Source organism: Paenibacillus sp. MMS18-CY102 (genome assembly GCF_009789195.1).
In the GTDB taxonomy this organism is placed as follows: Bacteria; Bacillota; Bacilli; order Paenibacillales; family Paenibacillaceae; genus Paenibacillus_T.
Window position 1 is genome coordinate 1 of the sequence record NZ_WSTC01000036.1, and the last position, 57,671, is coordinate 57,671.

Below are 57,671 nucleotides of genomic sequence, written 5' to 3' on the forward strand. Positions count from 1 at the left end.
CGCCGCATAATCCATATTTAACCAACACCCTCCGCGCCAACGGAGGTTATTTGGCATGTACAGAATTATAACAAGATTTTTTCCTGACACCAAGACCCCAAAGCTTGACAAACATTAGCTGGTTTTTGTTTCAGGCATCGTTTTCCTGTTTTCGACAATTTAGGTATGTTTGTGAATGCGTTGGGGAAAATAGGGGCGATGGAGGTGAGAGCCTGTGAAAGGAGACAAGATTTTCGGACTATGGCCATTATCAATGATGCTAATCTTGTCGGTTGGCCTCGTTAATCATGTTGTCGTTATTCCACTGCTCCTTGATTCCGCAAAGCGCGATGGCTGGATTAGTGTGTTGATATCCGTTCCGGTAGTGCTGTTGTGGGCGCTTTTTCCGCTAATGTCCATTCTAAAATCGATGAAAAACCAGTCGATTCACGCATGGCTGGATGGGCGTGTATCCGCATTTGCGAAGTGGGTGCTGTTAGCGCCGATAGTAGCTTTGCTTTTATTTACAGTTTTTCATACGGTCATCGATGCTGTTTCGTTTGCAAATGCCACCTATATCCCACTTACGCCGGATATCGTTGTTTCCTTCGTATTTGTCTTATTATGTGCATACGGCGCATTGGCGGGGCTGCGGACGATTGCATTCGTTTCATGCATATTGCTTCCGATTGTGGTCATTCTAGGCGATTTTGTTATGTCAGCGAACATTCCACACAAGGATTATAAATTTTTGCTGCCGATTGCTGAACATGGCTTTGGCCCGATTCTTAATGGCTCGTTATATTCGCTTAGTGCGTTAGCCGAAATCTATGTTCTGATTTTAGTCCAGCCCCATATTGGCCGCAAATTTGGCCGTAAAGGGCTGAGTCTTCTTATCCTGTTTTTGGCGATTCTTTCGCTAGGGCCGTTCACTGGAACAATCGCAGAGTTTGGCCCTTCAGAAGGGGAGAAGCTTCGCTTCCCGGCCTTCTCGCAATGGCGTTTGGTAACGATCGGGAACTATATCGAGCATGTTGATTTTTTTGCGATTTACCAATGGATGTCAGGCTCGTTCATTCGAACTTCCATGGCGCTTTATCTGGTTACAGAATTGCTGTTCCGCAAGCGCCGTGCACAAATTCATGGGATCATCTGGCTGGCGCTATTTTTCGTGATCGTGACGACAGCTACGCTGCATAGGCAAATTATTTATCGTGATTTGCTGCGACAATACTTTTACTACACCGGCATGTTAGTTCTATTGCTTACGCTCTTGTTGTGGGGGATAGCGGCTGGAAGCAAGAAGCAAGGGAACGGCAAGGCGTCTGGGCAGCGGGCCCAGAAGGGTGAACAATTGCCCGAAGGAGGCGATAACAGTGAAGCAAACATTGAATCCAACGCATAAAAAGGAGGGACCAGCGGCCGATCGCTCATTATCGCGATGGATAGATGCTGTTAATCTCTGTGGGGATGTTAGCACGCGCCATATACCTGTCGGCAAAAATGGCGGGGCGACGGTGTATCTATTCTATTGCATCGGTATGATAGATAGCCGTGAGTTTCAAATGAGCGTATTGGATCAGCTTGAGCATTGGGAGCCGATTGATGGACATACTTCACCGCCTATTTTTATTCCACTGGAAGACGACACCAGCGAGGAAATGGCGTTTCAAGCGTTAGCCTCGGGAACGTTAATTGCCATTATCGAGGACCGTTGGTATCGGGCGGACATCAATAGCCAGCCCGGGCGCCAACCTGAGGAATCGACGATGGAAGTTTCGCTTAAAGGCCCGCGGGATGGCTTTGTCGAGAAAATCGAAACCAATATCGCGCTTGTGCGCAAACGTCTGCGGACACCTGATTTACGGTTTGAATTCCGGACGATAGGCAGTGCTACAGGAACGCAGGTTGCGGTTCTCTACATGGCGAACAAAGCTGAAACTTATCTAATTGAAGAGATGAGGCGGCGCTTGGATGAGGTTAAGATTGAAGCCTTATATAGTTCTACCCAGCTAGAGGAGCTAATCTCAGACCGCCCAATGTCATTGTTCCCGCTAGTTGATTACATGGGACGGCCAGATTTTGTCGTTGAAGCACTCATGAATGGGCGGCTGGCCGTTATTGTGGATGGGTCTCCTTCAGCGATCATTGCGCCAACCTCCATCACGTTGTTGATCAAATCGCCAGAGGATACGCATCTGCCGTATCATTATGTCTCACTTGAGCGGTTATTGCGTGCCATGGGGTTGGCAATTGCGTTATGCGTGCCGGGTTTTTGGGTAGCGCTCTCTGCCTTCAATAGCGATCAAATTCCGTTCGTCATGCTTGCTACCGTGACGGTATCACGTTCAGGATTGCCCATGTCTGCCCCTATGGAGATGATGTTAATGCTGGCGATGTTCGAGCTGTTTCGAGAGGCGGGCGTTCGCCTGCCTCGTCCGGTCGGCCAGACCGTATCTGTAGTCGGAGGGCTAATTGTCGGGGATGCAGCCATACGGGCAGGCCTCACGTCACCTACGATGCTCGTTGCAGCTGCTGTAACCGCCGTTGCGACGTTTACGCTCGTAAACCAGAATTTGAATGGCTCGGTGAGCGTGATCCGGCTGTTTATATTAGTGCTGTCCTCTATACTTGGCATTTTCGGATTATTCGTCGGGCTGTTCGTAGTTGTCGTGTACATGTGTTCCTTGGAATCGTTCGGCCAGCCTTATATGTTGCCGCTCGCGCCATTCCGCTGGAAACAGGCACTTGGCGCACTGCTTCAACTGCCGTGGTCGCTGCGGCGGGGCAGGCGCAAAGGGCAAGGCGGCAGTGCATGATCGCGCGTAACATAGGCAAGGCCATTCGATTGCTGCTGGCTGCAGCCGTGATGCTGGCAATAAGCGGCTGCTGGGACGAGGTTGATTTGCAGGAAGTCGGCTATGTAACGGCTATGGGCATAGACTACGTAGACGGCAAGTATGAGTTGTATGGCGAGATGATTGGCTTCAATACCATTGCCAAGTCAGAGGGTACCCAACCGGCAGAAGGGGCTAACACATGGGTTGGTCGCGCGGAAGGAAAAACGCTGTTGGTTGCTTTTCAACAATTAATGAGATCTACGCAATATCAGCTCAGCCTGGATCATTTGAAGTCGCTCGTGATCAACCAGCGTGCATTGGGCATGCTTGATGAGGTGCTAGACGGATTGAACCGGCAGCGGGCATCACGGTATACCGTGTGGGTATTCGGTACGCAGGAACCGTTTGATAAGCTGTTTGGGGCAGATACGATTTTTAACCGTTCCCCCCTTGTTAGCGTGTTGTACTCACCTAGGCTCATTTTTCAACAGGACAGCTCTTACTTGCCTTTAAATATGCAAATGTTTATTCAACAGCTCGATGAGCCGAGCTATACGACGGTGTTGCCGAATTTGAGCACGAATAACGTTGCATGGAAGCAACAGCAAAAGTCTCTCAATCTCTACGAACTAAATGGCGTCTACACGTTTAAGAACCGCGAATACAACAATTATATTGCGGATAGCCAAATTAATGGGTTGCGTTGGATTCAACCTGAATTTTCACATTCGATTATCGGGTTTCCGATTGGTGATGGCCGCGTTTCAATATCCGTTGATAAGGTGAAGTGGACAATCAAGGATGGGGGCGGGATCCCGCGGCGATTCCGAGTACAGCTTAAGCTTCACATACATACAATCGAAATCGAGGGAGAGCACACAGCCAAGCAGATTGAGGAAGCCACGAGCCAGTTCGTGAAAAATGAGGTAAAAAAAACGTTTTTGGCAGGGCTGGAGAAGAAATCCGACCTGTTGCAATTAAGGCTCCACCTGTATCGTTATCACAATGCATACTGGAAGAAATATGCATCGAATGATAATTGGCTGCCAGGTGCGGATGATGTGACGATTGAAGTCAATAGCGTATTAAAGAATAGCGGCAAATACGACTTGAGGGATTAATCCGGTCGCGACCGATGATTTCGTTTGTTAAAAAACAATAAAACAGCGGCTTGGCACTTGAAATATGGACGCAAAATGAGTATTATAAAGTTGGTTGTTAGCACTTGACTCGTATGAGTGCTAACGAAAGAAAAGACGTAACATTTTCAAAAGGAGGCTATTTTTCATGATCAAACCTTTGGGTGAACGCGTATTGGTAGAGCCGATCGCGAAAGAAGAAACGACGGCAAGCGGAATCTTGCTTCCAGACACGGCGAAAGAGAAGCCGCAAGAAGGCAAAATCATCGCGGTAGGCAGCGGCACGCTGAAAGACGGCGCTCGCATCGCGCTTGAAGTACAGGTTGGCGATCGCGTCCTGTTCTCCAAATACGCAGGAACAGAAATCAAATACGAAGGCAAAGAGTATTTGATTATGAAGGAAAGCGACATTCACGCGATCCTGGGCTAATCGCCTGCGATTGAATCGACATACAAGCAAGTCCATAACGGAGCGGAAGCTCTGCATACATTAACCAATTAATGGGAGGTCATTGACGATGGCAAAAGAAATCAAATTCGGCGAAGACGCTCGCCGCGCTATGCTGCGCGGGGTAGACGCGCTTGCTAACGCAGTGAAAGTGACGCTCGGCCCTAAAGGCCGTAACGTCGTATTGGAGAAAAAATTCGGCAGCCCGTTGATCACGAACGACGGCGTTTCCATTGCAAAAGAAATCGAGCTCGAAGATGCATTCGAGAACATGGGCGCACAGCTTGTTAAAGAAGTTGCGACTAAAACGAATGATGTTGCTGGTGACGGCACGACGACGGCTACGGTTCTTGCTCAAGCCATGATCCGTGAAGGCCTCAAGAACGTAACAGCGGGCGCTAACCCAATGGTTATCCGCAAAGGCATCGAGAAAGCAGTTCGCGCTGCTATCACGGAACTGCAATCGATCGCTAAACCGATCGAAGGCAAACAATCGATCGCACAAGTTGCTTCGATCTCCTCGGCTGACGAAGAAGTAGGCCAATTGATCGCAGAAGCAATGGAAAAAGTTGGCAACGACGGCGTTATTACGGTTGAAGAATCCAAAGGCTTCGCTACGGAGCTTGAAGTGGTTGAAGGCATGCAATTCGACCGCGGCTACCTGTCGCCTTACATGATCACGGATACGGATAAAATGGAAGCTGTCCTCGACAACCCATACATCCTCATCACGGACAAAAAAATTACGAACATTCAAGAGATCCTTCCGGTTCTCGAGAAAGTCGTTCAATCCGGCAAACAATTGCTGATCATCTCCGAAGACATCGAAGGCGAAGCGCTTGCTACGTTGCTCGTTAACCGCCTGCGCGGCACGTTCACGTGTGTAGGCGTTAAAGCTCCAGGCTTCGGCGACCGCCGCAAAGCTATGCTGGGCGATATCGCTGCTCTGACGGGCGGCCAAGTGATCACGGAAGAACTCGGCCTTGAGCTGAAATCGACGACGGTTGACCAACTTGGTACGGCTCGCCAAATCCGTGTAACGAAAGAAAACACGATCATCGTCGACGGCGCTGGCGACAAAGCCGACATCGATGTTCGCGTAAGCCAAATCCGTGCGCAGCTGGAAGAAACAACTTCCGACTTCGACCGTGAGAAACTGCAAGAGCGCCTGGCTAAACTAGCTGGCGGCGTAGCAGTTATCAAAGTCGGCGCAGCAACGGAAACAGAACTCAAAGAGCGCAAACTGCGCATCGAAGACGCCCTGAACTCGACGCGTGCAGCTGTCGAAGAAGGTATCGTATCCGGTGGCGGTACAGCACTCGTGAACGTATACAAAGCTGTTGCAGCTGTTAACGCAGTTGGCGACGAGCAAACAGGCGTTAACATCGTGCTTCGTTCCCTTGAGGAGCCAATTCGCACGATCGCAGCGAACGCAGGCCAAGAAGGCTCCGTTATCGTTGAGCGCCTCAAAAACGAAAAAATCGGCGTAGGCTACAACGCAGCTACTGGCGAGTGGGTAAACATGTTCGAAGCGGGCATCGTTGACCCAGCGAAAGTAACGCGCTCCGCGCTGCAAAACGCAGCATCCGTAGCAGCAATGTTCCTGACGACGGAAGCGGTTGTTGCCGACAAGCCAGAACCAAACAAACCAGCTATGCCGGATATGGGCGGCATGGGCGGTATGGGCGGCATGATGTAAGTAGTTTTTAAAAACCTTGATATATCAAGGGAAACGGGACCTTTCGGGGTCCCGTTTTTGTTTGAAAATAACAGAAAAATAACATGCTCTGTAGCCGCGAGAAATAAATATCGCTGTTTATATTAACATTCATTCGTATAGAATAGATAAGTAAAAGTCTATGTTATAAAATGATATAATTGGATGCAGGCTATTCATTTAATTAATTAGGCTAGAGAGGGAGTGAATGTATGGCGACAATCGTTAGCCAAAAATCAACGCCATTAACGGAACCTCCGAAATTTTTTATAGGCGAGTCTAATTTTACCCAATATATGCTAGGTGACTTCGTCTATGTAGATAAGACTTTATTTTTAAAAAAATGGTGGACAAACGGCGCTAAAGTATCTTTAATCGTAAGGCCGCGAAGATTTTCTAAAACGACTGTAATGTCAATGGTGGACACTTGGTTTAAGTGTACGGATGCTATGTTTCCGTTTATTGGAACGCAAATAATGGATGAGTTTCCGGATGATTTAATGAATGTTCGAGGAACCGTTGAGTCGATTTTCATGACTTTCAAGGACATTCATGCGACATCATGGCAGGGGCTTTACTCTGGATTGTCTAGATGCTTTAATGGGGTTCGAATCGAATACATGGATGAGTACCGTGAATATAAGCAATTTTTCAGTGAAAATGAGGTTCCGTTGGAGGAGGATTACGAGAGCCGAATAACGTTTTTATTGGATGAATTCGTTATGTTCATGCGATACTTATCCAAGGTCAAGGATAGGAAGCTTATTATTTTAATAGACGAGTACGATAAAATACTGATGGATGCCTCATCTCCAGTTGGAGGGTCCATTTACTTTGATAAAGTGCTTGCGATATACCGAAACTTTCTAAACTCATTGTTAAAAGACACCCCGTTTGTCGAGAGAGCCATCCTAACTGGGGTGCTTCCGCTGGCTGCCAACAGCGTGCTTAGTGCCTTCAACAATGCGGTTAAGGATTCATTCCTCGCGGCGACGTATGAGGACACTTTCGGATTCACGCCCGAAGAAACGGATGTGTTGACCTCGGGATGGATGAAAGAAGAAGAAAGAAGCGATTTAAACGATCTATTGTATGGGTATACATCCGGCAATTCGATTGTGTATAATCCATGGAGCGTTATTAACCGGATTACGTCTATCGCGAACGGCGACCCTTCCGCGATGAATACATGGTCTTCATCAGGCAATACGGATTGGATTGAATATCATCAAACGCTAAACGAAGAAGAGACGGAGAGTGTTTCTTCGTTGCTTATGGGGGAGCTGGTAACAGTCCCTATCAATCATGAGCTTAGCTATAAAGATAGTGTTAGCAATTTCACCAATTTTTTAACCTATGCTTTTTACACAGGGTATTTGTCTTTTGCGGAAGCAACTAGCGAATTAGTATCGTTCAGAGTCCCTAATAAAGAGGTTTTGAACGCTTGGATTTATAATTTGAATAAATTAGTTAATATTGGAACAACTCATAATTGGGCAACTATATTGGACGGATTGAATGCTAGTCCCGAGAGTGAGGATGAGCTTGAGGCAATATTGCATGATCTTCTTGATCAAAGCGGAAGCTATTGGGACATCGGAGTGAAGGAAAATGCCTATCACCTGTGGATTCTTGGACTGATGTGCTCGTTGACAGGCAGCCATAAAATTTCATCAAATAGGGAAGCAGGCGCTGGTCGATTTGATATTGCTGTTGTACCGCTCAGTGGATTCAAGAAAGCGAGAAATTACGTATTCGAGCTTAAGCAGTCATCGAACGTTTCAAGTTTAACAGAAGATGCGACAATGGCGGTCAAGCAAGTAAAGGACAATCGGTACTACCGGTTTTTCGAAAACGATAATGACATCGTCATTATTGGCTTGTCTGCATTCCGTAAGGAATTGGATGTAAAAATCGAGATATGCAAAAGGGAATCTTTAATTGAACATGCTGTGAAATTAAAGGAAAGCAAACAGAGGGGCAAAACCAAGCCGTAGGGAATAAAAAAGCTTACGGTTGAAGAAGGGGTCGTAACCGGCGAGCCTGCTGTTGCCGGCAAGCTAGAACTGAACAAGGGATCAAAATGATCGCAGCATCCCATTCATTGTTTTAATGAATTCTTTTCAATTGAAACTAGAGCCAGCAAGCAAGGCGCAAGAAATGGCAGAGGCGCATGAAGTGAATGAATAGCCATTTAAACAAAATCCCCCGAGCCGCTCTGGCTCGGGGGATTCGTTATTAGTCGCTGCACCGCACCAAGCGCTACAGCACCATCTCCAGAAACCGCGCCGCCCGCTCGCTCTCCGGCTTGGTGAAGAACTGCTCCGGCGTCGCTTTCTCGACGAGCAGCCCGCCGTCAAGGAAGTAGATGGTTCCCGCTGCTTCGCGTGCGAACTTCATCTCATGCGTGACGATGAGCATCGTCATGCCGGTTGAGGCAAGCCCTTGGATGACGGCGAGCACTTCCTTGACCATCTCGGGATCAAGCGCTGACGTAGGCTCGTCGAAGAGCATGACGTCCGGGTCCATGGCGAGGCTGCGCGCAATGGCGATACGCTGCTTTTGCCCGCCGGAGAGGCGGGACGGATATGCGTCGGCCTTGTCAGACAGGCCAACCCGTGCGAGCAAGCTAAGCGCAGTTTCATGTGCTTCATCGCGCGAGAGGCCTTTGACCCGCATCGGCGCGAACGTAATATTGTCCATGACGGTCATGTGCGGGAACAGGTGGAAATGCTGAAACACCATGCCGATCCGCTGCCGGATACGCGTTATATCGGTACGGGGATCGGTAATGACGGTTTTGTCGAACGTAATCTTGCCGCTTGTCGGCGTCTCCAGCAAGTTCAGACAACGCAGGAAAGTGGACTTGCCCGACCCGGACGGTCCGATAACAGCGACGACCTCGCCTTTCTCCACCGTCGTCGAAATGCCGCGCAGCACCTCGTGTTTGCCATACGATTTCGTTAATTGTTCTACATTAATCACTGCGGCGCAGCCTCCTTTCGAGCAGACGGGCAAGCGTTGTAAGAATGAGCACAAGGCAGTAATAGATCGCTCCGACGAACAGCAGCGCTTCGAAGGCGCGGAATGTCCCTGCCTGTACGACGCTGGCGCGGCGCATCAAATCCCCCACACCGATAACGGAGACGAGTGATGATTCCTTGAGCAGTGCGACGCATTCATTGACGAGCGCGGGCAAAATGTTTTTCACTGCCTGCGGCATAATAATGCTTCGCATCATCGTCCGATACGGGATGCCAAGCGCCATGGCGGCTTCGCGTTGCCCGCGATCGACGGCCATGATGCCGCCCCGGATCGTCTCCGACAAATAGGCAGCCGAGTTGAGCCCGAAGGCAAGCCCTGCAGCCAGCAGCGCCGGGATATCGTAATCGAACAGCTGCGGCGTTGCAAAGTAGATAATAAACAGCTGCAAGAGCAGCGGCGTGCCGCGGAACACGGACGTATAAACCGTGGCGAATAGTTGCAGCGGGCGAATTGATGAGATTTTGAACAGCGTTAGAATGGAGCCCCAGACGAAGCCGAACAGCGCCGATACGAGCGTGAACAGCAGCGTCACGAAAATGCCGCGCACGAGATATCCGACATACCCGTTCAAAACGCTAAAGTCCAAATTGCTGTGATTGCCCGTCTGCGTGCCTGTTTGCTGGTTAAACCACTTATCGATCATCTTCTGCTTCTCGCCTGATGAATCCAGTGCTGCAAGCTCCGTGTTAAATGGGGCGACAAGCGCAGACCCTTTCGGGAAGGCAATAGCATAACCCTCATCTTCATCGCCTGATGGGATCATCGTAAAGGCCAGATCGGCATTCGATTCGATGTATCCGATTGCGACCGCATCCTCGACGATGGCCGCATCGATGCGGTTAGACTTAAGCTCCTGAATGAGAGCGGAGATCGTGTTGAGCTTCGTGACCTTCGCATTGTTCAGGCCAGCAATGGCCGTTTCTTGCGTGGAGCCAAGCTGGACGCCGATTCTCCCGTTTTCAAGCTCTTGCAGTGTAGTGAAAGGTTTCTTCTTCTTGGACACAATCGTATTGCGTGCTGAATAGTACGAGTCAGAGAAATCGACGTTCTCTTTGCGCTCAGGTGTTACGGACATGCCTGACATGACAAAATCGACCCGGCCCGTCTGCAGCGCGGCGATCAGCCCGTTGAAGTCCATAGCAGAGATCTCTAATTTGCAGCCGAGTTTCGATGTAATCGCCTTGGCGATATCAATATCTAGCCCAACGATTTCCCCTCCATGCTTGGCATCGACGTTCTCGTATGGCGGATAGTCTGGGGACGTGCCCATGACGAGCGTTTTGCCATCTTGGCATAAGGAAGTGACCGCATTCGATGTTAGGGTGTTCGCACCGCTTCGATCCGTAGGTCCAAACACGCCTAGCAGGATAAATACGATCAACGTGAGGGCGAGTATTCTCACAATTGCGCTTTTGTTCATAGTAAGCCATGCACCTCTGGTAATGAAATCATATTGCTTATGTAGCCTACTTGCTTAGCCAACTTCCGTCAACAAGCGGATTATGGTAAATATAAACGATAAATTCCTGCTGCTGAATAGATTGGATAAGACCAACGGGTTCCTATCCAGTCTTTCTGAAATTGTGCAGGTTTGGCTTATTTTTCACCCTGAATCCCGTATCTATTCGGATGGGATATGGGATGTGTGTTGGACCATGGCACGCCAAAAAGAGGCTTCATTATGAGTGCGTTAAACTCATGGGAAGCCTCTTTATAGTTTCTTTTACAGTTTCTTTACAGTTCCTTCGTACAGTCGCTTATGATCTCGAATGCAGCGAGCGCAAATAAGTTTTAACTTCTTCAGGAGCCCGAATTATACCGAATACGCGAACCTTGCCGAACGTTTTTCTCGCAAGATCGATTGTAATGTCGTTGGCGACGATAAGCCCTCCGATCAAGTTGATATCGAGGAGAAGGCCGTCACGTTCAGCCTCTTCAAGCTTCTCGCGGCTGAACTCCAGCACGCCGACTACAAAATACTTCTTTTCTTTCAATTCCTTAATGACAGAAGAATGGCTGTCCAACTGGCTTTTGATCGCAATGCGAATAAAATCGGTACGATTATTGTAGTAGCCCTGATCGACTAACAAATCGATTTGCCCAAGATCGACGGGACCAAGATTGATGCTCACTTTTTCTAAATCAGCCATTGCCTCAACTCCAAATATTCAACTGGTTATTGTCTACAATATGCCTGCTATTCAGAGTGCTGTCAAGCCGATTTTTGGAAAAATAGCATTGCATATATTGGCATTTAATACTAATATGTATTCCGTGGGGATGGTTAATGGATTCCTTTAGGAATCCAAATGGATGTTGTAGCAGTGAATTTGTATTAGAGAGGATGCTGGATATGAAGCCTCAGAAGACAGTTAGGAGATTGCTAGCCTATATGATTCAATTTAAGCATTCGTATGCCATATTGATGTGTACCACGCTGCTCGGCATTACGCTTGAGCTTGGCCTTGCGTGGTATTTGGCGCAAGTAACGAATGCGGCTATCGGCGCGGATCACAGCAGATGGCTTTCTTTAGTTACGGCAGGCCTAATGCTGCTGTTCTTTACGGTGTTGAATAGCTTTATCGATATTTACTTTAAGGCACGCGTTTCATCTTTAATCCGCAATAAGATTCGCCGAGATACGATGGGCAAATTGCTTCGTTTGCCGGAGTCTTTTTATGCCCAGCATCACTCAGGCGAGCTGCTCAGCAGGGTCATTAACGACAACCAAGCGATCGGCCAAGCATGCACGGAAACAATTATCGCTTTGGCACGTAATCCGCTGCTTGTTGCCTTCTCTTTTATTTATTTGTTAGCTATTAATTGGAAGCTGGCTCTCATTTGTTTATTTATCGGTCCCATGACCTTTATGATAGGCAAAATATTCGGCAATGCGCTCCGTGCCAACGCCCAGCAGCTCCAGCACCAGAACGCGAAGGTAGCTTCGTTGATTACGGAAATCGTCGGCACAACGGTTGTGTTCAAAACCTTCAGGCTTCAAGGAAAACTATTCCACAAATTCGAGGGAAGCAGTGGTGAAATTAGCAAATATGAAATTAAAGGAGGCCGCATTAATGCTAAACTTGCGGCTGCAGCGAACACAGTAGGGCACTTATCCTTTATCGTGACGTTTATCGCTGGGGCATATTTCGTGTCTAAAGGCGAAATGGCCATTGGCGGATTGATCGCATTTATACAACTAATGAATCATCTCACTTGGCCGTTTACAGGCATGGCTGCCTTATGGGGAGGATTCCAACAGTCATTAGGCGCCGCCGATCGAATCTTCAGCCTGATGGATGAACAGGCAGAGTGCGAACGGTTCCCCGAATCGTTGTTAGCGCCTACGCCGGGCGGAAGCTTGAAGCTGGATCAAGTTTCGTTTGGCTATGCCGAAGACCAGCGTGTCCTTCGCGATATTTCATTGCACATTGAGCCAGGTGAGACTGTAGCAATCGTCGGGCCAAGCGGCAGCGGGAAATCAACACTATTCAGTTTGCTGCTTGGCTTGTACAAGGCGGAGCAGGGGACAATTCGGATAGCAAACAACGATATTGCATCGATGAACATCCATGAGCTGCGGAACTGCTTCTCGCTTGTGCCGCAAGGCAACCAGCTGTACAGCGGGACGATTCGGGAAAATATTGCGGCAGGCAATCCGGCAGCATCGGAAGATGACATTGTTGAAGCGGCACGTAATGCGAACGCTTACGGCTTTATTATGCAGCTTCCAGCAGGGCTCGACACGGATATCGGGGAAGGCGGGGCTATTTTATCGGGCGGCCAGAAACAACGAATAGCAATCGCTCGCGCACTGCTGCATCAAGCCCCGATCCTGCTGCTGGATGAAGCGACTTCAGCGTTGGACAGCGAGTCCGAACGGTTGGTCCAAGAGGCACTCGGGAAGCTGATGGCCGGACGCACAACCATTATTATCGCCCATCGGTTGTCGACTGTTCGTAACGCAGGCCAAATCATCGTACTAGATAATGGCGAAATATCCGCAAGGGGCACCCATGAGGAGCTAATGTCGAAGGATGGTTTGTATAAGAAAATGATTAGAAATTTGGCGCATGATGAGCTTGCCGATGTTAGCGCATAGGCATAATCGAATATCGCTGGGCGTATGTTGAAGGATGGGCAATTGAGCAGTATCAGCAAGCAGGCCAACCAACATAGGAGGACATCCAATGGAAACGTTCGGCAGAGGCTGCCTGTACATTGTCGCTGGCTTAATCGTGCTAATGATTCTTGCCTTTCTTGTCGGCGGGACGATTACGATCCCATGGATTATTTTGATCCCGCTTATCTTGTTAGCCTTCTGGGCTGCATCACGCAAGAGCAAGTAGAGATAGCATCAGGGAAGGGTGAGGCGCTTTGCGCTTCGCTTCTTTTTCGTATACGATATTTAATAGTAGAATCATGCGCAGTAGCGGTGAGCAGATAGAAGGAGCGATTAGGGTGGCAAATATAGCGAAAAAGCCGGCGGTCGACGTGCATGTCCTGACAGGCTTTCTTGGCAGCGGCAAGACGACATTGCTGAAGCGGCTGTTGGATGAATACGAAGCGCAGGGCAAGAAAGCGGCGGTCGTCATGAACGAGCTAGGCGACGTCAATCTCGACGGGTTAGAAGTAGAATCGGAAGTGCCAATGGCGGAGCTGCTTGGCGGGTGCATTTGCTGCTCGATTCGTGGCGATTTGAGCATGGAGCTCAAGCTGTTGATCGACGAGCATCAGCCTGATGTGGTGCTAATCGAAGCAACGGGCGCGGCTAATCCGTTCGAAATGATCGATGGCGTGACAGAGACAGCGATGTACTCGCCAGTTGAGTTGAAATCGATCATCGTCGTAGTGGACGGTCCTGAGCTGCTGGCTCGGAGCCGCAGCGGCGGCCAGACATTCAAGTTAATGAAGGAACAGGTTCGCAGTGGGACGAGATTGCTGCTGAACAAGGCGGACCGCCTCGCGGGCGAACAATTGATAGAGGCGGAGCAGCTCATTCGTGAAATTAACGGGTATGCGCCGATTCTAGCAACCGTGCGTTGCGCCGTGGATAGCGAGTGGCTTACTCGCATCGTTTCGCCCGGCGAAGCTGGACAGCTGCATAACCATCAACAAGAGACCGCTGGAAATGGGGACAAGCATTCGCATCATGTTTGTGGACCGAACTGCGAGCATAGCCATGGCCACGCGCATCACGAGGAAGGCCATAGCGACGATACGGCCGCTGCGCCGCAACATCACGCCCATCATTCGCATGAGCATGTCATGGCGCTAACGCATTATTTGAACCAGCCGGTTGATAGCCATCAATTTGAAGCTTTCCTGAAGTCGTTGCCAGATAATGTGTACCGGGCGAAAGGCGTCGTTACGTTCCGGGATAGCGAGACAGCTAGCCGATTCCTGTTCCAATATGCATACAAGGAAACGGATTTTATGCGCATTACGCCGCAGGGCAAGGTTCATGATGTAGCGGTATTTATCGGCGAGCATTTCTCGCGGCAAGATCTGCTGCAAGAGCTCGCGAAGCTTGAGAATAATGGCTAGCACCTATCGGGATGCATAGGTTTTGGCAATAAAGCCCATACTATTCCCGATTCTACAACGGGAGGTATGTAGCATGAAGGCGTTACGCACAAAAGGGCTCGCATTCGGGATTTCTGCCGCGCTGCTGTTAACGGCGGTCCCTTCGGTTGCAGGTGCAACTGCTGTGCCTGAAGACCAGACAAGGCCGGGCGCAGAGCTTCGGCATCAAGATGAGGGGCATGGTCCAGGACACGGCTTTGGCCATGGCCGCCATGACGAGAAGCATCGGCTAGAGCGCCTGAAATATGTTGCCCGCTATTTTGACATCAAGACAGACGGCAAAGAAGGCAAGCAGCTGTATGAGGAAATACAAGCGGCGAAGAAAGCAAATCCGCAAAAATGGGAAACGTTCAAAGCGGAACATCGCGCAAAATTCGAAGAGCGCATTAAGGAAGCGGCCCGCTACTTCAGCATCTCGACAGACGGAAAGTCTGTGGAGCAGTTGCACAAGGAACTGCGCGCAGCCCGTGAAGCGAACCCGGAGAAGTGGAAGGCGTTTCTATTGGAGAAACGGAACCAGCATGACGCGAACAAGCGCCGGCAAATGGGCGATAACGCCAATAAAAACGAGCGTGCAACAAGCGATCCAGGCAACAGCATGTAATGGGCAACAGAAGCTAAGCCTCTGCCGTCGGAATGGAGTTCCGGGATAGAGGCTTAGCTTCTTTTTTGAGCCAAATTATGATACTGTCAACTAGTGAAACTTGTTCTTATTCTACGATTCGGAGGCTCCCTCTATGAAGTATGATGTGCTGTATGAAGGCGCGTTCGCCATGCTGAAGGTGAAGTTGGAGCGCGGCGAGAGCGTAAAGGCTGAGATGGGCGCGATGGTCTCGATGTCGCCTTCCATTGATCTAACGGGAACGGTTGATGGCGGCATTATGCGTGGCCTGGGACGTATGCTAAGTGGAGAAAAGTTTTTCTTCCAAGAGCTTGTTGCAGCTAGAGGCGGCGGCGAAGTGCTGCTCTCCCCGACGACGATGGGCGATATTCAAGCCGTAGAGCTGGATGGCTCCTATAAGCTTCTCGTACAGAAGGATGGATTTCTTGCTGGAACGAGCGGCATTGAAGTAAATACGAAGATGCAAAATTTGAGCCGCGGCTTGCTCTCTGGCGAAGGTTTCTTTATTGTCGAGATTAGCGGCAGGGGCACAGTGTTCATTTCGTCCTATGGATCGATTCATGCGATTAATCTTGCACCGGGCGAGGAAGTCATCGTCGATAACGGGCACTTGGTTGCATGGCCGGATTACGTTCAATATAACATTGAGAAAGCATCCAAGGGTTGGCTGAACAGCCTCAAAAGCGGTGAAGGCGTTGTCTGCCGGTTCCGGGGCGAAGGTGTTGTCCTGATTCAAACCCGCAATCCAAAAGGGTTCGGCAGTTGGGTGAAACAGTTTCTGCCCGGGTCATAACCGAGGAACAAGAGCAGCTAATCAGGCTTGCTCTTTTTTTAATTCCACCCGTTGACAGCTCTGCGAATGGGTGATAATCTATGGTTAATTATTCTTATGAGTTTTATCGGAATTAAACAATGCATACGGCTGACTGTTCTGAACAGAGGCGTTGCTCACTCTCCATTAAGGGAGTGGCGCAATCCTCTGTTTTTTTGTTTTCTAGGGGATTGCATTGGTCCAGATGGGGAAAGGGGAGTTCATTTTGCATAATGGGGCATTCACTTCATCAAGCAGGCAGCCGGGCAAATGGGCATTGTTTGGGCTCGCGCTCATCTTGCCAGCAACCGTCCTGCTCCTGTGGCAGTTGCTCGGAGATCTAGGTTATCTCTCAGAGCTGCTGTTTCCGACGCCGTATACGATAGGCCAGTCGTTCGTTGATCTGGCGCGATCCGGCGATTTGTGGGCGAACTTCCGGATTAGCGCGTTCCGTGCCTTCGCTGGCTTCTTATTGGGCGGCGGTATCGGATTGGCTGCTGGGCTTGCAGTTGGGCTGTCCCGGCCGGCCGAGAAGCTGTTAGACCCTTCGCTCCAAATGATTCGAATGGTTCCCAGCTTAGCGATTGTGCCATTATTCATTCTCTGGTTCGGGATCGGCGAGGAATCCAAAGTGCTGCTCATTGCCAAAGGCGCGCTGTTCCCCGTTTATATCCAAACGTATCTCGGCATCCGCAACGTGGACAACAAGCTGTTCGAGGTAGCACGCGTTCTCGGATTCAGTAGGTGGAAACGATTGATGCGGCTTGTGCTGCCTGCGGCAACGCCGAATATTTTGCTCGGGCTGCGCTTATCGCTTGGGCTATCTTGGCTAGGGCTAGTTGTGGCGGAGCTTATCGCATCCACCTCGGGAATCGGCTATATGATGTCCGATGCCCGCCAATTCGCAGATACGCCGGTCGTCTTCGTCGGAATTATCGTGTTTGCTGCCGCGGGGTTAACGACGGATACGATTGTACGTTACATCGAGGAAAGGCTGCTTCGGTGGAAAGAACGGTACACAGGGTAGAGGAGGCTAATCGGGCGTATGGGCAATCAAACAGAAGCGATCGTACGGCAGCGGGATTCGATCAGCCGAGAACCTGTGGCGCACGCTGCTTCAACAGCGGCACATGCGGCATCAGCAGTCCCGGCATTGGGAGGCAAGCTGCCTGAAGAAGCGGCTAGGCAGGCTCCAGGCAGTGATGGGCAAGGAAATGTGGTTCGTAACGGCGCGCTTACAGAAAGGCCGCCTAGGTGGAGGGGGCGTTCGCTGCTAACGGACATCGCGCTTGGCGCATTGCTGCCTGTGTTCGCGGTAGCATTTTGGCAGCTGGCAGGGGAGCTCGGTTGGATTTCGACGGTGTTTTTGCCGACGCCGATTGCAATTGCTGAAACGTTCGGCAAGCTGCTCTTATCCGGTGAGCTGCTTCATCATCTTGGGGTAAGCATTGGCAGGGCTGCGCTGGGCTTTGCGATTGGCGGCTCGCTTGGGCTGCTGCTGGGCCTGATTACCGGTTTATTCCGCAGAGCGGAATATTTGCTGGACCCAAGCTTGCAGGTGCTGCGCTTGGTGCCACATTTGGCGATAGCGCCGCTTCTTATTTTGTGGTTCGGCTTTGGCGAGGTTTCCAAGGTGGTCATTATTACGACAGGGGCCTTCTTCCCGCTTTATATCAACACATTCTTAGGCATACGCAATGTGGATGCTCGATTGTTCGAAGTGACCAGCGTGCTTCAATTTAATTGGCGCACAAGAATAACCAAGCTTATCCTTCCAGCAGCGCTTCCTGAATTGTTAATTGGCCTGCGCTTATCGCTCGCCGTTGCTTGGATTGGCTTGGTCGTCGCCGAGCTGATCGGAGCTACATCTGGAGTGGGCTTTCTTATTAATCTGGCGAAGCAGGAATCTGATACGGGCACGATATTCGTCGGCATCCTGATCTTCGCAATTGTAGGCAAGCTAATCGATTCACTGGTTCGGCTGCTGGAGCGCAAATGGCTGTTTTGGCGGGATGCCTATCAAGGGTAGGGAAATTCCAACATTAATTTCAACCATCATTTAGAGGAGGGTTTTACAAATGGGAGAGCATGCGGTGCAAGGGGAATTGCGCTTGAAAGCGGATGTATTAGTAATCGGCGGAGGGCCAGCTGGCACTTGGGCAGCATTAACGGCAGCAGGCAAAGGCGCGAAGGTTGTGCTGGCGGATAAAGGCTATTGCGGATCAAGCGGCGCGACAGCGCCATCGGGCACAGGCGTTTGGTACGTTAAGCCGGAGCAGCAGTTGCGCGAGCAGGCCAAAGCAAGCCGTTATGAGCTGGGCGGGCGCCTCGCGGAGCATCGGTGGATGGATCGAGTGCTGGACCGGACATATGAGAATATGAACAAACTTGGCGTATACGGCTATCCGTTCCCGATCGATGGCGATGGCAATCAGCACCGCCGCGGTTTGCAAGGGCCGGAGTATATGCGTTTAATGCGGAAACTCGTGCAAAAGGCAGGCGTGCGCATTCTTGATCACAGCCCTGCGCTGGAACTGCTCGCTGACGAGCATGGCGTAGGCGGTGCGGCGGGCGTCCAAAACCAGACGGGGCAAACATGGAGCGTTCGCGCCGGAGCTGTCATTATCGCAACGGGCGGCTGCGCTTTTCTTAGCAAAGCGCTTGGCTGCAATGTGCTGACAGGTGATGGCTATTTGTTCGCGGCGGAAGCGGGAGCCGACCTGTCAGGCATGGAGTTTTCCAATGCTTATGCCATTTCGCCGACGTTCTCATCGGTCACGAAAACAGCCTATTACAGCTACGCGAGCTTCTATTACGAGGACGGCACGCCAATTCCAGGAGCGGGCTCGAAGCATGGCCGTTCCGTCATTGCGCGCAATTTGCTGGAGGGCAACCAAGTGTATGCCAAGCTTGATCAAGCTTCCGAGGAGTTAAAGCCGCTGCTGCGCGTTGCGCAAACGAACTTCTTCCTGCCGTTCGACCGCCGCGGCATCGATCCGTTCAAGGATCTGTTCCCAGTAACGCTCCGGCTGGAAGGCACAGTCCGCGGTACGGGCGGCATTCGGGTGACGAATGAGCAGTGCGCAACGTCGGTGCCCGGCTTATATGCAGCAGGCGATGCAGCGACGCGCGAGCTGATCTGCGGCGGCTTTACAGGCGGCGGCAGCCATAATGCAGCATGGGCAATGTCGTCTGGCTCCTTCGCAGGCGAAGGGGCGGCGGATTATGCGCGGGGGCTTGGCCAGCATGCTACGGAACGTTCGCTTCGTGGATTGTCGTCCAATACGTTAACGGCAAAGCGCTCTGAATCAGGTGCGAACGATAGGACAGAGCAAATCGTACGCGCTGTACAGGAGGAAGTGAAGCCGTATGACCGCAATTTGTTCCGCACGGAGCAAGGGCTAACGTCATCGCTCGGGCGATTGGACGAATTGTGGCGGGAGCAGCGGGGGCAAGCGATCGAGCGTTCCCCTGAAGGGGTGAAGGCGCGTGAGGCTGCGGCCATGACTGCAACGGCACGCTGGATGTACAATTCGGCGCTCGCCAGAACGGAGACGCGCGGCATGCATAAACGGGATGATTTTCCAACGCAGGATAACAACCAGCATAACAGGCTCATTAGCGGCGGCTTGGATCACGTTTGGGTCAAATCCGAGGAAATCGCAAGGGAGGTTGTTCCTTCATGATCGAGGTCGTTAGCGCATCGCGATGCGTGTCCTGTAATCAATGCGTATCGGTCTGCCCGACGAATGTGTTCGATATGGGTGAAGGCGGCATCCCGGTCATTGCACGGCAGGATGATTGCCAGACTTGCTTTATGTGCGAGCTGTATTGCCCCGTCGATGCGCTGTATGTAGAGCCAGATCCGGAGAGAGTAATCGGCGTTACAGAGGAGCAATTAGAAACCCAAGGGCTGCTCGGCGGGTATCGGGAGAAGGTCGGCTGGGGAAAAGGGCGCAAGCCGGTATCGAGCCACAGCTTTATGTATCAGCTATCACAGAAAGCAGGCTTTTAAATACGAGAGGAGCATACGAACATGGCGCAGCGATTGAGAGAGAAAATAGGGGGACGTTCCAAGAGCTTGAGGTTGGCTCTTGCGGTTACGGCGATGGTAGCGGCGGCTGTGCTTCTTCAAGCATGCGGCGCATCTGGCGATAAGGAGGAGGCGAAGCCTGCCGGCACTTCGAAGGAGTCGTCAGCGGGCGAGGGGAAGACGGTAGCTCCTTCTGTGCTGAACTACGGCTTCATTGGCAGCAATAAGCTAAACCTCCCTTCCGGCGCGGAGGGGTGGGGCTTGTATAAGGGCATCATTCAAACGGAATTAAAGCAATACGGCATTACGGAGATTAAAGCAACAGGGTTCCCGAACGGTCCCGACCAGACGGAGTCGCTCATTAGCGGGCGGCTTGATCTGGGCAGCCTTGGCGATACGCCAGCGATTATTGCCTATGGCTCCGGTGCTAAGACCCGCCTTATTACGCAAGCTTCGACCCATACGGTTGGTTACCTCATCGGCCAGAAGGGCGGCATCAAGTCGCTGCAAGAGCTGAAGGGAGGGACGATTGCGATTCAAAAGGGCTCCTTCATGCATCGTTATATTGTCGGTTTGCTGAAGGCAGAGGGCGTTTCCGATTACAAGCTGGTACATATGCTCATTCCTGATGCAGAAGCCGCGCTGGCGAGAGGCGACGTTGCCGCTATAACGGATACCGGTGCAAGAGCGCTTAAGCTGATAGACGACGGCTTCCCGCTTATCGACGAATCGGCGAACCATCCGGATTTGCTGGGCACGAGCGCGACTGTCGTTTCGAATGATTATTTGGGCAAATTCCCGGATTTCCCGAAAGCATGGAATGCTGCCCGCGAGAAGGCGCTGGCGGACTTGAAGCAGCATGAGGAAGAATACTACGAATTTGCCGCTCAGGTGAATAACACGACGGTCGAGTTAACGAAGAAGCTGTATCCGATCAGCGACATTAAGGATCAAGCTTTTACGGATGAAGGGCTTAAGCTGCTGTCAGGCACCAAAGATTTCTTGGTCGAAGAGAAGCTGGCGAAGAAAGATTTTAACGTAGAGGATTGGGTGCTTCGCGCGCAATAATCTGTCTAGTAAATTTGGAGGGAGAGATCAGGATGAGCGTACGAACGTTAGCTGTCCATTCGTTTAAGCTGGAAGTTGGAGAGGGGCTCACGATTGAAGGCGAGGTCAAAAGCTGGCAGGATAACGAGCTTAAGCCTGTCGTTATCGTCAGCCATGGTTTCAGGGGGCATAAAGATTGGGCATTCTGGCCGGAGGTAACGAGGCAGCTCGCTGAACAGGGATTTTATACGGTGAGCTACGATTTCTCGCGAATTGCTGCTGTGCGGGATGGGCTGGATGAGCAGCGGATCGCGCAGGCAACGACATTGTTGCAGGAGCAGCTCGATTTGCATGCGGTAACGCAAGCGTTGCGCGCTAGGCAGCTTCCGTTGGCGGAGCAAGCGGACACAAGCCGGATTGGGCTTATTGGCCACAGCCGTGCCGGCGGCAGCGTCATTGTCTATGCGGCGGAGCACCCGGCAGCGGTGCAGGCGATCGTCGTCTGGAACGGCGGAGCGGGACCCGTTCGCCTTCAGCCGCAGGCAAAGGATTCAGCGCCAGAGCAAGGGCAAGCAGAGCAGCTATCCGTGCTGGAAGCAACGCTTCGTGATGACCAGTTGCACAATGCAGAACGTTACGCGCTGGTAGAGCGAATTGAAACGCTGGCTGCGCAGGTGCTTATTGTGCAGGGCGATGATGACCGTGAGCAGCTGCTGGAGCAATTCCGGACGTTCCAAGAGCGGGCGCCGCAGCATCATTATCTCACCATTGCCAGTGGCAATCATACGTTCAATACCGTTCACCCGTATGAGGGCGCATCTCCCCAGCTGTCAGAAGCGGTGGAGGCGACGATCCAGTTTCTTCGCGTACAGCTTGGTTGAGATAAGGGGACAGGCGGGACGGCGGAGCCGGGAAGGAGCCGGGAAGGAGCCGGGAAGGAGCCGGGAAGGAGCCGCTGGCTAATAACCGTCTAGCGGCAAGGCACGGTTGGGTGTTGGCCCTTCCGTGCCTTGTTTGGCGTTAATAATCGATCAGGAGGCGGGACAATGGAGCAGGCACAAGGCGAGAAGTTCATTGCAGATGTACTCGTGCTCGGTGGCGGTCCGGCCGGTGCGTGGGCGGCATGGCGTGCGGCATCGGAAGGGGCTCGGGTCGTGCTTGCCGACAAAGGGTACGTGGGCACAAGCGGTGCCACTGCACCGGGAGGGACAACGCTGCTCGTCATCCCGCCAATAGCGGAGCTTCGCGAGCAGGCGGTAGCCGCACGCCTGAAGGCAGGCGGCTATTTGTCCGAGAATGCATGGATTCATCGCGTATTGGACCAGGTAGACATTAATCTGAAGCTGCTAGAGCAATGGGGATATCCTTTTCGGCAGGATGAGCAAGGCCAAACTTTGCGTACGCATCTGCATGGACCGGAATATATGCAGCTTATGCGGCGCGTTATTCGAAAAGCCGGCGTCCGCATTCTTGACCAATCGCCTGCGCTTGAGCTGCTGGCCGATGAGCATGGCGTAGGCGGTGCGCGAGGCGTGAACCGCCTTACCGGCGAGACATGGGAGGTGCGGGCGAATGCGGTCATTATGGCAACCGGAGGATGCACATTCCTAAGCAAGGGGCTAGGCTGCAACGTATTGACGGGGGAAGGGCTGTTAATGGCATCCGAGGCGGGCGCAGAATTGTCTGGCATGGAGTTCAGCCGCCAATATGCGCCGAGCTTTGCCGATGGCAGCGTGACGCGTGGGCGAATGTTTGCTTGGTCCACTTTATATGATGAGCATGGGAAAGCGCTGCACCAAGGGGACCGCACATTCGGCAGCCTTCAGAAGCTGATGCTGGAAGGGCCGGTTTATGCATCGATTGACCTTGCCGATACACCGGAGAAGCAAGCGTTCCTGCGCAAGGCGCATCCGATTTTCTTCATGCCGCTGGAGCGTGCGGGCATTAATCCGTTCACGGATAAGTTTCCGCTCACGCTGCGCTATGAAGGAACGATGCGCGGAACGGGCGGGCTGCGCCTAACCGGCGAGGATTGCGCAACGAGCGTCGCTGGCTTATACGCGGCGGGCGATGCGGCTTCGCGGGAAAAGGTGACCGGCGCCGTGTCAGGCGGCGGAGCATATAACGCCTCTTGGGCAATTTGTAGCGGAACATGGTCCGGACGCGGAGCTGCGATTTATGCGCTGTCGCAGAACAAGGATGCTGGCTCGCGCAACTTGAAGCCAGCAGGGCGGCATGGCTTAGCCGCTGGCGAAGCATCCCCAGAGCGGCTGGAGACGAAACCGCTAATTGAAGCGATACAGCGGGAAGTGCTGCCGCTTGAGATCAATTATTTTCGCAGTGAACCGGTAATTCGGGCATCGCTCGATCGGCTTCATAAGCTAAAACCGGCTTTGCAAGGGCAGATTGGCCATTCGGTACAGGAGAAAGTGCGCGCACGCGAAACAGCCGGCATGCTTGCGGTGGCGAGATGGATGTATACCGCGGCGTTAGCGCGCAAGGAGACGCGCGGTTTGCAGTCGCTGGCGGAATATCCGCAGCTTGATCCGCGGCAGACCCATCGTTTAATCGTAGCGGGCATCGACGATATTCGCATTCGCGCTGAGAAAGTGCCGCATGCGCAGGAATGCTTGGCAGCTAATCCGCTTCAATCCGAAGGGATACAAGGCTCGAAGCCTGCTGTCCGGAAGGAGGGATTGCTTACATGATTGAACTCGTAAGCGCAGAGCGCTGCATCGGTTGCCAGTTATGCGTGAAAGTATGCCCAACCAACGTGTTCGATATGGCAGATGAACTGCCTGTCATCGCTAGGCAAGACGATTGCCAAACCTGCTTCATGTGCGAAGCTTATTGCCCGGCCGACGCGCTGTACGTTGCGCCGCAGGCGGAGATTTCCGTTGCTGTGGACGAGAAGCAGCTGATTGCTTCGGGCCTATTGGGCAGCTGGCGTGCTGAGATTGGCTGGCATAAAGGCGCTGAGACAACGATGGCAAGAGAGGATACGACGCCTTTCTTTGAAACCTACACGGCTGCGAACCGCAAGCCACGGCATTCTTCTCTCCCCTCATAAACTTATAGGTCCAGCCTTCCTTAACATGTGGAGGTTTGGGCCTTTTTTTATATGGGCAAATAAGCCAAGCCGGAACTCGTCTGCATAATTGGCCAAGTCTGCACATAGACATGTTATCAGTTGTTCACACAAAGTGCAGAGGGGTGGATTTCATGCGTCGGATCATTTGGATCACGGCCATTATGATGTGCTTCACGATTATCGCTACCGCGTGCGGAGCGAAAAATCCTGAATCCGTCATTAAGGAGCTTGGCAAGGTACAGAACAAGATGGAGAGCTATCAGGCAAAAGGAACGATGAAACTCAATACGAGCCAGCAGCCTTTGGAGTACAAAGTAGAGGTTTGGTACCAGAAGGATCACTACTACCGGATTGCCCTGACCAATGAGAAGAAAGATATTACCCAAATCGTGCTTCGCAATGACGATGGCGTATTCGTCCTAACGCCTAGATTAAATAAAGTGTTCCGCTTCCAAAGCGACTGGCCGGACAATCAAGGGCAAGTCTACCTGTACCAGACGTTGCTCTCCAGCATCTTGAATGACGAGTCGCGCCAATTCGCTTCGGATAACGATGCGTATGTGTTCGATGTTATGGCTAACTACCAGAATGCGAGCCTCGCACGGCAAAAAATTTGGCTGAATAAAGAAGACTTTGCGCCGAGCAAAGTCGAAGTGTCCGACACGAACGCATCGGTAATGGTTCAAGTAACGTTCGATGAGTTCAAATTTGATCCGAAATTCGAGAAGAACGCCTTCGACACACAGGCGAATCTCAATGCAGGCGCTGCACCAGCACCTTCAGCTGCGGCTTCGGATGAAGGCGATACAGCCAATCCGGACGATCCGAACAAAGCAACTGGCACGGACGCGAATGGCGAGAAGGCGGATGGCTCCGCAGGAGCAGGCGATAATGGAGCGGCAGCCGATCCTCAACAATCGGGCGATACGGGCAAAGAAGAGCCGAAAGCCGAAGATACGATGGCGTTGCCTAGTGCATTCCAAGAAATGCAGCCGACTTATTTGGGAGACGGCGTAGCATGGAAGGATACGCAAGAAATTACGTTCGGCGGCAATGCGGGCGTGCTGCAGCGTTACACTGGAACGTATAACTATACGATCTTGCAGACGCAGCCGAAGGACGTTGCAGCTACTTATATCCCTGGCGAGATGGTAGACCTCGGATTTACAATGGGCCAGTTGACTGGCGAAGAGCAACAGACGCTGACGTGGACATATGAGGGCAACCAATTCCGCCTCACCAGCTCTGATCTGCCATTCGATGAAATGGTCGCAATCGCCCAATCGGTGGATGGCGAGCCGACAAAGTAAGGGACTAATTCATTCAGCGGGCAAGCTACAGCAGCGTTCCGATGAGGAGCGCTGCTGTCTTTTTGTTTTCCAACAGGTTCCTCAGGCCAAAACATTCAGCCTTCATTGACACTGCCACCCTCAAGCTATAACATAGTTTTTATTGGGTTGTTACGGCAAGAGGAGAAGGTGACGAAGGTGGAAGCTTATTATCGGGCGACTCGAGCAGAGATTTCATTAGATGCGCTTCGCGTCAATCTAACGGCGTTTCGCCAAGCGATTCCAGAGGGCATGCTGATGATGGCTTCTGTGAAAGCGAATGCATATGGACATGGCGCGGTTGGCATTGCACGGGAAGCCGAAGCGTTTGGCGTTGATTATATGGGCGTCGCTTTTTTGGATGAAGCGATTCAATTGAGGCAGGCGGGCATTACAAAGCCGATTCTCGTACTAGGGTATGTACCGCCGGCTGGCTTGGCAGCAGCGAGAGACTATGGCATTACAATTGCGCTGTTCCGATACGATGTGCTGGATGCAGCAGCGACGCTGCCGGATAACGGCAAGCAACTGGCTGTTCATATTAAAATTGATTCGGGCATGGGCCGCCTTGGCATGCTGCCCGGTGAAGAGGCCCAGCGGTTCATTGAACGGGCGTTAACGATTAAACAATTGCGTGTCGATGGGCTTTTTACGCATTACTCCAAGGCAGATGAGCTGGACAAAAGCTATACCGAGCAGCAATACGAGCGGTTTAATGGCGTAGTGGACTATGTCCGCAACCATTCCCTTCCGATCTCATTATTCCATGCGGCTAACAGTGCTACAGGCATCGATACGCCAAGCTGGGGCCATGGAATGTTGCGATTGGGCATCGGAATGTATGGCTTGTACCCTTCGGCTGAAGTGAATCAGCAGCAAATAAAGCTTGAGCCCGTTATGTCGCTGAAAACGGCGGTTGCGATGGCCAAGACTGCGCCTGGAAACTGGGGAATTAGCTATGGCGCCCGGTATGTGACGAGCGGCAGCGAACGGATCGGCACGCTTCCGATCGGTTATGCGGACGGCTTCAGCCGGATGCTGAGCGGGAAAGCGGAGGCGATCGTACGCGGCACCCGTGTTCCCGTGCTTGGCACGATTTGCATGGACCAGTGCATGATCGCGCTCGATCCTGCGGAACAAGACGGCATTCAGGTGCAGGCCGATGACGAAGTCGTCATCATGGGGCGCCAAGGCAATGAAACCATTACGGCGGACGATATCGCGGATAAGCTGGGGACGATTAATTATGAAATCACCTGCATGCTTGCTGCGCGTGTTCCTCGTGTTTTTGTGCGTAATGGCGTTGTGCAGTCGGTTTCCAATCCGTTGCTTTAATTACCAGCGCATAATTTGTGAGATGAGGCAGGAATACAGCGATTTGCCTCGAATCTTATTGCACAGCCAGATAGATCCGTTGCAATACGGCTAATATGTCATGAATGCGGCTACATCTTGCATCACTTGCATAACGGCTGTGTTCGTCTCATAAGTATGTGTAGTATAGCGGAGTGGGGAATTTGACATAATGGATATAAGGGTCTGGAAAAGTTTTGGAGGTGCTAGTTCGGTGGCCAATATGCAGAACACCAAGAGAATCATGATCAGCTTGCCAGATCAACTGCTAGAGGAGGTCGATGGCATCGTCGCCAAAGAAAATTCCAACCGCAGCGAGTTCATTCGGCAAGCCATGAAGCTGTATCTAGTGGAGCGAAAGAAGCGGCAGATCCGCGAATCGATGCAGCGCGGGTATCTGGAGATGGCGAAGATCAACCTGAACATGGCCTCGGAAGCATTTCACGCGGAGGAAGATGCCGACCATACGCTCGGCCGTCTCGTAAGCGGGGTGTAAAGCTTGATCGTAAAACGCGGAGATGTATTTTTTGCGGATTTGTCACCAGTCGTCGGGTCCGAGCAGGGCGGAGTCCGTCCCGTGCTCGTGATCCAGAACGATATCGGCAATCGATTTAGCCCAACGGTTATCGTTGCAGCTATAACAGCGCAGATCCAGAAGGCAAAGCTTCCCACGCATGTCGAGATCGAGGCGGAGTCGCATGGATTCGACCGGGATTCCGTCGTTCTGCTAGAGCAAATCCGGACGATCGACAAGCAGCGGCTAACAGACAAGATTACGCATTTGGACGATGAGATGATGCGTAAAGTAGACGAAGCGCTTCAAATTAGTGTTGGCTTAATAGACTTCTAACAGAACGGATAACGAATAGTATCTCCCGCCAGTGGGCTTCCATTCACTGCCGGGAGATTTTTTTTGCCTAACGGTTGACAGAAGCATGCTCTTTGAATATGATTTAAACAGATGTTTTAAACGATCATTTAAAATGTTTGTTTAACATAAACAAAAAGGAGTGTTGTAGGGATGAAGCAAGCTATTGTCGCATTTTTGAAACGGCCGACGACCATTGTAGGCATTATCACGGCTATTACGTTTCAGCTCATTTTTTCGGTTATTTGGATGACAGGTTATGACGGCGTGACGGATCGTGTCAGCAAGCTGCATGTCGGGATTGTTAATGCAGACGGTGACGCGGGCAACATGTTATCGGAACGTTTGAAGCAGGCGGTTCCTTTCCAGACGGAGCTTTACAAGGATGCGGCAGCTGCGCAGCAAGCGTTGAATGATCGCGACCTGCAGATGGTGATCGCCATTCCACAGGGCTTTATGGAGGGCCTGCAGACGCCAAACGGGCAGGGCGCATTGCAATTCACCATTAATGAATCGAACCCAGCTATGATTAAAAGCATTATGCAGAGCGCAGCGGACCGCCTTTCCTCTGAGGTGAACAAACAGGCGGTGGCCGGCGGGGCGGAAGCGCTGCTAACGAGCCAGAATATGTCCGCTGACCAGGCGAAAGCAGTTGCGGCATCGCTTGCAGAAAAAGTTAAAGCAGACATTGCGTCCACGAACAAGATTGATGGCATGAACAACCAGATGGTGCCGATGATGCTCGTGTTGGCGTCGTATGTCGGGGCGATGATTATGGGGATGAACATCGAGCAGTCATCGATGATGCTGAGCGGCCAATTCAGCAAATGGCAGCGGATGGCGGTTCGCTTCTTTATCAATGCCGTATCTGCAGTCGTTGTTTCGGGTGTTGGCGTAGGGCTGCTTGCAGCGTTGGGCGGCCAGGCCGAGCATGGGTTCCTGCTGTTATGGGCGTTCCAAGCGTTGACGGTTGTCACCTTCATGTTCGTTGCTCAAATGTTCCTATTCTTGTTCGGCATGGCAGGCATGCTCTTTAACATTTTGTCCTTATCGATCCAGCTCGTCTCGTCCGGTGCAATGATCCCGCGTGAGCTTCTTCCGAACTTCTATGTTCACGTTGGCGATGCTTTGCCAGCTACCTACGCGGTACAGGGCATGATGAATATCTTGTTCGGTGGACCAACAGCTGCGCATGCAGCAGGGATGCTTGCCGTTATCGCGATTGCAGCGATGGCGCTTAGCGCGGCAGCCGTAGGCCTTCGCAAGGGCAAGCCGCTCAAGGCGGCAGCTCCTGCCCAAGTGGTGTCGGTAGCTAACAAGTCTTAATTGCATAACCAGCCGCTGTCCCTCATAATACGAGCATAAGCATCGATTCGGAGGTTTCGCGTATGGATTCGGATATTAAGCTCAAAATCTTGCAAGCAGCCAAGAACCGGTTCGCCAGCCAAGGCTTTGACGGCACGACAGTTCGCCAAATATGCGAGGATGCGGGCGCCAACCAGGCGCTCGTCTCTTATTATTTTGGCGGCAAGGAAAGCATGTTTTTTACGATGTTTGATACGTTTTTCCCAGCAGGCCTGTACAGCAAGTATTTGGAAGAGAACTATTCGCCAGAAGAAGGCATTCGTCGAATGGTTAAAGAGGTAATCGCTTACAGAATGCGGGAGCCCAAGATGGTCCAGATCATTCAACAGGAGATTTTGCTCGACACTATACGGACCGCTCGCATTCGCGAATATGTTTCGGAGTCTTGGATGCAGCTAAGGGAATGGTTACGGGAAGGCAAGGAGCAGGGGGTGTTCCATTATCAGTCTCTGGATACCGCATTCATGTCTACGCTCGGCGTTATTCTCTTCCAACGCATCTGTTCTTTCTGGCAGCCCTTCTTGACCGGAGACGTGGGAGAATTGGAGCAATTGACGGAAGAGGTCGTATCGTTCGTTCTTCGAGGATTGCGCCCTTCAATCGACGAATAAAGGGATGAAGCGACAAAATTTTCAAAAACCTGTAGACAAGCGGCAATTGACTTGCTAAGATAAACTCAAACAAAAGCATACCGTCGATAAGACGGCGCTGCATATGGGAACGGATGCGAAGAACGCATGCCTTGAAGTACGTTTACGTACTTTGGCTGCGTTCTTTTTTGCGTTCCTGTGGTACTCAGCGCCAGCAACCATCACGGGAGAGGAGCTGTTATGAATAAGAAACGAAATGTCGCGGTCAGCGTGGCTGCCGCAGTGCTGTCGGGGGTGTTAGTTTATGGAATTTATGCGCTGCAGCTACGGCAAGCGGAAAGCAAGGATATGGTGCGTGTCGTCGTGCCGAAGCGTTTCATTGCTGCTGGAGAACGAATAGGAGCAACGGATCTGGCTTATCGGTCGATTGCGAAGTCGGCTGTTCGCGAGGATATGGTGATGGAACCGGGCGAGGCAGATGGCTGGGAAGCGGTCGTCCCGTTAGGTGCAGAGGAGCCATTGTTGAAGTGGAAGCTGGATCGGTTTCGGCTGCTGCCTGATCAATCGCAGTCTACCTTTCAAATCCCGCGCAGCTATGTGTTATCGGTGTCTAACGGCATTCGGGCGGGAGATTTGGTCGTTCTATATGTGTCTGGGGAAGCGGATTCGTCTACCCGATTGTTTGGCAAGCCGGTCAAGGTGGCCTCGGTGAAGTCAGCGGCTAATACGGAGGTCGATGATTCGGACCAATCGAATTTGTTGTCGCTTGCTAATGGGGATAAGGAGCAAATGTATGCTTCGCGCCGGGACGCGAACGCGATGATTGATTATATTAATTTGAATTTGACGGAAGAGCAATGGCTGCAGCTAGATGAGCTGTGCAAGCGCGGCGAACGCAAGTTGGTCATAGCCTTTAGCCCTGAATCGCTTAATGCCGTAGATCAAGCGCTGGGTGAACAGCCATGACGCCAGCTCCGCTCCTTGCTTTCGTTGGCACGACGCCGAATATAGGCACGACAGTAGCAGCTTTTGCAGCTGCATGCCGAATAGCAGAGCGAAGCGATGCTGAAATTGGCTATCTGTGCCTAAACCTGAAGAGTGCGAAAATCCAGCGGTATATCGGCATTGATCGGCCACAGTCGGGATTGGACAGCATTCGCCCAGAGCTTCGGGACCGGTCGCTTGGAACGGAGCAGCTTCTGCGAACGGCGCATCCAGTCGAGGGCATCAATGGGTTGCATGTGCTGTTTGGCAATTTGGAGAGGGATCAAGCGGAGTTTTATACGGCGGAGGATATCGGTTTTTTGTTGGATACAGCAAGGCAGGCGTTCGATATCGTTATTGCGGATGTTGGCGCCTATTGGGACAATGCCGCTACCGTCTGCGCCATTCGGGCAGCAACTGCGCGGGTTCTTGTGACAACAGGCGCGTTAACACATTTTCAGGAAGATTGGAACCGATGGATTGGACAAGTATCGCCGCTCTTCGGCGTAGCTTCTGCTGATTATGAGCTGGTGGTCATACATTCGCCATGGAGAAGCGGGGGATTTAATGTGAAGGATATTCAGAAAGAAACAGGGCTGCAGCTTGCGGGAGAACTTCGGCTGACGGAACCGATGCTGCTGCAATTGGACAGCGGGCAATACCAGCATTGGCTGAAAGGGGCTGAAGGGCGGACGGCAATGCAGCAGCCAGCAGAGCGGTGGATACGGCAAACAGGCATGAAAAGCCGGCCCGCCATGCATGTCCAGCCATGGTATCGCAAGCTGTTAGCGCATCGTAACGGGGTTGGCTCATGAACGGTAACGGGCAAGAACGGTTTTCGCCGGCGGCGTTTTCGAATCGCTTAAAGTATAGGGAGGAACAGCTTGAGCCTGGCGAAGCGTTGGATGCTGGGAAGGCGCAGGAGGGGGAAAACGGCGGGTTCGGAAGGCTGGCGAATGACATTCGTGCCTACCTCTCTTCGCCGCGGGGGCTGACGGAAGAGGAGAGGCGGCAATATGGCGAGCGATTGAATCGGGCAGTTCTTGGATTCGCCAAAGACCGTGAGCATGTGCTTGCCCTCATTAATGATTGGCTGTTGCGCCACCGCATTCATGAGTTGCCGGGGCAACAGATTCCTTATGAATCGTTAGCTGAGGCATTGTTTGCTGAAGTCATTGGGATGAACGTGCTGGAGCTCGTGCTTGCCGATCGCGTTGGGCTAGAGGAAATTCAAGTTGTCGGCACTCGCATTTATGAGGTGCGGCGTGGCCGAGCGGTTCCATCACGATATAGGTTTGCTTCCCTAAAGGAGGTAGAACGAATCCAGCAAAATCTTGTCCTTTACAATAACGACCGAATTAATCCGCGCAAACGATGGGCTGAGGTCATGCTGCAGGATGGCTCGCGAGTCACGATGACAGGGTTCGGATTTACGGCTTCGCCAACACTGACGATACGCTTTTACACGGTACAGGCATTTCACTTATCCGAGTTGTGCGAAGTGGCGTACCGAACAATCAATGAGCCGATTCGCCGGTTGCTGCTCGCCGTATTGGGCGCGAGGTTTAATGTTGTCATTATTGGGCCAACCAACTCGGGAAAAACCCATCTCATGAAAGCGCTAATTGCGGAGCTCCCGGACGAGGAACGGATCGTAACGCTGGAAAACCGGTTCGAGATGATGATTCATCGCGATTTTCCGAATAAAAATGCTGTGGAATATGAATTCGATGAGGATGATGCGATGCACCGTTCCTCACAGGCATTTAAGCTCGCATTGCGGCAGTCGCCCGAGCGCATCGTCCATGCTGAAATTCGGGATCAAGACGCGAACATTTATGTTCGGGCATGCACGCGTGGCCACGAAGGGAGCATGACAACCGTTCATGCAAACACGCTGGAGGATGTGCCAGAAGCGATAAGCGACATGTGTATGCAGGACGGAAGAGCGATGAATCCCGAGCGATTGACCAAAAGGATCGCCGAGTATGTAACGCAGGTCGGCATCGAGCTCCGGCTTGTTGATGGCAAGCGGCGTGTATTCCGGATCGGCGAAATTGGCTGGCATGATGGATCAGTTACGGTGAAGGATTGGGTACGATTTGATGAGTCTGTATCAGATTGGCGGATGCCTGCCTTGCCGTCGCAGCGGGCGATGGAACGGTTTCGGCGGCATGGCGTGGATACGGGGGACATGTTTGCAAAAGCGGGGAAACAAGCCGAGTATGCCCAGCGCGCTAAACACAACGAACATGTCCCTTTCCCTAAGGAGGCGGTTCTATGAGCAGTTGGCTGATCGTTATGCTGCTGCTGGGGCTATTCATTTCGTTGTATGCCGTACTGAGGAGTTTTATCGCCATGTCAGTCGAGCAGCAGCTTCGCGCTGCCAGGCTGCGCTACAAGCAGCGGCAGGGACTTCTGGAGCAGGCAGACGTTGTGCTTCAGCGATGGGGGAAGCTCTATCGGCACCTGTCCGATCTACTGGAATCGTTGCGGGCGCCGCTCGTCCCGACATCATTCATGTTGTTATCCAGCCTGCTTGCTGTTGCAGGCATTGTTACAGGTGCGCTCTTGTTCCAGAGCGCCAAAGGAACACTGATGCTTGGGGCAGTTGCTGGCCTTATGCCTTATGTCGTATTCAGGACGGCGCTACTGCAGCGGCAATTGCAGACACGCATCGAGTTTTTGCCTGCCGTGGAGCTTTTTTATCAGTGCTACCTAGTCACGGGCGAGCGCCAAATTCGGCATGCGCTGCAGCGGACGGTAGAGGAGAAGCGGCTGCCGGCGCCGATGCAGGCTGTATTCGAGCAGTTGTACCGCAATTTGTCTGTTAGAGGTGACGACGAAGCGAGCCTCCGTGTTTTTGCTGCTGCGCTAGGGCATGTTTGGGGCAACTATTTCGTTAACATATTGCGTGTTGCGCTTTCTGAGGGCAATCCAATCAGCGACAACTTGCGGGAGCTCCTGACGGATATGCGGCGCGCCCGCCGATCGAACGAGCAGGAACGCAGCAAGCTGCTAGAGATAAGGATTGCGAACTTTACGCCCATTTTGTTTTTGTTCTTGTTTGTTGGAATCAATCTCCACTACAACCCGGAGAGCGCTTATCGGTATTATGTGCTCGACCCGCAGGGCAGGGATCTTGTACTCAATTCACTAGTGCTTATATTCGGTTCGTTTGTGATGGGCATTTGGCTTTCACGCCGCAAAATGTAAAGGAGGAGCAGCATGGCAACGAATGAGTGGGTAAGCAAGCTAACGCTGGGCGCGGGTACAGCTTTGCAATTTTTGCTGCTGTTCTGGACCGTATACAGCCTGCTTCACTTAGTGCCAGATCGACCGCCCCGATGGGCGCATCTCACTGGATTGCGTTGGGCGTCAGCCCCAATGCCAGAGCGATGGCTTCGCCGCCTTCGGCTATCCCGAACGCATCCCGTGTTCATTGAACGCGAAGCGCTGCTTGGCGGCTGTGGCTTCAGCGGGGATGCCTCCATATATGTTGCTTGCCGGCGCATTGCCCTCTTTGCAACACCTGCCCTTTTGGCAGTGCAAAGCGTAGGGTGGCTTTGGGCAACAGGGCATTGGCCGCCAATTGCTTTGTTTGGCGGAGCGGCAGCACTGTTTTTCATTTGCTGGTTCGATCTAATATGGCTTCGCTCCATTCATCGTGTAAGGGCGCAGCGCATTACGAAAGAAGTGTATGTCATTAGCAATCAGCTGCTGTATTTTGCAGGTGCCAATTTGCATTTGCATACGAAGCTGTCGAGATGCGTTCCTTTTGCCAAGGTGCTGCAGGGCGAGTTGCAGCGATTGCTGGCGGAATGGTACCACGATGCCGAAGAAGCGCTGCGCCGTTTCAAGCAACGCTTGGGAACTGATGACGGCGCTAGCTTCGTCGAAACGCTTGATTCGCTAAGGCTTCATGAAAGCGATGAGTTTTATTCGTTGCTGCGCCAGCGCATTCAAGACTATAAGGAGAAGCTGGAGCTCGCCAAGGAGAGCCGCAAGGAGACAACCTCATATGTGTTGTTCGTGATTGCAGGAATTCCGATTCTCTACACGTTCCAGGTATTTATTTATCCTTGGGTTCGTGAAGGGCAGAAGCTGTTTGAATCTTTAGGCAGCTAGGGTTTGGAGTGACAGGAGTGGCACTTTAGCAGCGCAAGGGGAAGGGGGTGAGAATGATGCGCAATATTTTGATTACGGTCATGATGATCGTGGTCGTCATCGTCATGTTTAATACGATTATTTCGGCAGATTCAACGGGAACGAAAGAGCAAATTTTGACGCAAGGAACGAATGCGAATACGAAAATTAGTACGCTGAAGCCTTAAGATTAGAACGTGGGAGGGCGGTGTCAGTGAGGGCGTTGTTGATGGCCGTGTTGTTATTGGTCACCGTCATTCTCATTTATGATGAGGTGGCCGGAGGGAAGGATGGCACGAAGGAGCAGCTAGAGGAGAGCGGAGAGCATATAGGAGGCTCGATTCGCCGAATGAGCCCGTAGCATTGCTGATGCAATGCCGTACGGCATGTGATGCGAGGGAGGGATTATGCGAAGCATTTTAATATTCGTATTGTTCGCAGGCTTGCTGTGCTGGATGATGTTCTCGCCAATCTATAAGCATGTGCTGATCGTCAGGCAAGCGGCGCTGCAGCAGGAAGCGGACTACTTGCTGGAGGTAGGGGCTAATGGCAACCACGGTTATATTGATGAGGCGATGATCGCCCAATCCAAGCAACGGCTCGCAGCGATCGGCATGAGACCAGATGACATCGTTTATGATATATCATCGACCGATGGGAGCATTGCAACGAGCGCTTCTGCACCATTGTTGCGGGGCGTTGGGCTTGCGCTTACCGTCAGCTATCCGTACGATGGCCTGTTTGCTATTGACCGGCTTGTCGGGATTGAACCGCCGCCAGAGGACGCACGAATGCGGGCAACAGGCATGAAAATGAGTGAGTTTGTTCCATAAAGGCATGCGAATTCTGCTAGAGATGCAAAGCAGAGAGGGATTGATGTTACGAGGTGCTTAGATAGATGGAAAAGCTATTGTTATTCGTGCTGATGGCGGTCGTTTGGACGACGGCACAGGGCCAGCAAATAGATGAGGAAATGGCAATGAAGGCATTGTTCCAAGGGAAGCATGCGGTTAATCGGGCTGCGCATGCGGCTGCACAGCAGGTTGACATGAGCGAGCTAGCGAGCGGGAGAGTGCGAATTGACTCTACGGAAGCGGCATTGGAAGCGCATCGCTATCTGCAAGCAAATTTACAGCTGAACGATGCGCTAGCGCCGCTGCCAAATTCATTTTTTCGCGAGCAGATCGAAGTCGTCGCTTTTGAAGTCATCAATGCGGATCATGCTTTTCCATACGTCTACCGGAATGAAGCGTATCAATATGAGGTAACGCTGGAGCGGCCGGGCGTGGTGCTTATTGTTCATATTCACTACCCTCGCGCATTTCGTGCGATCGAACCGATCGATTGGTATGTGAAGGGGGCGGCTGAGCTCGTTCATTGACGCAGGAAACGAAAACTGGTGTAATGGGGGAATGTGAGGAACGGAGTTGATTAGAGATGAGTTTGCAGGACTTGTACACGACAGTGCCACCATCAGAAATCGTCCGCCGGGTATCGCGATTAAAGCAAGAGCTGGCAGAGTCAGGGTTGGATGGCGTCTTGATTACACATAACATTGGCATTTTGTATTGGACGGGTACGATGCAAAGCGGCTATTTGTTCGTCCCGGCAGTTGGCGATCCAACGTTGTATGTACGCCGAAGTGTAGAACGTGCCATAAGGGAGTCATCTGTAGATACGGTTCCGCTCGGTTCGTTCAGCCGGTTCGGCGATACGCTGCGCCAAAGTTATCCCGGTTTGTTCGGTGGCGCGTTGCCGCCTCGAATTGGAGCGGATCTAGATACATTGCCAGCTGCAACGTTCTTGAAGCTGAATGGATTGGTCGGCTCCGCCTATTACCCGGCATCAGCACGGTCAGAGGGCAGCCAGTCCCAGCAAGGCAGCCAGCAGCAACAGCAGCCTGCATCGCTTGAAGATGCTTCGTCGTTGCTCCGCCGCGTTCGCATGGTGAAATCGGATTGGGAGCTTGCTCGCATCGAACAAGCGGCAGTGGCGCTAGATGAAGCGCTACAGGATGCGCTGCCTAAGCTAACGGAAGGCATCTCGGAGCTGGAGTGGATTGCGCATGTGGAGTATGGCGTGCGGATTCGCGGGCATATCGGTACGATGCGCTTGCGCGGCTATAATCAGGAAGTGCTGACAGGCATGGTTGGTTCAGGGGCTGCTGCGGCTGAGCCTACTTATTTTGACGGGCCTGCCGGGGGGCGGGGGCTCGGAGCAGCAGCGCCGCAAAGCGTGAGCACGAAGCTGTTCGTTCGCGACGAGCCGATATTGATCGATCTGGGCTGCTGTATTGACGGATATGTCATCGACCAGACGCGGACTGCTGTCATTGGACAACTGGCGGAACCGCTTCAATTTGCCTACGAGACAGCGGAGCGAATCATGCGGGAAGCGGAGCGCTTGCTCGTTGAAGGGACGCGCTGTTCGGTTGTGTATGCTGCATCGCTGCGAATGGCGGCGGCTGCTGGCTTGTCAGAGCATTTTATGGGCTTTGGCACGGATCAGGTCCGGTTTCTCGGCCATGGGATCGGGCTGGAAATCGATGAGTGGCCCGTGCTTGCGAATGGATTCGACATCCCGCTAGAAGCGGGGATGGTTATCGCTGTAGAGCCGAAGTTTACGTTCCCCGGCATCGGTGTCGTAGGCCTTGAGAACAGCTATGCTATTCAAGTAGGCGGCTTGCCGCCCCGTGCATTAACGCGTACGCCTGAACAGCTAATCAAGCGCTGAAATGGATAATGTGAAGAGCAGAGAGCCATCCTGTGACAGGATGGCTCTCTATTTTTTGGATGAGGTTATGAACATAGGCTTTACGATCGCTTGTGTAACTGTTATATTACTAATATAACAAGCAAACAAGTGAATAATTGTTGAGGGGGAAATGCAATGAATACAGATACGGCAATGAGCAACGCAGAACTGATTAAGATACTCGCGCCGCTGCTTGTGATCCAAGCCATATTAATGGTTATTGCGATTGTCATGTTAGTTCGAGCGCATTCTACTAGAGGCCCGAAGTGGCTGTGGGCATTGATTATCATATTTATTAATATTGTTGGTCCCGTACTGTTCTTCGTGATCGGACGGAAAAATCAGCGATGAGTGTGCTGCTGCAAGCAACTGCCCTTAGCCAAACCTTCGGAAGCACGAATGCAGTGAAACAAGTGGACTTGTCCATCCATGAAGGGCGATGCATCGCCTTATTGGGGCCAAATGGAGCGGGCAAGACGACAACGATTCGAATGCTGACAGGCCTGCTCAAGCCTACCCATGGCACAATCGAGTTTCATGGCGTAAAGGCAGGTGAAGATATGCGCAAGCATATTGGCTATTTGCCGCAAGCGCCGTCGTATTATGGCTGGATGAGTGGTGAAGAACTGTTGGTTTATGCAGGGCAGTTGTGTGGATTAAGCGGGCGCAGCGCAAAGGCGCACGCTGCGGAGTTGCTGCAGCGTGTAGGGCTGTCCGATGCGGCGCGCCGGCGTGTTGGCGGATATTCGGGCGGGATGAAACAGCGGCTTGGCATTGCCCAAGCGTTGATGCATCGCCCAAGGCTGCTCATTCTTGATGAGCCTGTGTCCGCTTTGGACCCGATTGGGCGGCGTGACGTGCTGTCATTAATGGCCGAACTTAAGGAAGAAACGACAATTTTGTTTTCTACGCATGTGTTGCATGATGCAGAAACGATTTGTGACGATGTGGTCATTATGGAGGCCGGGCGCGTTGCTATCGCCGGCTCGGTAGAAGGGCTGCGGGCAGAGCATCGGCAGTCGGTTATCGAGCTTCGGATCGAGGAGGAGGATGAACGTTCGGTCCACTGGTTGAACGGCGTGTTGGCTGGCAGCAGAACGATTGCAAAGGATGCTTCCGTATTCATGCAAGAGGGGGCGCTAGTCATTCAAGGCAGCAATTTGGACGAGTTGAGGCAAGCGGTTATTCATATAATCGCTGAGGAAGGCATTAAAGTATCACAAATGAAAGCGGGCTATTCCTCATTGGAAGACTTATTTATGAAGGCGGTGGGAGCAGTTGGCAGTTTGGATCGTCCTATTCCGTAAAGAATGGCTTGAAGCATTGCGTAGCATGAAGCTGGTTTGGATGCCGCTCGTATTCGCGCTGCTTGGTGCTGGACAGCCGATTAGCGCTTATTTTATGCCGCAAATCATGGAACACGCTGGCAACCTGCCGGAGGATGCTGTCATCTCGATTCCACTCCCGTCGCCCAGCGAAGCGCTGGCACAAGTCATGCAACAGTTTGGTACATTAGGGGTTCTTATCGTTGTTCTAGCATTTATGGGGACGGTGTCCTCCGAGATTGCTAGCGGCACGGCTTCCTTCACGCTCGTCAAGCCGGTATCCCGCCTAGCTGTAGTCACGGCAAAGTGGGCAACCGCCTTGTCGATCGTATGGCTATCCTATGCGATTGGCTTTGGTGCAGGCTGGTATTATGATGAGATGCTAATTGGCTCACCTGCCGTTGGCAGCGCGTTGGCGGGCTTCGGGGCGTATGGCCTATGGCTCTCGTTTGTAGTAACGTTAACCGTACTGTTCAGTGTTTTGCTTCGCAGCGCGGCAGGGACTGCGTTTGCAGCGCTTGCCCTTACGGTTGTGCTATCCATTGCGTCGTCGCTTCTCCCGAACGTGTGGCAGCCGGGCGCATTGCCTGGGGTTGCTGCTTCAATTGTCCAAGGGCTGCATGTGGAACAAAGTGCGGCAATTATAGCTGAAACGCTATGTGGAATCGTTTTGCTCATCGCCGCGGCAAGCCTTATATTGAGGCGCAGAGCGCTTCCGTGAAACATTTCCTCCCATTCCTAAACTACTGATTGGACTTCCCTATTATTTTTTAGTAGGATAGAAGCACGAAGTTATCGGGAGCTAGAACGGGGAGGCGAAGTAGGATGCTGAAGCTGGGCGAGAAGGTTATCATTGTGGATGACCGCTTCGAACAAAATCTCCCCATTGGGGAGTATGGTTATGTGATCGCTTATGACAGGAACGCGGACAATGTGTTTGAATATGTCGTACGCGTGCCGAAGGCGGGGCGTAATTTTCTTGTACCGGGCGACGATGTCGAACGGGAAGAGGTTTTGATAAAACTGGAGGTTGACCGGATTGAACGCGAGGCATTGATTGACTATGCTTTGTCGACGCGCAACGAGGAGCTGTTCCGCCATATTATGAATGGCGGCGAGCATGAAGAGCCGGTGGAAGAAACGGCTGAGGAAACGCAAAGTCCCGAAGATTTCGTTCGTCAAATCCGCTTGAAAGCGTGGATTTGATCGGTTAAGTTAGCTTTTCGCAAGGGTGCTCCGATAACGGGGGCACCCTTCTTTTTTTATCCGCCATCGGCTATAATATGAAGAATGACTGCAAGAAATGGAAGGAGAGTTACGATGAGCATTACGACGAATGATGTCGATCACGTGGCCAAATTGGCACGGTTGTCATTGACCGACGAAGAGAGAGCAACCTTCACCGGGCAGCTAAATGCAATTTTAAAATACGCCGAGAAGCTCAATGAGCTGAACACAGATGACGTAGAGCCTACGAGCCATGTGCTGCCGCTGGCTAACGTTATGCGTGCGGATGAGGAGCGCCCTTCAGTGCCACTGGAGACAGCGCTGCGCAATGCACCGGATGAAGAGGATGGACAATTCAAAGTGCCGGCGGTGCTCGAGTAGCAACTGGCGGGTTTCACATACGAAGGGAGGAACGACTGTTGGCACTGTTTGATTTACGCCTACAGGATTTACATAACCAGTTGAATAATAAGGAGCTGTCCGTTTCTGAGCTAACGGAGGCATCCTATCAACGAATCGCACAGACGGATTCCGCTGTTCAAGCGTTCATTACGTTGAACGAAGAAGGCGCGCGCAAGCAAGCGGCCCAGTTGGATAAGCAGTTGCAAGAGGGCGGAGAGCGCGGGCTGTTGTTCGGCCTGCCTGCAGGCATCAAGGACAATATCGTGACGGAAGGGCTGACCACGACGTGCGCCAGCCAATTCCTGCGCAATTACGATCCGATCTATGATGCTACGGTGACGAAGAAGCTGAAAGCTGCGCAGACGGTAACGATTGGCAAGCTGAATATGGATGAGTTCGCTATGGGCGGTTCCAATGAGAATTCTAGCTTCCATACGACACGCAACCCGTGGAATACAGAGTATGTACCGGGCGGTTCCAGCGGCGGCTCTGCCGCATCCGTTGCAGCAGGCCAAGTGTACTTCTCCCTCGGTTCCGATACAGGCGGTTCGATCCGCCAGCCGGCAGCGTACTGCGGCATCGTTGGCTTGAAGCCAACATATGGCCTCGTATCGCGGTTTGGCCTTGTTGCCTTCGCGTCATCTCTTGATCAAATCGGCCCTTTGACGAAAAATGTTGAAGACTCCGCTTACGTGCTTCAAGCGATTGCAGGCTATGACAGCATGGATTCGACGTCTGCGAATGTTGAAATTCCAGACTATACGTCTGCATTGACGGGCGATGTCAAAGGCTTGCGCATCGGCGTGCCGAAAGAATATCTCGGACAAGGCATTGATCCAAAAGTGAAAGAAGCTGTGCTTGCAGCGCTTCGCGTGTACGAGAGCCTCGGCGCAACATGGGAAGAAGTATCGATGCCGCATACGGAATACGCGGTGGCAACGTACTACCTGCTTGCTTCATCCGAAGCATCCTCTAACCTAGCGCGCTTCGACGGCGTTCGATACGGCATGCGTGCTGACAATCCGGACAACCTGATCGACCTGTACCGCAGGTCGCGCAGCGAAGGTTTCGGCCCAGAGGTGAAGCGCCGCATCATGTTGGGCACTTATGCCCTCAGCTCCGGCTATTATGATGCGTATTATTTGAAAGCACAAAAGGTTCGGACGCTCATCAAACGCGACTTCGATCAAGCATTCGAGAAATTCGACGTATTGATCGGGCCAACGGCGCCGACTCCAGCTTTCCGCATCGGCGAGCAGGTCGGCGACCCGCTGACGATGTACCTGAACGACATCTTGACGATTCCGGTTAGCCTTGCAGGCGTTCCAGCGGTCAGCATCCCTTGCGGGCTTGCAGACGGGCTTCCTGTCGGCCTCCAAATTATCGGCAAATCGTTCGACGAATCAACGGTTCTGCGCGCAGCGCATGCGTTCGAGCAGCATACCGATTTCCATAAAGCACGGCCACAGCTGTAACCCCAATAATAACGAATTAATTATGACATGTTCGGATAGCGCAGCAGACGGTATCGTTCTGTAGAAGCGAAGCGTTCGCCTTTGTCTCCTGATTGTTACCGCATATCGGTTTAACTAAATCAGACAATCAGGAGACAACAGCGATCGGAAGAATGATCCGTATGCGCAGTGGATTTCCGCCATGTTGTTATTGATGAGCAGGAGGATAAACGATGTCGACCCCATACGAAACGGTCGTCGGGCTGGAAGTGCACGTCGAGCTGCATACGAATAGCAAAATCTTTTGCGGATGCTCGACAGCTTTCGGCGCGCCGCCGAATACCCATACATGCCCGATTTGCCTTGGCCATCCCGGTGTATTGCCGGTGTTGAACCGCCAAGCGGTAGAATACGCGATGAAAGCGTCAATGGCGCTTAATTGCCAAGTTGCGGACGTCAGCAAGTTCGACCGCAAAAACTATTTCTATCCAGATAGCCCCAAAGCGTATCAAATCTCGCAGTACGATCAACCGATTGGCGAGCATGGCTGGATTGATATCGAAGTGAATGGCGAAACGAAGCGAATCGGCATTACGCGCGTTCACTTGGAAGAAGACGCTGGCAAGCTGACTCACGTTGACGGCGGTTATGCTTCGCTAGTCGACTTCAACCGTGTCGGAACGCCGCTCATCGAGATCGTTTCGGAGCCGGACATCCGTACGCCAGAGGAAGCAAAAGCGTATTTGGAGAAAATCCGTGCGATTATGCTTTACTGCGACGTTTCGGACGTGAAGATGGAAGAGGGCAGCATGCGCTGCGACGCGAACATTTCGCTTCGCCCATATGGCCAAGAGCAATTCGGCATTAGAGCCGAGCTGAAAAACATGAACACGTTCCGTGGCGTTCAGCGCGGACTTGAATATGAGCAATGGCGCCAAGCCGATATTTTGAACAGTGGCGGTACGGTTGTACAAGAAACGCGTCGCTGGGATGAGGCGCAAGGGAAAACGATCTCGATGCGCGGCAAGGAAGAAGCGCATGACTATCGTTATTTCCCAGATCCAGACCTCGTTCGATTGAATATCGACGCGGAATGGAAGGAAAGGGTTCGCGCTTCGATTCCAGAGCTGCCAGACGCGCGCAAGGCGCGTTATGTTGCGGAGTTCGAGCTTCCTTCGTATGATGCGGAAGTGCTGACATCCTCAATTAAAATGGCGAACTTCTTCGAAGAGAGCCTGCAATATACGAAGGATGCGAAATCGGTATCGAACTGGATTATGGGCGATCTGCTCGGATACTTGAATTCGAACAACTTGGAGTTCGACCAGATTAAGCTGACAGCGCAAGGGCTTGGCGAGATGATCGGGCTGCTGGGCGCAGGCACGATCAACAGCAAGATTGCAAAGACGGTATTCAAGTCGATGCTGGAATCCGGCAAGCTGCCGCAGCAGATCGTAGAAGAGCAAGGGCTCGTGCAAATTAGCGATGAGGGCGCGATCAAAGCGATCGTTGAGCAAATCGTTGAAGCGAACCCGCAATCGGTTGCTGACTACAAAGCCGGCAAAGAGAAAGCAGTAGGCTTCCTCGTTGGCCAAGTCATGAAAGCATCCAAAGGAAAAGCGAACCCAGCGCTTGCGAACAAGCTGCTCGTGGACGTTTTGAGCCAATTATAAGAAGTAGGAGGAGACAGCGCTATGCTGTCTCTTTTTTTGTATTTTTATAAACGATGTTGGGTTTAGTGCTGGAGTCGCATACAATATGATACAATCATTTTTAAATCGAAGGGGCGGATGCGAATGGTGAATGAGGTAACAAGCCCTTGGTTTATCGAGCCAACCCATATGCTGCTGCGGCTGGGCCTTGCACTGCTGCTAGGCGGCCTGATTGGCTTTGAGCGGGAGCAATCGAATCATGCGGCGGGACTACGTACGAATACACTCGTATGTCTTGGTTCTTGTCTGCTGATGATGCTGTCTATGTACGGTTTCGGTGATTTTGCCGATCAACCTAATGTGCGGCTGGACCCTGCCCGCTTAGCGGCGCAAGTCATTACGGGCATTGGTTTCCTTGGGGCGGGAACCATTTTATTTACTGGAAAATCAATTACCGGGCTCACAACAGCCGCGTCATTATGGGTCGTATCGGCGATCGGACTAGCGGTGGGAGCAGGGTTTTACGTAGCAGCACTCGCTTCTACCGTGTCGGTATTTTTTATTCTATGGGCGATGAACAAGCTGGAGAAACGGTTCTTGAAGGGGAAAAAGGAACAGCTGCTGCGTATCCATGCGGATGATCGATCAGTTTTGCTTCAGGCGATGAACACCATACTTCAAGATCGAGATATTATCGTTCGTAAGATCATCGTTAATGACCAAAATGAGGTGCATGACGGGCGAGTGACCGTTCAGATGTATGTTACGCTGCCTAAACAGCAATCGATTTTGCTTCTGGTCAACGAAATTAACGATGTGAACGGGGTAAGAGGGGTTAGTACAGAATGACGGGATTGAACAAATCAACTGGCAGGTTTTCTTTTATTCGATGGCTAGCAGTGTTCAGTGCTTGCTTCTTGCCAGGTGCTGGGCACCTGATCGTTGGGCGGTATCCAAGGGGCATGCTGCTGATGGCGCTTGCAGCGCTTGATATAGCAACTATTGTGCGGTTAGCTGATGCGGCAGGCGGGAAGCACTTGCTCCTAATCGTTTATCTTGGCATGGCGATACCTGTTATTTATTTTTATGGCGTGTTTGATGTGCTTCAGCTTACTGGGGATCATGCGGATGAGCAGCCGCTAAGTGAAGCATCCAAGCAAGAACAGGCATGGCGGCAATGGCGGCGAGGAGCCGTAGGCTTGATGGCCACTGGCATGTTGCTGCTGGCGCTCATTCTAATGCCGGACAAGCTTCGTTATTTATTAGATACTGCTGGCGTTTATGGAGCGCCGTTGCTGCTGCTTGGCGTGTCGGGTTGGCTCATATGGCGACGTCGCGGCGAGAGGGCTTGGCTAGGACGGTGGACGTCTGCACTCTTTACGTTATCTGTAGGCTCCCTCTTGCTGGCTGACTATTGGACAGGCCGAGAGGATATTGCACTCATTGGACGGTGGTGGCCGGCTTTATTCATCTTGCTGGGCTTTGAGTTATTCATGCTTAGCTTGCAGCGCAATCGGCGAGCGGGCAGGCCTTCTGCTGATGTTTCGGGCGTTGCAACTGCAATTGTCATTGCGGTTACAGCTTATGGCATTACACAATATGCAGAGCTCCCTTATCGCTGGCTGGACCAGTGGGCGGCAGAACGTAGCGGATACGGCAATTATGGGGATGAAAAAGGTTTCAGCTACGTCAAACCAGCCGTCTCTGCGGCTCCTTCAGAAGGGTTGGAAAGCATTGTTATCGATAATCCTAATGGCAAGGTGCGCGTTGAGCGAGGAAATATAGAAAAGATCGTCGTTGAGTCAACGGTATGGATTGACTCAGGCGACCATTTTGAGGCTGACGCAGCCGCTGAACAGACTGAAACAGCATTAACAGTAGCGGATGAAACAACGATTAAAACAACGTCCGCGGGATTTGGCAACAATGGCCAGCGCAAACCGCGGGTGAATCTCGTGGTGTACTTGCCCCCATCCATTGCAGATGCCATTCCAGCAGTACCGGACATTCCGGCAGTGCCTGAAGTGCCAGCTCTTGCAGACGCAACGGCCTCACCGAATGAAGCCGAAAAATCGAACGGCCAATCAGATGTGGAGACGCCAGATACTGGGGAAAGTGCAGATGTGAAACCGCCGCTCGCCATTCAAATTACAATTGTAAGCGGTGATGTGAATGTATCGGACCTCTCTGCGCCAGTTAAGCTCACACTTAATGTCGGTGATGGGCAAGTCATTGCTGCAGGCGTTGCAGGTACGGTAGCAGCTAAGACGGTGAACGGAAATGTACAGCTGCGCGATATTCAAGGCGATATCGAAGCGTCTGCACGCAATGGCTCGATTGAGGTTACGCGTGCGGGTGCAAATGTAAACGCATCTACCTCAAATGGCGGCATACACTTGAATCATGTGCTTGGCGACTTAGAAGCGGATACGAAGAATGGCGAGATTAAAATTCAAGAGGCAGCTGGAAGCGTGAAGGCAGATACGTTGAACGGAAGCATTGAAGCGAGCGCTACAACGTTAGGCGGTGACTGGGACATTGTGGGGCTAGTTGGCGACGTCCGCCTGAGGCTGCCTGTCCAGGGTAACTACGAAATGAATGGTTCCGCGACCTTTGGGACTATTAAAGTGGACTTGGGGTTGCCGCTTGAAGTGAACAAAAAAACGGTGCGCGGAACAGTCGGGACGGGGCAATACCGCATTTATGTGAATGCAAATAGCAACATCGTTATCTCGTCATCTGCTCCTTAATCCCTTTCCAGTTGCTAGGTGATTTTGGTTTGCGTGATGTGCGCTTTCATTGACAAAAACTTAAATCTAAACGTACAATGATTGTATTGAAGCAGTAGAAAGGCGTGAATGGTATGGGTGCCACCGTTGAGAGAGCACTAGAACAACTGAAAAATAACGGCGTCCGGATGACTCCTCAGCGTCACGCGATTTTGAGCTTTCTGATGGGGTCGATGTCTCATCCGACTGCAGACGAGATTTACAAATCGTTATCTCCGAGCTTCCCAAGCATGAGCGTAGCGACTATTTATAACAATTTACGTTTGTTCGTCGAGGCGGGCCTCGTGCGCGAGTTAACCTATGGTGATGCATCCAGCCGGTTTGACGCAGATTTATCCGATCATTACCATGCCATTTGCAAATGCTGTGGCCGTATCGTCGATTTTGAATACCCGCCATTGCTTGAGGTTGAGCGGGCAGCTTCCAAGACGACGGGTTTTACGGTCGAAGGCCATCGAATGGAAATATACGGCGTTTGCGAGAAGTGTTTAACTTAAGAACTGGAACTTTTCATCCCATCGATTCGTTCATAATAGCATGCGCGAACTACGTGCAGAAGGAGGCTTGTCTTCCCGCTGCACGTTTTTATTTGGAACAGCAAGCGTAATCGCTTGTACATCAGGGGATAACAAGGAGTGTGGAAGGATGGAAACGATTCGTGTCAGCATCGGCAAACGTAAACGCCGCCGGCGTGGCCCAACTCTATTTTTAAGCGTACTCCTAATTATAGGATTTATTATAGGTGCAAGCATTGTTTGGATGAACAATACGCCGAGCACAAAGCATGTCACGCCTGATTATGGCAGCCCGTATGCGTTGTTTTATCAGGGACAGCGGCTTGGGCAGAATGCCATCATAGATGGCAATGAGCTGAAGCTTCCGCTAAAGGCATTAAAGCAAGTCATGGGGGAAAATGGCCCAATCCGATATGAATCGGCAAGCGGATCCATCATATTAACGACCTCTGATCATGTGCTTCGCATGAAGACGGACCAGTTGACTGCTACCCTCAACCGGAAACCTTATGAGCTTCGAGTGACGGCGGAAAAACGGGATCAGGATGTTTATTTGCCAGTGGCACCTTTGGCCCAATTATATGGGCTCCAAGTCGAGTATAAACCGGACAGTGGCACGGTGACGCTGCTTCAAGCGGGGGATACCGCAAACCGCGGCAAACCGGTGGATGCTTCTAAAGGCGTTGCTATTCGGACGAAGCCATCCATTAAGGCTCCGATCGTGGAGCAAGTTGAAGGAACGGGCTTGATTCGCATTTGGAAGCAGGAACAAACGAACAACAAGTGGTATGCAGCGCAAGGGCCAAGCGGTGCTGTTGGATATGTCCGTGCCTCAGAGATTGGACAAGCTGCGATAGAAACAGTGCCTATGCCGGACAAGCCTAAGCCTTTTGTCGCACCTAAGCTAGAAGGAGGGCTGCTGAATATGACGTGGGAAGGGGTTTATAATACCCCGACTGTAACGTCGAAGATTGGTCCAATGCCTGGCGTAAGTGTTGTAAGCCCTACTTGGTTTGAGCTGCAGAACGGTTCAGGCGATATAAAAAGCAAAGCTTCGGCCCAATATGTGCAATGGGCACATGCAAGAGGCATGCAAGTATGGGCGTTATTCAGCAATGGATTTGAGCCTGAACGTACAACCAAAGCTTTAGCGACGGTCGAGACGCGATTCAAAATGATTCAGCAGATGCTCGCGTTCGCACAGCTTTATGATTTGCAAGGCATCAACATCGATTTTGAAAATGTAGACGTGAAGGATAAAGCGAATTTAGTGCAATTTATGCGGGAATTGACGCCTCTGCTGCATGAGCAAGGGCTTGTCGTATCGATTGATGTGACACCTAAATCGACTAGCCCTACCTGGTCTATGTTTCTCGATCGTAAGTCGCTTGGCGAAATCGTCGATTATATGATGTTGATGGCCTATGACGAGCATTGGGCAACGAGCCCTGAAGCGGGATCGGTCGCATCGCTTTCGTGGACAGAGAACTCGATTGAACGTATTTTGGAAGAGGATAAAGTTCCTGCGAAGAAGCTCGTTCTATCGATGCCCTTGTATACGCGCGTATGGACAGAAAAGGATGGGAAGGTTAGCTCCAAGTCGATTGGCATGCAGAAGGCAGCGGATATTGTGAAGGGGCATAAGCTGACGCCTGTGTTGGATGAAGAAGCGGGGCAGCATTATGTGGAGTATGAAGAGGATGGCGCGAAGCAGCGCATTTGGCTGGAAGATGATTATTCGATCAAAGCTCGTGTCGCATTAATGCATAAGTATGGGTTAGCCGGCGTTGCAACGTGGCAGCGGGCGTTCCAAGTGGAAGCCATCTGGACAACAATCGATCAAGCGATGAAGGCAACGAACGGGAAGAAGTAGCAATCATATTCATTTTGGATCACACGCGCGTAAGTTCATTTTATGCAAAAATCCCTCTCGCCCGCATGCCATCGGCATTCTGGTGAGAGGGATTTTGTTTGTTAGGCTTGAGGAGGCGCAACCGTCGTAGTGGACAGCTCGTCCCCTTCGCCAAGATCGGTAGCGAGCGACGCATCGATCGTCATTTTCGTTTTGCAGTACATGCAGCGGTCCGTTTTCCCGATCATTTTGGTCTGCTTGTTGCATTCAGGGCACTCAATGGTTTTGACGCTTGTAGACATCATTCCTGCCCAGAAGTAGATGCCGACGCTGACAAGCATCAAGATCGAACCTAGCACCATGAATGTGCCGGAGAAGATACGGCCAGCGACACCTCCCCAGAAGACGATGCCAGCGGTTCCAAAAATCATCATTCCCATGCCGGCAAGCATAAAAATCAAGCCCCATAGCCGAAACTCGTTAATTTTAGCGGTTTTGAAGAACACGTAATGAACCCCTCTCGAAAGTTGTCGAAAAAAGTCGAACCCGATTTACGTGACTTTAGCAGGAATCGGTCCGATCCATGTCGAACAAAGAAAATACTGTAGACTAATATTATAGCTGAAACCACGCGGCGAAGCTATATGGAGGCCTCAAGTGGAACATATCAAACAACATTTTGTAGATTGTTATCAAGATGAAACGGGGCTTATCAGCCTTGCAGCAATCGAGAATCCGTTTCCTTATAATCCTCTTATCGACGGCGCAGACCTTCTCCTTCTCATCGTAACGGAGCATTCGGAGCGATCGGGCCGAACCGAGCATTTACGTATTGACGGGGAACGTGTACTCGTTCGAACGGTCGATCGCGAGTTGCTTCGGCGTTGGATCTACGGCGGGGAGAATCGGAGCATTATTCAATGGCTTGAGCGGGGACAGTTGCTCATTGACCGGGATGATTACCTGTTGAACATTCGTCAAACCCTGTTGCAGTTCCCGGACTTGCTACGAGAACAGAAGCGTTTTATAGAGTTTGCATCGTATATTCGCACGTATCTTCAGGCCAAACAGGATTTGAGGGATGGCAACCTGCTGGATGCTTACTCCAACGTGCTGGCGGGGCTGCATTTATGGGCGCATATTGTCCTGATCGAGGAAGGGCAGCATCCAGAGCTTACGGTATGGCGGCAAATTCGGCGGGTTCACCCGGGGGTCTATAAGCTATATGAAGAACTCACAACGAGTTCCGAGACTTTGGAGCAACGGGTTCAGCTGGTCATGCTGGCATGTGAGTTTTCCGTAATGAGCAAAATGAAATCATGCTGCTCCTTGCTGCTTCGTACCTTATCGGGCAGGGAGGAGCCGTGGAGTGTGATGGAGCTGCAGAACCATCCTGCTTTCGTTGACCTTCATGTCGATTTGTCGCTTGTGCTGCAAAAGCTTGTTAATCGCGGCTACGTTAACGAAGTGGCGTTTCTGTCCGAGTCTGGCGATCTCGAGGCCCTTGAGCTGCGTTATAAGGCAGGCGTTTCCGTTGAATCTGGGCTTGCTGGTTCGGAAGATTCAATCGGCTAAACGGCTAGGGTTGCCGATCTAGCATTATCGTACTATAATAGAACCATTGAATAGGAACGGGCAGGAAGCACCTGCTTGCGACCGACTGTATATTTACAGGCGGCTGCGAGCAGGTGCTTTTTTGCTTGAGGGAGGAGGAAGAAATGTCGAACAATGTAAAAATCTGTTTCTAGGTTTCTGTCTGAATGATAGTATGGGGATGGATAGGATTAAACAATGAGGGGCGTTGCAATTTATCAGATGTGTTAATGCGAGCCAGTCGGCAGCTTCAACGGCTGCTGATGATACCTACAAAAGAAAGGTTGATGATTTTATGAAGAAAAAAATGATCGTTATGTTTGCGGCTGTTGCAATGACCCTCAGTACGGCGGCAACTGGAGCTCATGCGGCTGATGGACCATATTCCATCTCCAAGCTGATTCACACACCGCTGACGATTGAAGTACTAATTAACGCACGCAAAATTACATTCCCTGATGCTCGTCCCTTTAATGAGAATGGCTCTGTTTTGGTTCCTGTTCGAGTCGTCTCTGAAAATCTAGGCGGCAAGCTTTCGCTTTCCGGCAAAGACATTACAATCGTGAAAGGCACACGAACCATTAAGCTGACAATCGGATCGAGGGAAGGAAACGTTAACGGCAAGCCGCTCATCCTGAATACAGCGGCTAAAGTAATCGGTGGAAGGACATTCGTTCCGCTACGTTTCGTAAGCGAAGCACTCGGCGTGGCGGTGGAATGGGATAACGTGAACCAGTTCGTTTGGATTGGAAGCAAAGACATTCCGAAGCTTGAGGATGTTGCGAAGCTGGTGGATATTAAGCCGTTTTTGCCGTATTACAAGGGGGTGGAAAACCTTCTTGATATTTATCACACAGGTACGAAGGCAACACAGGCTTATGTGCTGGAAGAAAAAGATTTTCCGTTCCTACTCAATAGTTCTTATTATTATCGTTGGGATCTCATTAAGAGTGAAGGTGGGAGCACCTATATTCGTTCCTCCACGACACAAACGGGTTCAATGGGGACTGGATTGTTCTTTCTATCCAATGATAAGAAATATCGTGATCGTTCAGAATTAGCGGGACTACGAGAATCAATAGGTAGCTACCGTATTCATTATTACAAGGAAGCGAGTATTTCAGATAAAAATAATTTCGGAGACACAAACTATATGAATTTTAGGCTGAGTAGTGTTGAGTATGTTGGGATAGGGGACGCAGTCGATACTAAGGGGTATCCAATATTAGTGAAAAATTTATTTAAATAAGGGTGATTTGATGAAAAAGTTTTTCAATCTATTTTTGATTTTTTCTTTTTTGGCGGGTCTTGTACCCGCTGTTTTTGTACCTAAAGTTGCTGAAGCAGTGCTTGGAGACAACGCAAGTGTTACTCCAATTAATCGAACTATGACTGGAGAGTCCCGCTACGTCGCGGTTGGTTTTATGTATTTCGAGATAATGAGCAAAAACGACGGTTCATGGGATACTTCTAAACCCCGTCCAGGGTCCATTGAGGATATTAGTAAGACATATACGTTTAATTTTCCAGACAGGAGAGTACGTAGTGTTTCAGTGAAGTCGTTCAACCCAGTTACAAATAATGACATTTTTTCGGATTCTCGTACAGGCGCGGAAGGGTGGTACGCATTTGAAAAATTTATAAGTTCAAATGTAACAAACTATCAAACAACGAATATCGTTGGTTACGGATCGTCAACAGTTACATTTACCGCCAATGTAACAGCACTTCTGAATTCATCTCAAATTTACGATGTTCGCGAACAATCCGCTAATGATAACATCGACTACTGCCCCAAATGCACCGAAGACGCCCTAATCTACCGCTATTACATCCCACTCCTCTTCGAAATTCAACTCGACGGCCGCGAAGCCGTCCATCACTACTTAACCGACGCTACCCTCATCGATTCGGACTTTCCTGATCAGTCCCGAAACGTTTCGCAAGGCGAATCTCTTTCGCTCACGCCTGCCCAAAATGCCAAATACGAATACATAGGCTACAAGAAATCAACAGACGGCCCACCAAGTGGGGGAGCAATTATGCCAGGCAATCCTCCGGACGTCGACTACGATGGCACATACGATATTTATCACGTCAATCTGTACTATAAGAAAGTGGCAGATCCAACAGCCTACATCCGCCACGTCGATCGCGCTGGAAAGCCTATTCCTGGCTTAGCGGATCGGGAAGAAAAGCTGGAAGATAACAAGCTGTTTAATCCCAAACATACCGCAGCCCCTAATGGCTATACGTATGCTGGCTATGCCAAAACAACGACTGGCACACCGCCTACTGATTTTACTTCTCCTGCTGGCGGCGAATATCCAAGCTTTACGTATACCGGCGGCTTCAAAACGTTATATCTCTATTATGTTTATGACCGAGATGGCGGTACAGCCTACATTCGACACGTTGATCGTAGCGGCAATCCTATACCTGGCCTGACGGATCGCAGTGAACCGCTTGAATTAAGCAAACTGTTTAACTCCAAGAGCACACCTCCACCAACCGGCTACACCTATGACGGATACGTCAAAACGACGACAGGAATAGCACCAACCGATTTCACCAACCCGGCGAAGGGTGAGTACCCAGGGTTCACCTACAACGGATCATTTAAAATACTTCACCTAACTTACGTTTACTCAAGCTCCGCCATTAACTTCACAGGCGATTTTGACGTCATCCGCCCTACAATTTCATATCGAGACTCATTTAAACTGCACCCACGAGACTTTAGTCTAAAGGGCTGCACGTATCAAGGCCATCAATGGAAAATCGTTCGGAATGGGGTTGAATATACATCCCCGATCATAACAAGCCAAACAACTGATACAACCTATGGCTATAGCAACTATCCATCCGTTATCGGGGTGGGAGCACATCAAATTTATATGAAAATATATACGGCCAACTGTGGCAACAGCGATTGGATCGGGCCGAAAACGCTCGAAGTGGATGGTCCAAGCAATAACAAACCGCCTGAATTTAAAATCGCTTGGGTACGCCCTAGCGATCCGTTAAAGCCCGTTACACAAGCCGTGGAAGGCGAAGTGTTGAGCATCGCCGTCATTCAGGATCCTAGCGTGCCAACGCCGAATGATCCGGACGGGGACACATTGACTTTTGGCGGATTTACATTTTCAAGCGATTGGGGCAAGCAAATACCGAGTAAATATGCGGAAGGCTGGATGGCCTACAACAACGTTACGATGGATACACTCGGCACGCACAGTGTTTCCGCATTGATGCGTGATCCATTCGGGGCTACAGCTACTGCTTATACATCGGTTAATGTAGTGCCGATCAATCCAATTCCAGTTATTGAAGGGCCGGATAAAGTAGTGGAAGGAAGGCCGCTGCCATCCGGGTTTCATGCAGATAAGAGCTACAGCCCAGTTGGCCGAATGATTGATCACCCGCGAGATGAGTGGACGAATAAGAAAGCTTTATATGCCACACCGGGCAAAGAAATCATCAAGCTCAATGTGTACGATAACATGGGCTTAAAATCGTTAGAGCCTGCCCAACACGTGCTCACAGTTTTGGAAGATTTGCCGCCAGTAGTTGATCTGAAAGGAGCGCTTACGGCCGTTCGCAATATTACTTACCCATACACCGGCACTGCAGTAAGCCCTGACGGTGATAAAATCATCTCCGTGACGATAAAGCGAGCTTACGATTCCAATAATGATGGATCTTTTGCAAACGAGACGAAGAGCAATCTAACTATCTCTCCGGCTTACGCCTTTAGTTATGCCTATCCGAAAGTGGGCAAATATCTATACACAATTTGTGCGACGGAAGATTGGGGGAAAAGCGCTTGTAAGGATGTAACAGTTGATGTCGTCAATGACTCCCCAACCGTATCATTCGAGGTTTCATCGGCCGTGACTGAGCCACCGCTATATGTGCCTGTTCCGATCAGCCCAAGCGACATCGTCTCTGGCGCGGACTGGAAGAACACTGATACCGCTAACCTGAACAAGCCAAAAGCCTGGTCAGTAAGCCCAAGTGCTGTCCTTGGATCGATCGCATATAATTCCGGGGATCACACGATAACCGGAGCGGAACATTCAAATTACCGTGCACTTAGTATGATTACGGAAACGCAATATGCAGAAAGCGATGACAGAAGATCGGTACTCGGATACAACAATAATAACCGGCTCTTCGTAGAGGACCCCGTCACGCTCGGAGATGGATATTACGCCTATAACGCTGGTGACTCTGGATCGTCTATGATTTTGATTTACCACAAAAATACACCGAGTAATTATCAGTTCGTCCGCTACTCGGGCATCTCGAACGGCTTCAGTTGGTATTCAGAAGAGATATACGCAGTCGATCTTTATCATGGCAAAGTTGTAACCTACATCAAAAGCAACAATTATACATCTAAATACGCCGTCTATACGATGGATAGCTTTACTCATCCAGCTGGCCAACCGTACGAGCTCTTAAGTTCTTATGTAGTTCCGAAATCAGCTTCCAACGTAGGCCAATACCAGAAACGGCTTTCCGGATCGTATGTTAACTTCGAATCTTCAACTGATGCGAACGGAAAATACATCACAACCTATCCATGGGGCAGCCCAATATCAGGAACGAAAAAAACAGGTAACTGTATCGTGACGTTAAATTGCGTGTATGGCGGCAACTACATCCCAGTAAAGCAAAGCAGTTATTTTGGCCGTTATGCGATACTTAGTGATGGAGGAACAGTGGGGGATGGTCCAGGGCTATATATTGTCGATCCCGCCCAGTTTACAAGCCGTAAAGTTGCTGGTGAGGGCAGCATCCGGTTTGCGCCAGGCAATGCGGGGTGGTTGCTCTCAAAAGACGAGCAGTACTTATTGCATTACAGAAGCGGTAACTATTGGGGAGTTATGGACCTTGCCAGCGGAGTAATCACGCAAAGCGGTATCGGGCCCAACTATAAGCTGTTGTCAACGTTTAACGATTATGTGGCTTTCCTTGACCAGTCCAACAATCGGATTGTTGGGTACAAGCTTGGCAAGACGCTAACGCAACTATGGTCGACCAGTAACCACTTTGCCGCAATTAATAGTGCAGATCCGGCAACACAGCCGGTTACGGCCGACGGGTTTATGTACTTTTACGATATAAACTTTACGCTCATGACATTGGATTTGCGGACGGGCCAAATGCGCAGCCTCGGTTCAATTCCTAGGGGTAACGCTTCGACCATCAATAGAATCAGAGTAATCGCAGATGATAAAGTTGAAATACAGATGCGATCCAGCGGTACAATAATGACGGCCTGGATGTCAGGCACGCCACGAGCGAGCGACACCAGTCCAGTTGGAACGCAGAACCAACTCATGTCATCCACCAATCTTGCCAACGTGCAATTCACATATGCGACACGGCTGAATGAGATTGAGAGCGACCATCTCTATTCTGGATTCGCATATCGAATGGCTGACAACGAGAGCATGTATCGTGTAGAGATGAACAGCAAGATTGTACGGCTTGTGAAAGTTGCTAACGGAGCGCGTACCGTAATCAAAGAAGCGGCGTTTGCTGTTTCCGAAGGCGTTTGGACGTCCTTCAAAATTGTTGCGCAAGATGACCGGCATAAGGTTTATGCAAATGGCGTGCCTTTAATTGATATAACGGATGCTTATTTGAAAAAGGGCTATTTCGGACCGTATTCCGAGATTCCAAAAACAGAGTTCAAGTCACTAACCTACGCAGATATGGACTTGAGTGCATCGTCGGCCCAATACAGTAATATAGCCATCGCCGGCGGTGACGTAAAGTATAATGATTATTTTGATGATCCAGAGAATGACCCAGCGATTCAGGCTTTGACCAAATGGACGTATGCCAAAATTGCAGAAAAGTTCCTTGACGCTAGCGATGGTAAATCCGGAGCGTCCGCAATGACTGGCAAAACGTATACGAAGCCTCAAATGCCATTTGATAAAGTTGGCTTATACCGAATTAGCTACGCCTCAACGGACGACCCACATCCAAACCATTTGTACACGGACATGGCTTTTGCTGCTTATCGCAAGGAATCTAACGAATATACAGCGGATGTCATCGTACACCGTCGGCCAATCGCACAGTTCGCATTGCTGCAGCAGCCTGATGGAAAAATCACATGGACCGACTTTAGCAGAGATCCCGACCGCTACTTGAGCGCAACGAATTATTCATCAGAAGCAACGGGGATCGACTATTATAAGACGCGCGGCGTATTGGAGAAGAAGTTTTACTACATCACGCCTAATGGAAAAATGGTAAAAGAAAAGCTAGTTGCCCCTCAGGAGGCAGGGGACTACGAAATTGGCATGGCTGTTAGAGATGAATACGGTGCATGGAGCGATTACTTTGTCGTTAATCTCACTGCTGACAAAGTAGCGCCGGCGAATACTCCGCCTGTTCCGGGCTTTACGAGCTCGTACATTAACACTTTTCGCGGAGTGCCGATAACGTTCAACTCAACAGCTTATGACAATGAGGACGGAGGGCGAGAGAACTTAGCGCACGAATACTACGTTCGTAACCTAACAATGATGTCTACGGAGTCGCTGCAAAGCAACTCGCGCACGACTTGGATAAAAACATTCCACTCGATAGGCACCTTCAATATAAGGCAAGTTATTGAGGATAAAGATGGCGTATCCGCACAATATCAATTGCAAGTGGGCATCCACAATCGTGTGCCTAGCGCTGTTGTTGTTACACCAGAGAGCTCGGATCAGTCCAAGCCTACGAAATTTGATACTTTAAGGCCTGCTTTCAAATGGGCGTACAGTGACAAAGATGGTGACGTTCAGAAGCAGTATCAAATGAGGATATATCGATATGGCGGCATCTTGCAGGCAGATACTAATACGAGAACTGGAACAGAATTTATGTTCATTCCAAATGCAGATTTGCCAGAAAAAATCAACATGTATATCGTAGTCCGGGTGTACGACGGATATGACTGGAGTGACTGGAGCGATCCAAAGTACTTCTATATAGAAACCAATCAACCGCCATTGGCGGCATTTGATTGGTCTCCAAAACCTGTGTGGGAAGGTGACGAGTTGAAAATTATGAACCGCTCTACAGACCCAGACGGTGATACACTAA

Annotated in this window: 53 protein-coding genes (1 of these 53 running past the window's edge); 49 read left to right on the forward strand and 4 right to left on the reverse strand. The window is 51.1% G+C overall.

The genetic code is table 11. The features are described from left to right. Positions 1-214: 214 nt before the first annotated feature. The 6 genes from GON22_RS21270 to GON22_RS21295 all read left to right on the forward strand — a co-directional run bounded on the left by GON22_RS21270 (position 215) and on the right by GON22_RS21295 (position 8,120). Positions 215-1,384 (forward strand): endospore germination permease, encoded by a 1,170-nt coding sequence (locus GON22_RS21270; protein ID WP_160398132.1) that lies wholly within the window; start codon positions 215-217, stop codon positions 1,382-1,384. Next, positions 1,356-2,798: a spore germination protein gene (locus tag GON22_RS21275; protein WP_160398133.1), complete on the forward strand. Its 1,443-nt coding sequence runs from the start codon at positions 1,356-1,358 to the stop codon at positions 2,796-2,798. The genes GON22_RS21270 and GON22_RS21275 overlap by 29 nt, the downstream gene beginning before the upstream one ends. Then, entirely contained in the window at positions 2,795-3,940 is a 1,146-nt protein-coding gene (locus GON22_RS21280; protein WP_160398134.1) for a Ger(x)C family spore germination protein, read from the forward strand. Before GON22_RS21275 ends, GON22_RS21280 begins: the two co-directional genes overlap by 4 nt. A gap of 166 nt (positions 3,941-4,106) precedes the next feature. After that, positions 4,107-4,388 (forward strand): co-chaperone GroES, encoded by a 282-nt coding sequence (groES, locus tag GON22_RS21285; protein WP_160398135.1) that lies wholly within the window; start codon positions 4,107-4,109, stop codon positions 4,386-4,388. Positions 4,389-4,476: 88 nt separating this feature from the next. Further along, entirely contained in the window at positions 4,477-6,105 is a 1,629-nt protein-coding gene (gene groL / locus GON22_RS21290) for a chaperonin GroEL (RefSeq protein WP_160398136.1), read from the forward strand. A gap of 230 nt (positions 6,106-6,335) precedes the next feature. Continuing rightward, positions 6,336-8,120: an AAA family ATPase gene (locus GON22_RS21295; protein WP_160398137.1), complete on the forward strand. Its 1,785-nt coding sequence runs from the start codon at positions 6,336-6,338 to the stop codon at positions 8,118-8,120. 265 nt (positions 8,121-8,385) lie between these two features. On the opposite strand, the gene GON22_RS21300 is transcribed toward GON22_RS21295, so the two are convergent. The 3 genes from GON22_RS21300 to GON22_RS21310 form a co-directional block, all read right to left on the reverse strand. Then, positions 8,386-9,108: an ATP-binding cassette domain-containing protein gene (locus GON22_RS21300; RefSeq protein WP_160398138.1), complete on the reverse strand. Its 723-nt coding sequence runs from the start codon at positions 9,106-9,108 to the stop codon at positions 8,386-8,388. Then, the gene (locus GON22_RS21305) at positions 9,101-10,588 is read right to left on the reverse strand and encodes an ABC transporter substrate-binding protein/permease (RefSeq protein WP_160398139.1); all 1,488 of its coding nucleotides are present in this window, start codon (positions 10,586-10,588) and stop codon (positions 9,101-9,103) included. The genes GON22_RS21300 and GON22_RS21305 overlap by 8 nt, the downstream gene beginning before the upstream one ends. 337 nt (positions 10,589-10,925) lie before the next feature. Then, the gene (locus tag GON22_RS21310) at positions 10,926-11,318 is read right to left on the reverse strand and encodes a CopG family transcriptional regulator (protein WP_160398140.1); all 393 of its coding nucleotides are present in this window, start codon (positions 11,316-11,318) and stop codon (positions 10,926-10,928) included. Between the two features lie 242 nt (positions 11,319-11,560). On the opposite strand from GON22_RS21310, the gene GON22_RS21315 reads away from it, so the two are divergent. The 40 genes from GON22_RS21315 (at position 11,561) to GON22_RS21500 (ending at position 48,983) form a co-directional block, all read left to right on the forward strand. Then, positions 11,561-13,270 (forward strand): ABC transporter ATP-binding protein, encoded by a 1,710-nt coding sequence (locus GON22_RS21315; protein WP_160398141.1) that lies wholly within the window; start codon positions 11,561-11,563, stop codon positions 13,268-13,270. An 88-nt stretch (positions 13,271-13,358) separates the two neighbouring features. Then, the gene (locus tag GON22_RS25810) at positions 13,359-13,517 is read left to right on the forward strand and encodes a hypothetical protein (protein ID WP_202113410.1); all 159 of its coding nucleotides are present in this window, start codon (positions 13,359-13,361) and stop codon (positions 13,515-13,517) included. Positions 13,518-13,629: 112 nt separating this feature from the next. Beyond that, positions 13,630-14,715 (forward strand): CobW family GTP-binding protein, encoded by a 1,086-nt coding sequence (locus tag GON22_RS21320; RefSeq protein ID WP_336604348.1) that lies wholly within the window; start codon positions 13,630-13,632, stop codon positions 14,713-14,715. Positions 14,716-14,788: 73 nt separating this feature from the next. After that, positions 14,789-15,358, forward strand: a complete 570-nt coding sequence (locus GON22_RS21325) for a hypothetical protein (RefSeq protein WP_160398142.1) — start codon at positions 14,789-14,791, stop codon at positions 15,356-15,358. A 133-nt stretch (positions 15,359-15,491) separates the two neighbouring features. Further along, positions 15,492-16,169, forward strand: a complete 678-nt coding sequence (locus tag GON22_RS21330) for a TIGR00266 family protein (RefSeq protein WP_160398143.1) — start codon at positions 15,492-15,494, stop codon at positions 16,167-16,169. 223 nt (positions 16,170-16,392) lie between these two features. Continuing rightward, positions 16,393-17,214: an ABC transporter permease gene (locus GON22_RS21335; protein ID WP_160398144.1), complete on the forward strand. Its 822-nt coding sequence runs from the start codon at positions 16,393-16,395 to the stop codon at positions 17,212-17,214. A gap of 18 nt (positions 17,215-17,232) precedes the next feature. After that, positions 17,233-18,216 carry an ABC transporter permease gene (locus GON22_RS21340; RefSeq protein WP_237179285.1) on the forward strand — a complete coding sequence of 328 codons (984 nt, stop codon included), beginning with the start codon at positions 17,233-17,235 and terminating at the stop codon, positions 18,214-18,216. Between the two features lie 49 nt (positions 18,217-18,265). Then, the gene (locus GON22_RS21345; RefSeq protein ID WP_160398145.1) at positions 18,266-19,873 is read left to right on the forward strand and encodes an FAD-dependent oxidoreductase; all 1,608 of its coding nucleotides are present in this window, start codon (positions 18,266-18,268) and stop codon (positions 19,871-19,873) included. Further along, entirely contained in the window at positions 19,870-20,202 is a 333-nt protein-coding gene (locus tag GON22_RS21350; RefSeq protein ID WP_160398146.1) for a 4Fe-4S dicluster domain-containing protein, read from the forward strand. The genes GON22_RS21345 and GON22_RS21350 overlap by 4 nt, the downstream gene beginning before the upstream one ends. 21 nt (positions 20,203-20,223) lie before the next feature. Next, positions 20,224-21,288, forward strand: coding sequence for an ABC transporter substrate-binding protein (locus GON22_RS21355; RefSeq protein ID WP_160398147.1), 1,065 nt, complete (start codon positions 20,224-20,226; stop codon positions 21,286-21,288). Between the two features lie 32 nt (positions 21,289-21,320). Continuing rightward, positions 21,321-22,148 carry an alpha/beta hydrolase family protein gene (locus GON22_RS21360; RefSeq protein ID WP_160398148.1) on the forward strand — a complete coding sequence of 276 codons (828 nt, stop codon included), beginning with the start codon at positions 21,321-21,323 and terminating at the stop codon, positions 22,146-22,148. 165 nt (positions 22,149-22,313) lie between these two features. Next, positions 22,314-23,975 (forward strand): FAD-binding protein, encoded by a 1,662-nt coding sequence (locus GON22_RS21365; protein WP_160398149.1) that lies wholly within the window; start codon positions 22,314-22,316, stop codon positions 23,973-23,975. Further along, entirely contained in the window at positions 23,972-24,337 is a 366-nt protein-coding gene (locus GON22_RS21370) for a 4Fe-4S dicluster domain-containing protein (RefSeq protein ID WP_160398150.1), read from the forward strand. The genes GON22_RS21365 and GON22_RS21370 overlap by 4 nt, the downstream gene beginning before the upstream one ends. 152 nt (positions 24,338-24,489) lie before the next feature. Then, the gene (locus tag GON22_RS21375) at positions 24,490-25,668 is read left to right on the forward strand and encodes a LolA family protein (RefSeq protein WP_160398151.1); all 1,179 of its coding nucleotides are present in this window, start codon (positions 24,490-24,492) and stop codon (positions 25,666-25,668) included. 177 nt (positions 25,669-25,845) lie between these two features. Next, on the forward strand, positions 25,846-27,021 hold the full coding sequence (alr, locus tag GON22_RS21380; protein WP_160398180.1) for an alanine racemase: 1,176 nt from the start codon (positions 25,846-25,848) through the stop codon (positions 27,019-27,021). A 232-nt stretch (positions 27,022-27,253) separates the two neighbouring features. Beyond that, complete coding sequence (locus GON22_RS21385) at positions 27,254-27,535, forward strand: CopG family ribbon-helix-helix protein (RefSeq protein ID WP_006037458.1); 282 nt, start codon at positions 27,254-27,256, stop codon at positions 27,533-27,535. A 3-nt stretch (positions 27,536-27,538) separates the two neighbouring features. Beyond that, the gene (locus GON22_RS21390; RefSeq protein ID WP_040711809.1) at positions 27,539-27,889 is read left to right on the forward strand and encodes a type II toxin-antitoxin system PemK/MazF family toxin; all 351 of its coding nucleotides are present in this window, start codon (positions 27,539-27,541) and stop codon (positions 27,887-27,889) included. A 171-nt stretch (positions 27,890-28,060) separates the two neighbouring features. Next, positions 28,061-29,233: a YhgE/Pip domain-containing protein gene (locus GON22_RS21395; RefSeq protein WP_160398152.1), complete on the forward strand. Its 1,173-nt coding sequence runs from the start codon at positions 28,061-28,063 to the stop codon at positions 29,231-29,233. 62 nt (positions 29,234-29,295) lie between these two features. Beyond that, positions 29,296-29,883, forward strand: coding sequence for a TetR/AcrR family transcriptional regulator (locus tag GON22_RS21400; RefSeq protein WP_160398153.1), 588 nt, complete (start codon positions 29,296-29,298; stop codon positions 29,881-29,883). A 219-nt stretch (positions 29,884-30,102) separates the two neighbouring features. Then, on the forward strand, positions 30,103-30,828 hold the full coding sequence (locus GON22_RS21405; RefSeq protein WP_160398154.1) for an SAF domain-containing protein: 726 nt from the start codon (positions 30,103-30,105) through the stop codon (positions 30,826-30,828). Then, positions 30,825-31,661, forward strand: coding sequence for a hypothetical protein (locus tag GON22_RS21410; RefSeq protein WP_160398155.1), 837 nt, complete (start codon positions 30,825-30,827; stop codon positions 31,659-31,661). Before GON22_RS21405 ends, GON22_RS21410 begins: the two co-directional genes overlap by 4 nt. Beyond that, entirely contained in the window at positions 31,658-33,130 is a 1,473-nt protein-coding gene (locus GON22_RS21415) for an ATPase, T2SS/T4P/T4SS family (RefSeq protein WP_160398156.1), read from the forward strand. The genes GON22_RS21410 and GON22_RS21415 overlap by 4 nt, the downstream gene beginning before the upstream one ends. Beyond that, a complete protein-coding gene (locus GON22_RS21420) occupies positions 33,127-34,062 on the forward strand; it encodes a type II secretion system F family protein (protein ID WP_160398157.1) in 936 nt (311 codons plus the stop codon). Before GON22_RS21415 ends, GON22_RS21420 begins: the two co-directional genes overlap by 4 nt. Positions 34,063-34,074: 12 nt before the next feature. Continuing rightward, positions 34,075-34,974, forward strand: a complete 900-nt coding sequence (locus tag GON22_RS21425) for a hypothetical protein (protein ID WP_160398158.1) — start codon at positions 34,075-34,077, stop codon at positions 34,972-34,974. Between the two features lie 56 nt (positions 34,975-35,030). Then, positions 35,031-35,180: a hypothetical protein gene (locus GON22_RS25815; protein WP_202113416.1), complete on the forward strand. Its 150-nt coding sequence runs from the start codon at positions 35,031-35,033 to the stop codon at positions 35,178-35,180. Positions 35,181-35,206: 26 nt separating this feature from the next. Beyond that, entirely contained in the window at positions 35,207-35,353 is a 147-nt protein-coding gene (locus tag GON22_RS21430; protein ID WP_160398159.1) for a hypothetical protein, read from the forward strand. Between the two features lie 46 nt (positions 35,354-35,399). Then, the gene (locus GON22_RS21435) at positions 35,400-35,825 is read left to right on the forward strand and encodes a hypothetical protein (RefSeq protein ID WP_160398160.1); all 426 of its coding nucleotides are present in this window, start codon (positions 35,400-35,402) and stop codon (positions 35,823-35,825) included. A 65-nt stretch (positions 35,826-35,890) separates the two neighbouring features. Next, complete coding sequence (locus GON22_RS21440; RefSeq protein ID WP_160398161.1) at positions 35,891-36,373, forward strand: hypothetical protein; 483 nt, start codon at positions 35,891-35,893, stop codon at positions 36,371-36,373. A 56-nt stretch (positions 36,374-36,429) separates the two neighbouring features. Beyond that, positions 36,430-37,725 (forward strand): M24 family metallopeptidase, encoded by a 1,296-nt coding sequence (locus GON22_RS21445; RefSeq protein ID WP_160398162.1) that lies wholly within the window; start codon positions 36,430-36,432, stop codon positions 37,723-37,725. 156 nt (positions 37,726-37,881) lie between these two features. Continuing rightward, complete coding sequence (locus tag GON22_RS21450; protein ID WP_160398163.1) at positions 37,882-38,097, forward strand: PLD nuclease N-terminal domain-containing protein; 216 nt, start codon at positions 37,882-37,884, stop codon at positions 38,095-38,097. Next, a complete protein-coding gene (locus GON22_RS21455) occupies positions 38,094-39,053 on the forward strand; it encodes an ABC transporter ATP-binding protein (RefSeq protein WP_160398164.1) in 960 nt (319 codons plus the stop codon). The genes GON22_RS21450 and GON22_RS21455 overlap by 4 nt, the downstream gene beginning before the upstream one ends. Further along, on the forward strand, positions 39,025-39,792 hold the full coding sequence (locus GON22_RS21460; RefSeq protein ID WP_160398165.1) for an ABC transporter permease: 768 nt from the start codon (positions 39,025-39,027) through the stop codon (positions 39,790-39,792). Before GON22_RS21455 ends, GON22_RS21460 begins: the two co-directional genes overlap by 29 nt. 104 nt (positions 39,793-39,896) lie before the next feature. Further along, positions 39,897-40,277, forward strand: a complete 381-nt coding sequence (locus GON22_RS21465) for an ATPase (RefSeq protein WP_160398166.1) — start codon at positions 39,897-39,899, stop codon at positions 40,275-40,277. A 114-nt stretch (positions 40,278-40,391) separates the two neighbouring features. Next, entirely contained in the window at positions 40,392-40,679 is a 288-nt protein-coding gene (gatC, locus tag GON22_RS21470) for an Asp-tRNA(Asn)/Glu-tRNA(Gln) amidotransferase subunit GatC (RefSeq protein ID WP_160398167.1), read from the forward strand. A 38-nt stretch (positions 40,680-40,717) separates the two neighbouring features. After that, on the forward strand, positions 40,718-42,175 hold the full coding sequence (gene gatA, locus GON22_RS21475; RefSeq protein WP_160398168.1) for an Asp-tRNA(Asn)/Glu-tRNA(Gln) amidotransferase subunit GatA: 1,458 nt from the start codon (positions 40,718-40,720) through the stop codon (positions 42,173-42,175). A 212-nt stretch (positions 42,176-42,387) separates the two neighbouring features. Further along, complete coding sequence (gene gatB / locus GON22_RS21480) at positions 42,388-43,827, forward strand: Asp-tRNA(Asn)/Glu-tRNA(Gln) amidotransferase subunit GatB (protein WP_160398169.1); 1,440 nt, start codon at positions 42,388-42,390, stop codon at positions 43,825-43,827. Positions 43,828-43,950: 123 nt separating this feature from the next. Further along, positions 43,951-44,655, forward strand: coding sequence for an MgtC/SapB family protein (locus tag GON22_RS21485; protein ID WP_160398170.1), 705 nt, complete (start codon positions 43,951-43,953; stop codon positions 44,653-44,655). Further along, a complete protein-coding gene (locus tag GON22_RS21490) occupies positions 44,652-46,556 on the forward strand; it encodes a DUF4097 family beta strand repeat-containing protein (RefSeq protein WP_160398171.1) in 1,905 nt (634 codons plus the stop codon). Before GON22_RS21485 ends, GON22_RS21490 begins: the two co-directional genes overlap by 4 nt. Positions 46,557-46,669: 113 nt before the next feature. Further along, on the forward strand, positions 46,670-47,092 hold the full coding sequence (perR, locus tag GON22_RS21495; RefSeq protein WP_160398172.1) for a peroxide-responsive transcriptional repressor PerR: 423 nt from the start codon (positions 46,670-46,672) through the stop codon (positions 47,090-47,092). A gap of 148 nt (positions 47,093-47,240) precedes the next feature. Further along, positions 47,241-48,983 (forward strand): glycosyl hydrolase family 18 protein, encoded by a 1,743-nt coding sequence (locus GON22_RS21500; protein ID WP_160398173.1) that lies wholly within the window; start codon positions 47,241-47,243, stop codon positions 48,981-48,983. Between the two features lie 101 nt (positions 48,984-49,084). Here the strand turns inward: GON22_RS21500 and GON22_RS21505 are convergent, their stop codons facing one another. Then, positions 49,085-49,468, reverse strand: coding sequence for a DUF2614 family zinc ribbon-containing protein (locus GON22_RS21505; RefSeq protein WP_160398174.1), 384 nt, complete (start codon positions 49,466-49,468; stop codon positions 49,085-49,087). Positions 49,469-49,619: 151 nt separating this feature from the next. On the opposite strand from GON22_RS21505, the gene GON22_RS21510 reads away from it, so the two are divergent. From GON22_RS21510 to GON22_RS21520, 3 genes are all read left to right on the forward strand, one after another. Further along, positions 49,620-50,537: a nucleotidyltransferase-like protein gene (locus tag GON22_RS21510; protein WP_160398175.1), complete on the forward strand. Its 918-nt coding sequence runs from the start codon at positions 49,620-49,622 to the stop codon at positions 50,535-50,537. A gap of 226 nt (positions 50,538-50,763) precedes the next feature. Beyond that, positions 50,764-51,804, forward strand: coding sequence for a copper amine oxidase N-terminal domain-containing protein (locus GON22_RS21515; protein WP_160398176.1), 1,041 nt, complete (start codon positions 50,764-50,766; stop codon positions 51,802-51,804). Between the two features lie 793 nt (positions 51,805-52,597). Further along, on the forward strand, positions 52,598-57,671 hold the 5' portion of the coding sequence (locus GON22_RS21520) for a glycoside hydrolase family 78 protein (protein WP_160398177.1). Its footprint extends 575 nt past the window's final position; only the first 5,074 of its 5,649 coding nucleotides appear in the window; it begins with the start codon at positions 52,598-52,600; its stop codon lies off the right edge, out of view.

Bases quoted from the DNA above. Each gene is read 5' to 3' on its own strand.
- GON22_RS21280 (WP_160398134.1), top strand. From the start codon at position 2,795: ATGATCGCGCGTAACATAGGCAAGGCCATTCGATTGCTGCTGGCTGCA.
- groES (WP_160398135.1), top strand. From the start codon at position 4,107: ATGATCAAACCTTTGGGTGAACGCGTATTGGTAGAGCCGATCGCGAAA.
- groL (WP_160398136.1), top strand. From the start codon at position 4,477: ATGGCAAAAGAAATCAAATTCGGCGAAGACGCTCGCCGCGCTATGCTG.
- GON22_RS21295 (WP_160398137.1), top strand. From the start codon at position 6,336: ATGGCGACAATCGTTAGCCAAAAATCAACGCCATTAACGGAACCTCCG.
- GON22_RS21305 (WP_160398139.1), bottom strand. From the start codon at position 10,588: ATGAACAAAAGCGCAATTGTGAGAATACTCGCCCTCACGTTGATCGTA.
- GON22_RS21310 (WP_160398140.1), bottom strand. From the start codon at position 11,318: ATGGCTGATTTAGAAAAAGTGAGCATCAATCTTGGTCCCGTCGATCTT.
- GON22_RS21315 (WP_160398141.1), top strand. From the start codon at position 11,561: ATGATTCAATTTAAGCATTCGTATGCCATATTGATGTGTACCACGCTG.
- GON22_RS25810 (WP_202113410.1), top strand. From the start codon at position 13,359: ATGGAAACGTTCGGCAGAGGCTGCCTGTACATTGTCGCTGGCTTAATC.
- GON22_RS21325 (WP_160398142.1), top strand. From the start codon at position 14,789: ATGAAGGCGTTACGCACAAAAGGGCTCGCATTCGGGATTTCTGCCGCG.
- GON22_RS21330 (WP_160398143.1), top strand. From the start codon at position 15,492: ATGAAGTATGATGTGCTGTATGAAGGCGCGTTCGCCATGCTGAAGGTG.
- GON22_RS21335 (WP_160398144.1), top strand. From the start codon at position 16,393: ATGGGGAAAGGGGAGTTCATTTTGCATAATGGGGCATTCACTTCATCA.
- GON22_RS21340 (WP_237179285.1), top strand. From the start codon at position 17,233: ATGGGCAATCAAACAGAAGCGATCGTACGGCAGCGGGATTCGATCAGC.
- GON22_RS21345 (WP_160398145.1), top strand. From the start codon at position 18,266: ATGGGAGAGCATGCGGTGCAAGGGGAATTGCGCTTGAAAGCGGATGTA.
- GON22_RS21350 (WP_160398146.1), top strand. From the start codon at position 19,870: ATGATCGAGGTCGTTAGCGCATCGCGATGCGTGTCCTGTAATCAATGC.
- GON22_RS21355 (WP_160398147.1), top strand. From the start codon at position 20,224: ATGGCGCAGCGATTGAGAGAGAAAATAGGGGGACGTTCCAAGAGCTTG.
- GON22_RS21360 (WP_160398148.1), top strand. From the start codon at position 21,321: ATGAGCGTACGAACGTTAGCTGTCCATTCGTTTAAGCTGGAAGTTGGA.
- GON22_RS21365 (WP_160398149.1), top strand. From the start codon at position 22,314: ATGGAGCAGGCACAAGGCGAGAAGTTCATTGCAGATGTACTCGTGCTC.
- GON22_RS21370 (WP_160398150.1), top strand. From the start codon at position 23,972: ATGATTGAACTCGTAAGCGCAGAGCGCTGCATCGGTTGCCAGTTATGC.
- GON22_RS21375 (WP_160398151.1), top strand. From the start codon at position 24,490: ATGCGTCGGATCATTTGGATCACGGCCATTATGATGTGCTTCACGATT.
- GON22_RS21395 (WP_160398152.1), top strand. From the start codon at position 28,061: ATGAAGCAAGCTATTGTCGCATTTTTGAAACGGCCGACGACCATTGTA.
- GON22_RS21400 (WP_160398153.1), top strand. From the start codon at position 29,296: ATGGATTCGGATATTAAGCTCAAAATCTTGCAAGCAGCCAAGAACCGG.
- GON22_RS21405 (WP_160398154.1), top strand. From the start codon at position 30,103: ATGAATAAGAAACGAAATGTCGCGGTCAGCGTGGCTGCCGCAGTGCTG.
- GON22_RS21410 (WP_160398155.1), top strand. From the start codon at position 30,825: ATGACGCCAGCTCCGCTCCTTGCTTTCGTTGGCACGACGCCGAATATA.
- GON22_RS21415 (WP_160398156.1), top strand. From the start codon at position 31,658: ATGAACGGTAACGGGCAAGAACGGTTTTCGCCGGCGGCGTTTTCGAAT.
- GON22_RS21420 (WP_160398157.1), top strand. From the start codon at position 33,127: ATGAGCAGTTGGCTGATCGTTATGCTGCTGCTGGGGCTATTCATTTCG.
- GON22_RS21425 (WP_160398158.1), top strand. From the start codon at position 34,075: ATGGCAACGAATGAGTGGGTAAGCAAGCTAACGCTGGGCGCGGGTACA.
- GON22_RS25815 (WP_202113416.1), top strand. From the start codon at position 35,031: ATGCGCAATATTTTGATTACGGTCATGATGATCGTGGTCGTCATCGTC.
- GON22_RS21435 (WP_160398160.1), top strand. From the start codon at position 35,400: ATGCGAAGCATTTTAATATTCGTATTGTTCGCAGGCTTGCTGTGCTGG.
- GON22_RS21440 (WP_160398161.1), top strand. From the start codon at position 35,891: ATGGAAAAGCTATTGTTATTCGTGCTGATGGCGGTCGTTTGGACGACG.
- GON22_RS21445 (WP_160398162.1), top strand. From the start codon at position 36,430: ATGAGTTTGCAGGACTTGTACACGACAGTGCCACCATCAGAAATCGTC.
- GON22_RS21450 (WP_160398163.1), top strand. From the start codon at position 37,882: ATGAATACAGATACGGCAATGAGCAACGCAGAACTGATTAAGATACTC.
- GON22_RS21455 (WP_160398164.1), top strand. From the start codon at position 38,094: ATGAGTGTGCTGCTGCAAGCAACTGCCCTTAGCCAAACCTTCGGAAGC.
- GON22_RS21465 (WP_160398166.1), top strand. From the start codon at position 39,897: ATGCTGAAGCTGGGCGAGAAGGTTATCATTGTGGATGACCGCTTCGAA.
- gatC (WP_160398167.1), top strand. From the start codon at position 40,392: ATGAGCATTACGACGAATGATGTCGATCACGTGGCCAAATTGGCACGG.
- gatB (WP_160398169.1), top strand. From the start codon at position 42,388: ATGTCGACCCCATACGAAACGGTCGTCGGGCTGGAAGTGCACGTCGAG.
- GON22_RS21485 (WP_160398170.1), top strand. From the start codon at position 43,951: ATGGTGAATGAGGTAACAAGCCCTTGGTTTATCGAGCCAACCCATATG.
- GON22_RS21490 (WP_160398171.1), top strand. From the start codon at position 44,652: ATGACGGGATTGAACAAATCAACTGGCAGGTTTTCTTTTATTCGATGG.
- perR (WP_160398172.1), top strand. From the start codon at position 46,670: ATGGGTGCCACCGTTGAGAGAGCACTAGAACAACTGAAAAATAACGGC.
- GON22_RS21500 (WP_160398173.1), top strand. From the start codon at position 47,241: ATGGAAACGATTCGTGTCAGCATCGGCAAACGTAAACGCCGCCGGCGT.